The 56,570-nt window shown below is 69.3% G+C and carries 57 protein-coding genes (2 of these 57 running past the window's edge); 10 read left to right on the top strand and 47 right to left on the bottom strand.

What is annotated here, in order from left to right; genetic code table 11:
* Nucleotides 1-1,585: the 3' portion of an acyltransferase family protein gene (locus AB0F44_RS07015; protein WP_357353941.1), read on the top strand. The gene continues 689 nt to the left of window position 1, outside the view; 1,585 of the gene's 2,274 nt are visible here — the last part of the coding sequence; its start codon lies off the left edge, out of view; it ends in the stop codon at nt 1,583-1,585.
* A 3-nt stretch (nt 1,586-1,588) separates the two neighbouring features.
* Here the strand turns inward: AB0F44_RS07015 and ligD are convergent, their stop codons facing one another.
* On the bottom strand, nt 1,589-2,557 hold the full coding sequence (gene ligD / locus AB0F44_RS07020) for a non-homologous end-joining DNA ligase (protein ID WP_357353943.1): 969 nt from the start codon (nt 2,555-2,557) through the stop codon (nt 1,589-1,591).
* A gap of 103 nt (nt 2,558-2,660) precedes the next feature.
* Between ligD and AB0F44_RS07025 the strand changes: the two genes are divergently transcribed.
* Nucleotides 2,661-3,176, top strand: coding sequence for a SigE family RNA polymerase sigma factor (locus AB0F44_RS07025; RefSeq protein ID WP_350658779.1), 516 nt, complete (start codon nt 2,661-2,663; stop codon nt 3,174-3,176).
* On the top strand, nt 3,173-3,973 hold the full coding sequence (locus AB0F44_RS07030; RefSeq protein ID WP_357353945.1) for a hypothetical protein: 801 nt from the start codon (nt 3,173-3,175) through the stop codon (nt 3,971-3,973). Before AB0F44_RS07025 ends, AB0F44_RS07030 begins: the two co-directional genes overlap by 4 nt.
* A gap of 4 nt (nt 3,974-3,977) precedes the next feature.
* Here the strand turns inward: AB0F44_RS07030 and AB0F44_RS07035 are convergent, their stop codons facing one another.
* The 15 genes from AB0F44_RS07035 to AB0F44_RS07105 form a co-directional block, all read right to left on the bottom strand.
* Nucleotides 3,978-5,438 (bottom strand): transcription antitermination factor NusB, encoded by a 1,461-nt coding sequence (locus AB0F44_RS07035; RefSeq protein ID WP_357353947.1) that lies wholly within the window; start codon nt 5,436-5,438, stop codon nt 3,978-3,980.
* The gene (fmt, locus tag AB0F44_RS07040; RefSeq protein WP_357353949.1) at nt 5,422-6,342 is read right to left on the bottom strand and encodes a methionyl-tRNA formyltransferase; all 921 of its coding nucleotides are present in this window, start codon (nt 6,340-6,342) and stop codon (nt 5,422-5,424) included. The genes AB0F44_RS07035 and fmt overlap by 17 nt, the downstream gene beginning before the upstream one ends.
* Nucleotides 6,342-6,887, bottom strand: coding sequence for a peptide deformylase (gene def, locus AB0F44_RS07045; protein ID WP_357353951.1), 546 nt, complete (start codon nt 6,885-6,887; stop codon nt 6,342-6,344). Before def ends, fmt begins: the two co-directional genes overlap by 1 nt.
* 55 nt (nt 6,888-6,942) lie before the next feature.
* Nucleotides 6,943-9,012, bottom strand: a complete 2,070-nt coding sequence (locus AB0F44_RS07050) for a primosomal protein N' (protein ID WP_357353953.1) — start codon at nt 9,010-9,012, stop codon at nt 6,943-6,945.
* 119 nt (nt 9,013-9,131) lie between these two features.
* A complete protein-coding gene (gene metK / locus AB0F44_RS07055; protein WP_350658785.1) occupies nt 9,132-10,331 on the bottom strand; it encodes a methionine adenosyltransferase in 1,200 nt (399 codons plus the stop codon).
* A 129-nt stretch (nt 10,332-10,460) separates the two neighbouring features.
* The gene (gene coaBC, locus AB0F44_RS07060) at nt 10,461-11,672 is read right to left on the bottom strand and encodes a bifunctional phosphopantothenoylcysteine decarboxylase/phosphopantothenate--cysteine ligase CoaBC (protein WP_357353955.1); all 1,212 of its coding nucleotides are present in this window, start codon (nt 11,670-11,672) and stop codon (nt 10,461-10,463) included.
* A gap of 70 nt (nt 11,673-11,742) precedes the next feature.
* Nucleotides 11,743-12,069, bottom strand: coding sequence for a DNA-directed RNA polymerase subunit omega (gene rpoZ, locus AB0F44_RS07065; RefSeq protein ID WP_091041322.1), 327 nt, complete (start codon nt 12,067-12,069; stop codon nt 11,743-11,745).
* 7 nt (nt 12,070-12,076) lie between these two features.
* Nucleotides 12,077-12,712: a guanylate kinase gene (gmk, locus tag AB0F44_RS07070; RefSeq protein ID WP_357353957.1), complete on the bottom strand. Its 636-nt coding sequence runs from the start codon at nt 12,710-12,712 to the stop codon at nt 12,077-12,079.
* Nucleotides 12,709-13,029 carry an integration host factor, actinobacterial type gene (gene mihF / locus AB0F44_RS07075; RefSeq protein ID WP_168381123.1) on the bottom strand — a complete coding sequence of 107 codons (321 nt, stop codon included), beginning with the start codon at nt 13,027-13,029 and terminating at the stop codon, nt 12,709-12,711. The genes gmk and mihF overlap by 4 nt, the downstream gene beginning before the upstream one ends.
* Before the next feature lie 162 nt (nt 13,030-13,191).
* Nucleotides 13,192-13,641: a hypothetical protein gene (locus tag AB0F44_RS07080; protein WP_357353959.1), complete on the bottom strand. Its 450-nt coding sequence runs from the start codon at nt 13,639-13,641 to the stop codon at nt 13,192-13,194.
* Between the two features lie 12 nt (nt 13,642-13,653).
* Nucleotides 13,654-14,481, bottom strand: coding sequence for an orotidine-5'-phosphate decarboxylase (gene pyrF, locus AB0F44_RS07085; protein WP_357353961.1), 828 nt, complete (start codon nt 14,479-14,481; stop codon nt 13,654-13,656).
* Nucleotides 14,478-15,518, bottom strand: a complete 1,041-nt coding sequence (locus AB0F44_RS07090) for a quinone-dependent dihydroorotate dehydrogenase (protein ID WP_357353963.1) — start codon at nt 15,516-15,518, stop codon at nt 14,478-14,480. Before AB0F44_RS07090 ends, pyrF begins: the two co-directional genes overlap by 4 nt.
* Nucleotides 15,515-18,850: a carbamoyl-phosphate synthase large subunit gene (gene carB, locus AB0F44_RS07095; protein ID WP_357353965.1), complete on the bottom strand. Its 3,336-nt coding sequence runs from the start codon at nt 18,848-18,850 to the stop codon at nt 15,515-15,517. The genes AB0F44_RS07090 and carB overlap by 4 nt, the downstream gene beginning before the upstream one ends.
* 3 nt (nt 18,851-18,853) lie before the next feature.
* The gene (gene carA, locus AB0F44_RS07100) at nt 18,854-20,005 is read right to left on the bottom strand and encodes a glutamine-hydrolyzing carbamoyl-phosphate synthase small subunit (RefSeq protein WP_357353967.1); all 1,152 of its coding nucleotides are present in this window, start codon (nt 20,003-20,005) and stop codon (nt 18,854-18,856) included.
* A gap of 156 nt (nt 20,006-20,161) precedes the next feature.
* Nucleotides 20,162-21,142: an AIM24 family protein gene (locus AB0F44_RS07105; RefSeq protein ID WP_357353969.1), complete on the bottom strand. Its 981-nt coding sequence runs from the start codon at nt 21,140-21,142 to the stop codon at nt 20,162-20,164.
* Nucleotides 21,143-21,251: 109 nt separating this feature from the next.
* Between AB0F44_RS07105 and AB0F44_RS07110 the strand changes: the two genes are divergently transcribed.
* Nucleotides 21,252-21,785 (top strand): endonuclease V, encoded by a 534-nt coding sequence (locus AB0F44_RS07110; RefSeq protein ID WP_357353971.1) that lies wholly within the window; start codon nt 21,252-21,254, stop codon nt 21,783-21,785.
* Nucleotides 21,786-21,952: 167 nt separating this feature from the next.
* The gene (locus AB0F44_RS07115) at nt 21,953-22,954 is read left to right on the top strand and encodes a PDDEXK nuclease domain-containing protein (protein ID WP_357353973.1); all 1,002 of its coding nucleotides are present in this window, start codon (nt 21,953-21,955) and stop codon (nt 22,952-22,954) included.
* A 3-nt stretch (nt 22,955-22,957) separates the two neighbouring features.
* Here the strand turns inward: AB0F44_RS07115 and AB0F44_RS07120 are convergent, their stop codons facing one another.
* Nucleotides 22,958-23,509 carry an NUDIX hydrolase gene (locus AB0F44_RS07120; protein WP_357353975.1) on the bottom strand — a complete coding sequence of 184 codons (552 nt, stop codon included), beginning with the start codon at nt 23,507-23,509 and terminating at the stop codon, nt 22,958-22,960.
* Nucleotides 23,510-23,665: 156 nt separating this feature from the next.
* Here AB0F44_RS07120 and AB0F44_RS07125 point away from each other — a divergent pair, with 156 nt between their 5' ends.
* On the top strand, nt 23,666-23,857 hold the full coding sequence (locus tag AB0F44_RS07125; protein ID WP_350658798.1) for a type II toxin-antitoxin system VapB family antitoxin: 192 nt from the start codon (nt 23,666-23,668) through the stop codon (nt 23,855-23,857).
* Here AB0F44_RS07125 and AB0F44_RS07130 read toward each other — a convergent pair.
* The 13 genes from AB0F44_RS07130 to AB0F44_RS07190 form a co-directional block, all read right to left on the bottom strand.
* Nucleotides 23,841-24,275, bottom strand: coding sequence for a hypothetical protein (locus AB0F44_RS07130; RefSeq protein WP_357353977.1), 435 nt, complete (start codon nt 24,273-24,275; stop codon nt 23,841-23,843). The genes AB0F44_RS07125 and AB0F44_RS07130 overlap by 17 nt on opposite strands.
* A 109-nt stretch (nt 24,276-24,384) precedes the next feature.
* Nucleotides 24,385-26,007, bottom strand: coding sequence for an ATP-binding cassette domain-containing protein (locus AB0F44_RS07135; protein ID WP_357353979.1), 1,623 nt, complete (start codon nt 26,005-26,007; stop codon nt 24,385-24,387).
* Nucleotides 26,008-26,133: 126 nt separating this feature from the next.
* Nucleotides 26,134-26,484: a DUF2200 domain-containing protein gene (locus tag AB0F44_RS07140; RefSeq protein WP_256328404.1), complete on the bottom strand. Its 351-nt coding sequence runs from the start codon at nt 26,482-26,484 to the stop codon at nt 26,134-26,136.
* Between the two features lie 10 nt (nt 26,485-26,494).
* A complete protein-coding gene (locus AB0F44_RS07145; protein ID WP_357353981.1) occupies nt 26,495-27,256 on the bottom strand; it encodes a methyltransferase domain-containing protein in 762 nt (253 codons plus the stop codon).
* 11 nt (nt 27,257-27,267) lie between these two features.
* Nucleotides 27,268-28,557 carry a dihydroorotase gene (locus AB0F44_RS07150; protein ID WP_357353983.1) on the bottom strand — a complete coding sequence of 430 codons (1,290 nt, stop codon included), beginning with the start codon at nt 28,555-28,557 and terminating at the stop codon, nt 27,268-27,270.
* Complete coding sequence (locus AB0F44_RS07155; protein ID WP_357353985.1) at nt 28,554-29,495, bottom strand: aspartate carbamoyltransferase catalytic subunit; 942 nt, start codon at nt 29,493-29,495, stop codon at nt 28,554-28,556. The genes AB0F44_RS07150 and AB0F44_RS07155 overlap by 4 nt, the downstream gene beginning before the upstream one ends.
* Nucleotides 29,492-30,067 carry a bifunctional pyr operon transcriptional regulator/uracil phosphoribosyltransferase PyrR gene (gene pyrR / locus AB0F44_RS07160; RefSeq protein ID WP_357353987.1) on the bottom strand — a complete coding sequence of 192 codons (576 nt, stop codon included), beginning with the start codon at nt 30,065-30,067 and terminating at the stop codon, nt 29,492-29,494. The genes AB0F44_RS07155 and pyrR overlap by 4 nt, the downstream gene beginning before the upstream one ends.
* A 62-nt stretch (nt 30,068-30,129) precedes the next feature.
* The gene (locus AB0F44_RS07165) at nt 30,130-31,140 is read right to left on the bottom strand and encodes an NADPH:quinone reductase (RefSeq protein WP_357353989.1); all 1,011 of its coding nucleotides are present in this window, start codon (nt 31,138-31,140) and stop codon (nt 30,130-30,132) included.
* A gap of 108 nt (nt 31,141-31,248) precedes the next feature.
* The gene (locus AB0F44_RS07170; RefSeq protein WP_357353991.1) at nt 31,249-32,430 is read right to left on the bottom strand and encodes a hypothetical protein; all 1,182 of its coding nucleotides are present in this window, start codon (nt 32,428-32,430) and stop codon (nt 31,249-31,251) included.
* A 173-nt stretch (nt 32,431-32,603) separates the two neighbouring features.
* Nucleotides 32,604-33,017, bottom strand: coding sequence for a transcription antitermination factor NusB (nusB, locus tag AB0F44_RS07175; protein WP_350658808.1), 414 nt, complete (start codon nt 33,015-33,017; stop codon nt 32,604-32,606).
* A gap of 3 nt (nt 33,018-33,020) precedes the next feature.
* Entirely contained in the window at nt 33,021-33,587 is a 567-nt protein-coding gene (efp, locus tag AB0F44_RS07180) for an elongation factor P (protein ID WP_141804907.1), read from the bottom strand.
* A gap of 127 nt (nt 33,588-33,714) precedes the next feature.
* Nucleotides 33,715-34,302: a hypothetical protein gene (locus tag AB0F44_RS07185; RefSeq protein WP_357353994.1), complete on the bottom strand. Its 588-nt coding sequence runs from the start codon at nt 34,300-34,302 to the stop codon at nt 33,715-33,717.
* A gap of 86 nt (nt 34,303-34,388) precedes the next feature.
* Nucleotides 34,389-34,844, bottom strand: coding sequence for a type II 3-dehydroquinate dehydratase (locus AB0F44_RS07190; RefSeq protein ID WP_357353996.1), 456 nt, complete (start codon nt 34,842-34,844; stop codon nt 34,389-34,391).
* 135 nt (nt 34,845-34,979) lie between these two features.
* Here AB0F44_RS07190 and AB0F44_RS07195 point away from each other — a divergent pair, with 135 nt between their 5' ends.
* The 4 genes from AB0F44_RS07195 to AB0F44_RS07210 all read left to right on the top strand — a co-directional run bounded on the left by AB0F44_RS07195 (nt 34,980) and on the right by AB0F44_RS07210 (nt 37,740).
* On the top strand, nt 34,980-35,585 hold the full coding sequence (locus AB0F44_RS07195) for a TetR/AcrR family transcriptional regulator (protein ID WP_357353998.1): 606 nt from the start codon (nt 34,980-34,982) through the stop codon (nt 35,583-35,585).
* A gap of 36 nt (nt 35,586-35,621) precedes the next feature.
* Entirely contained in the window at nt 35,622-36,779 is a 1,158-nt protein-coding gene (locus AB0F44_RS07200; protein ID WP_357354000.1) for an acyl-CoA dehydrogenase family protein, read from the top strand.
* Nucleotides 36,780-36,841: 62 nt separating this feature from the next.
* Entirely contained in the window at nt 36,842-37,231 is a 390-nt protein-coding gene (locus AB0F44_RS07205; RefSeq protein ID WP_357354002.1) for an AraC family transcriptional regulator, read from the top strand.
* A gap of 47 nt (nt 37,232-37,278) precedes the next feature.
* Nucleotides 37,279-37,740 (top strand): VOC family protein, encoded by a 462-nt coding sequence (locus AB0F44_RS07210; RefSeq protein WP_357354004.1) that lies wholly within the window; start codon nt 37,279-37,281, stop codon nt 37,738-37,740.
* A 63-nt stretch (nt 37,741-37,803) separates the two neighbouring features.
* Here AB0F44_RS07210 and aroB read toward each other — a convergent pair whose 3' ends face one another.
* From aroB to AB0F44_RS07295, 17 genes are all read right to left on the bottom strand, one after another.
* Nucleotides 37,804-38,910, bottom strand: coding sequence for a 3-dehydroquinate synthase (aroB, locus tag AB0F44_RS07215; protein WP_357354006.1), 1,107 nt, complete (start codon nt 38,908-38,910; stop codon nt 37,804-37,806).
* Between the two features lie 2 nt (nt 38,911-38,912).
* Complete coding sequence (locus AB0F44_RS07220; RefSeq protein ID WP_357354008.1) at nt 38,913-39,428, bottom strand: shikimate kinase; 516 nt, start codon at nt 39,426-39,428, stop codon at nt 38,913-38,915.
* On the bottom strand, nt 39,428-40,606 hold the full coding sequence (gene aroC / locus AB0F44_RS07225) for a chorismate synthase (RefSeq protein ID WP_357354010.1): 1,179 nt from the start codon (nt 40,604-40,606) through the stop codon (nt 39,428-39,430). The genes AB0F44_RS07220 and aroC overlap by 1 nt, the downstream gene beginning before the upstream one ends.
* A gap of 45 nt (nt 40,607-40,651) precedes the next feature.
* Complete coding sequence (locus AB0F44_RS07230; RefSeq protein WP_357354012.1) at nt 40,652-41,329, bottom strand: prepilin peptidase; 678 nt, start codon at nt 41,327-41,329, stop codon at nt 40,652-40,654.
* Nucleotides 41,326-42,162: a shikimate dehydrogenase gene (locus AB0F44_RS07235; RefSeq protein ID WP_357354014.1), complete on the bottom strand. Its 837-nt coding sequence runs from the start codon at nt 42,160-42,162 to the stop codon at nt 41,326-41,328. The genes AB0F44_RS07230 and AB0F44_RS07235 overlap by 4 nt, the downstream gene beginning before the upstream one ends.
* Nucleotides 42,163-42,175: 13 nt before the next feature.
* The gene (gene mltG, locus AB0F44_RS07240; RefSeq protein WP_357354016.1) at nt 42,176-43,474 is read right to left on the bottom strand and encodes an endolytic transglycosylase MltG; all 1,299 of its coding nucleotides are present in this window, start codon (nt 43,472-43,474) and stop codon (nt 42,176-42,178) included.
* 176 nt (nt 43,475-43,650) lie between these two features.
* Nucleotides 43,651-44,121: a Holliday junction resolvase RuvX gene (ruvX, locus tag AB0F44_RS07245; RefSeq protein ID WP_350658823.1), complete on the bottom strand. Its 471-nt coding sequence runs from the start codon at nt 44,119-44,121 to the stop codon at nt 43,651-43,653.
* Nucleotides 44,121-46,817 (bottom strand): alanine--tRNA ligase, encoded by a 2,697-nt coding sequence (gene alaS / locus AB0F44_RS07250; protein ID WP_357354018.1) that lies wholly within the window; start codon nt 46,815-46,817, stop codon nt 44,121-44,123. Before alaS ends, ruvX begins: the two co-directional genes overlap by 1 nt.
* A complete protein-coding gene (locus tag AB0F44_RS07255) occupies nt 46,817-47,131 on the bottom strand; it encodes a DUF6167 family protein (protein ID WP_357354020.1) in 315 nt (104 codons plus the stop codon). The genes alaS and AB0F44_RS07255 overlap by 1 nt, the downstream gene beginning before the upstream one ends.
* Complete coding sequence (locus AB0F44_RS07260; RefSeq protein WP_357354022.1) at nt 47,128-47,685, bottom strand: hypothetical protein; 558 nt, start codon at nt 47,683-47,685, stop codon at nt 47,128-47,130. The genes AB0F44_RS07255 and AB0F44_RS07260 overlap by 4 nt, the downstream gene beginning before the upstream one ends.
* Before the next feature lie 12 nt (nt 47,686-47,697).
* Complete coding sequence (locus tag AB0F44_RS07265; RefSeq protein WP_357354178.1) at nt 47,698-49,029, bottom strand: replication-associated recombination protein A; 1,332 nt, start codon at nt 49,027-49,029, stop codon at nt 47,698-47,700.
* Nucleotides 49,030-49,084: 55 nt separating this feature from the next.
* Entirely contained in the window at nt 49,085-50,077 is a 993-nt protein-coding gene (locus AB0F44_RS07270) for an ABC transporter permease (RefSeq protein ID WP_357354024.1), read from the bottom strand.
* 110 nt (nt 50,078-50,187) lie between these two features.
* On the bottom strand, nt 50,188-51,999 hold the full coding sequence (locus tag AB0F44_RS07275) for an ABC transporter substrate-binding protein (protein ID WP_357354025.1): 1,812 nt from the start codon (nt 51,997-51,999) through the stop codon (nt 50,188-50,190).
* 47 nt (nt 52,000-52,046) lie between these two features.
* Nucleotides 52,047-53,045 carry an ABC transporter permease gene (locus tag AB0F44_RS07280; protein ID WP_357354027.1) on the bottom strand — a complete coding sequence of 333 codons (999 nt, stop codon included), beginning with the start codon at nt 53,043-53,045 and terminating at the stop codon, nt 52,047-52,049.
* A 231-nt stretch (nt 53,046-53,276) separates the two neighbouring features.
* On the bottom strand, nt 53,277-54,464 hold the full coding sequence (locus AB0F44_RS07285) for a dipeptide ABC transporter ATP-binding protein (RefSeq protein ID WP_357354029.1): 1,188 nt from the start codon (nt 54,462-54,464) through the stop codon (nt 53,277-53,279).
* A complete protein-coding gene (locus tag AB0F44_RS07290; protein ID WP_357354031.1) occupies nt 54,464-55,549 on the bottom strand; it encodes an ABC transporter ATP-binding protein in 1,086 nt (361 codons plus the stop codon). The genes AB0F44_RS07285 and AB0F44_RS07290 overlap by 1 nt, the downstream gene beginning before the upstream one ends.
* A 15-nt stretch (nt 55,550-55,564) precedes the next feature.
* Nucleotides 55,565-56,570: the 3' portion of an ABC transporter permease gene (locus AB0F44_RS07295; protein WP_357354033.1), read on the bottom strand. Its footprint extends 11 nt past the window's final position; 1,006 of the gene's 1,017 nt are visible here — the last part of the coding sequence; the start codon falls outside the window, past its right edge; the stop codon is at nt 55,565-55,567.

Below are 56,570 nucleotides of genomic sequence, written 5' to 3' on the forward strand. Positions count from 1 at the left end.
GGAAGCGGCGTACTTCTCGCCGTTCACCCGCGCCTGGGAGCTCGGCCTGGGCGCGATCGCGGCTATCGCGTTCCGCGACGACGGGCCGCAGGACGCCACCGCGCGCTGGCGGGCGCAGGTGCTCTCGGCGTTCGGGATGTTCTTCATCGTCTGCGCCTGCCTGCAGTTCAACGACGCGACCCCGTTCCCGGGCACCCCGGCGCTGGTGCCGGTCCTTGGCAGCGTCTTCATCATCGTGGCCGGCACGCTGTGGCACGGCCCGACGGTGGTCGGCCGGCTGCTGTCGGTGCGGCCGCTGCAGGTCGTCGGAAACTGGTCCTACTCGCTCTACCTATGGCACTTCCCGGTGCTCGTCCTCGCCGAGCTGCAGCTGGGCCGCGAGCTGCGCTGGTGGGAGCAGGTGCTCCTCATCGCGCTCGCCTTCGGCCTGGCGGGACTCTCCTACCACTACGTCGAGGAGCCGTTCCGGCGCGGCATCCTCTGGCGCCGACCGGTGCTCAGCCGGGCCGGTTCGCTGGGTCCGGTCGCGCTCTACCCGCTGAGCATCACCCTGGTCGCGGTCACCTGCTTCGGCGCCAACACCTACGCCACCGGGACCGCGCGCGACGGCTACCAGCCGGCGATCACCCTGGCCGAGGCCGATGCCTCCGAGTCCTCCGGGTCTTCCGGCCAGTCCAAGCAGCCCGACCGGCCCGCGTCGAGTGCCGCACCGCCCGCCGCCAAGGCGCAGGAGCCCGACCCGCTCCCCGCGCTGCTGAAAGCCTCGGTGCTCGCGGCCCGCAAGAACCAGGCGATCCCCACCAACCTGAAGCCGGGCCTCACCAACCTCTCCGACGACGTGGAGTCGGTCGGCGAGTGCAACTACTACTCGACGAACGTACGCAAGCTCTGCCCGCGCGGTGACGCCGACGCCGAGAAGACGATCGTGGTCATCGGCGACTCCCACGCCCGCCACTGGACGCCCGCGGTCGAGGAGATCGCCGAGCGCTCCGGCTATCGCGCCTACATGCTGGCGATGCCGCAGTGCACCGTCTCGCTGGTCACCCCCGACAAGATCGACAGCACCGACCCGATGACCTCGTGCGACGACTTCCACGACTTCATGCTCTCCTCGGTCAAGAAGCTCCGTCCCGACCTGCTGCTGATCTCCTCGCGTCCGATCAGCGCCGCCTACCACGACTCCTCCGGCCGCCACACCGACCGCGCAGACGTACGCCGTGCCGTCTACCGCGGCTACCAGCGCCTCCTGGAACAGGTGAAGCCCGTCGCCAAGCGCACCGTGTGGCTGCGCGACGTACCGGCGCTCGAGTTCGACCCGGCCACGTGCCTGAGCAGCAACAAGACGCTCTCGCCCTGCACCTACAAGCCGCTCGAGAGCCAGCAGGACGGCGCCGACCTGCAGATGCAGGCGGCCAAGTCAGCACGCGTCGAGACCGTCGACCTCGACGACATGTTCTGCGACAGCGTCGGCATCTGCACCACCGTCGTCGGCGACACCATCACCCACCGCGATGGCCACCACCTCACCGCGACCTACTCCAAGGAGCTCGGTCGCACCCTGGGCGAGCGCCTCAAGGTCTGGTGAGGCTCACTCGGCGTCGTCGGGCTCGGGTGGCGTCTCGGCGCCGTCGCGCTCGTCACGGTCGGCCCACTCGAGCAGCGGCTCGATCGAGAACGGGTGGTCGTCGATGTCGGCGTGCAGGTCACCGATCTCCGCGAACCGTGCCGGCACCGTACGCATCGTGAAATCCCGCGGGTCGACGTCCTTGGTCTCCTCCCAGGTGATCGGGGTGGAGACCCGGCCGTCGGCGACGCCGCGGATCGAGTAGGCACAAGCGATGGTGTGATCTCGGGTGTTCTGGTTGAAGTCGACGAACAGCTGCGCCGGGTCGCGATCCTTGCGCCACCAGGCTGTGGTGACCAGCTTCGGGGCCCGGCGCTCGACCTCGCGGGCGAAGGCGTGGGCGGCGCGGCGTACGTCCTGGAATCCGTGCTCAGCCGGGATCCGGACGTAGACGTGCATCCCGGAGCCACCGCTCGTCTTCGGGTAGCCGACCGCGCCGAGCTCGTCGAGGAGCTCGCGTACGACGCCCGCCACCGTCTGCACGGTGGAGAAGGGGCACTCGGGACCGGGATCGAGGTCGATGCGCCACTCGTCGGGCTTCTCGGTGTCCTCGCGGCGGCTGTTCCAGGGGTGGAACTCGACCGTCGACATCTGGACGGCCCAGATCACCGCACCGAGCTCGGTGACGCAGAGCTCGTCGGCGGTGCGGCCCCAGCGCGGGAAGTAGAGGCGTACGGTCTCGATCCAGTCGGGCGCCCCCTGCGGCAGCCGTTTCTGGTGCACCTTCGGCCCCGCCAGGCCCTTGGGGAACCGGTGCAGCATGCACGGCCGCTCCCACAGCGCGTTGACGATCCCTGGCCCGACGGCGAGGTAGTACTGCGCCACGTCGAGCTTGGTCGCACCTGTCTCGGGGAAGTAGACCCGATCGGGGTTGGAGATCCTGACGACGCGGTTGTCGACCTCTATCTCCACCGACGGCGATGCCTTGGCCATGCTCGCCAGCGTAGGCGCTGAGATGATGCGGTGAAACGAAACTCGCTCATCTCGATCCTCACGGGGGTGTCACGTGGACCTCATCCCGAGGCGTCGAAGGGATGTGAGCACATCGACCGCGAGGACCTCCGCCGAGGAGTTCGCCGACTTCGTCCATGCGACGGGTGGCGCGCTCTACCGCACCGCGCTGCTGCTGACGGGTGACCATCACCTGGCCGAGGACCTGACCCAGACGACGTACGCCCGGGTCTTCGCCTCCTGGCGGCGGGTCAGCAGGGCGGACAACCCGACGGCCTACGCGCGACGCGTGCTCCTCAACGGATTCATCTCCCACCGACGGCTCCGGCGCAACGCCGAGACGCCGACCTCGACGCTGCCGGACGATCCGGGCAGCGATGCCGACCCCAGCGCCCGGATCGACCTGCTTGCCGCCCTCCAGCGGCTGTCGCCGACCGACCGGGCCGTGCTCGTCGCACGCTATTGGGAGGACCGATCCGTGTCCCAGACAGCTGCCGACCTCGGACTGACCGAGACGGCGGTCCGCACCCGCTCGAAGCGTGCCCTGGAACGGCTGCGCCCGCTGGTTGCGGACATCTTCCCGGAGAGGACCACCCGATGAACGACCCAGAGACCAGCTTCCGTACGGCACTGCACGAGCGGGTCGCCGACCAGCACCCTGACTACGCCAGGATCTCGGCCGGCGCGATCAGCGCGGGCTCTCGCATCCGGCGCCGCCGGCGCATCACCGTGACCGTGGGCGCCGCTGCGGCCGTCGGCGCGTTCGCCGCAGGTGGGCTCGGGCTCTCCCAGCTCCTGACCACCACCGCGGTCGACCAGGCTCCCCTCGGCGCTGCCGGCGCACCGTCGGCGTCGGCTTCGACGGCACCCCTTGCCTCCGGGCAGAGCCTCGACCTCGGCGACGGTGTCACCGGACAGGTCGTCACCAACGACGAGGCGAAGACGATGGACATCACGGTGCAGGCGGTCAGTGGTCTTCGTGGGGCCGGGACCGGCTTCACGATCGTCCTGTCCGGACCGGCCGGCGTGGTCGAGCAGAAATGGAGCAACGACACGCTCCTCGAGGACTATCCCGGCGTCAGGATCGCCACCGAAGGCGCGCGCAAAGGGCTCGTTGACAAGGTTCCCGTCGAGCAGCCGCCCGGTTGGACGTGTGAGTGGTCGCTCATCGACGACAAGGCCTCCTGCACGTCCGAGGACGGTGGTGTGGCCGGGATGGTGATCCGCCCGGCGGAGGACTACCAGGTGTGGAGCACCAGCCCCGACAAGGCCGGCCCCGGCTCGGGGTCCTACATCACCCCGGTCCACGGCGACATCTTCATCAGCGTCCAGAGCGGGGAGGGAACCACCGACGCCGAGCTCGAGACGCTCGCCGGCTCGCTCAGGTGGACCGACTGAGCTGCTACGGAGTACGCCGCAGCAGAGCCAGGAACATCGCGTCGGTGCCGTGGCGGTGCGGCCACAGCTGCACGGTGCCTGCCATCGGCCCGGCGCTGTCGGGCACCGTGCCGACCGTGGCGCCGATCGGCTCGAGGACGACATCGGATCGGTCCTCGAGCACGCTCTGCACCACGCCCTTCGTCTCGGCCAGAACCGGCGAGCAGGTGGCGTAGAGCACGACACCGCCCGGCCGGGTCAGGTCGATCGCCCGGTCGAGCAAGGAGCGCTGGAGGTCGACGAGTACGTCGAGGTCGGCCGTCGCCCGTCGCCACCGTGCCTCCGGGCGGCGGCGCAGCGCTCCCAGGCCGGTGCACGGGGCGTCGACGAGGACCCGGTCGAACGTCGCGTCCTTGAACGGCGGCCTGGTCCCGTCGCCGGCCACGACGCCCGCCGCGCCCGCCACCTGGGTGCCGGCTGCGCGGTCGGTCAGGTTGGCGAGGACGAGTCCGGCCCGGTGCGGCTGGCGCTCGTTGGCGACCAGCGCAGCACCCTGTTGCGCTGCCAGCGCGGCCAGCAGCGCCGACTTCCCGCCGGGCCCGGCGCACAGGTCCAGCCATGACTCCGTCCCGGAGTCCTGCTGGTCGAGGTCGGCCTCGGCCATAGCGATGGCGACGAGCTGGGACCCCTCGTCCTGCACCCCGGCGCGCCCCTCCGCGACCGCGGCGATACCGGCGGGTGAGCCGGAGTCGAGCGTGACGCCGAAGGGTGAGTAGGGCGTGGGCGTGCCGCCGAGCTCGTCGAGCGTCGCCCGTCCGGGACGGGCGACCAGCGTGACGGACGGTGGCACGTTGTCTGCCTCGAGCAGCGCGTCGATCTGGTCGCGACCGACCGCCTCGGCGAGCCGCTGGACGACCCAGCGCGGGTGGCTGAAGGCGACCGCGGCCCAGCCATCGTGGTCCTTCTCGCGCGCGGGCGCCACCTCGGCGACCCACTCGTCGAGGGACTTGCGGGTGACCTTGCGCAGCACGGCGTTGACGAATCCCGCTGGCCCCTGGCCGACCTTCGACCGGGTCAGGTCGACGCTGGTCGAGATCGCGGCGTGGTCAGGCACCCGCATGGACAGCACCTGGTGTGCACCCAGCCGCAGCACGTCGAGCACCTTCGCCTCGACCTTGGCCAGCGGCCGGTCGATGCAGGCGGCCAGCACGGCGTCGTAGGTGCCCTGTTGCCGCAGCGTCCCCGAGGCGAGCTCGGTGGCGAAGGCCGCGTCCCGGCCTTCCAGCCCGAGGCGGCCGAGGATGTGGGGCAGCACCAAGTTGGCGTACGCCTCATCGACCCGCACCGCCTTGAGCACCTCGAACGCGGCGAGCCGAGCCGGATCGGCGGGCTTGGTGCTGCCCCGCGGCCCCGATCGAGGCGGTCCCTGCGGCCTCCGGCCGGAGCCCGAGCGCCTGCCCGGCTGTGCTCTATTCGAAGGAGACACCGGACTCCAGACGTACGCCGCGGGCCCAGTCAGCCGCCGGCATCTCCTTCTTGCCGAAGGCCTTCACGCGGCCGAGCCGGACCGCCGTGGTGCCGGTGCCGACGAGGACCTCGTTCTTGCGGACGACCAGCTCCCCGGGAGCAACCGCGTCCTCGGCCATCGTGACCGGACCGACCTTGAACCGCTCGCCGTCGAGCAGGGTCCAGGCGCCAGGCGCGGGGGTGCAGGCGCGGATCTGCCGGTCGATGGCCACGGCGTTCTGCGTCCAGTCGATCTGGGCGTCCTCGACGGTGATCTTGTCGGCGTAGGTGACGCCTTCGGTGGGCTGCTCGCGCGCCTCGAGGGAGCCGTCCTCGATCCCGTCGAGCGTGGATACCAGCAGCTTGGCCCCACCTTCGGTGAGCTTCTCGAAGAGCGACCCGGAGGTCTCGTCGGGCGCCAGCGCCTGGGTCATGGTGCCGAAGACCGGGCCGGCGTCCATCGCCTTCACGATCCGGAACGTGGTGGCCCCGGAGATCTCCTCGCCGGCCCAGACCGCACGCTGCACCGGGGCGGCGCCGCGGTAGGCGGGCAGGAGCGAGAAGTGGAGGTTGACCCAGCCGTGCGTCGGGATGTCCAGCGCCGACTGCGGCAGCATCGCGCCGTAGGCGACGACCGGGCAGCAGTCGGGCTCCAGCGCCTTCAGCTCGGCCTGGAACTCGGGCTCGCGGGGATGCTCCGGCTTGAGCACCGGCACCCCCAGCTCCTCGGCCCGTTGGGCCACCGGCGAGGGCACCAGCCGCTTGCTGCGCCCCTGGGCGGCGTCGGGGCGGGTGACGACACCGACGAGCTCGTGACGCGAGGCGGCGATCGCGTCCAGGGACGGGACGGCCACCTCGGGCGTACCTGCGAAGACGACCCTCATCAGAACCCGAACCCGTTCGTCGCGTGCGGCGAGACCTTCACCGTGGGCTTCTCCAGGCCGAACCACTCCGACTCCCGGATCTCCTTCATCGCCGCCTTGCGCGCGGCCTCGTCGAGCCGGTCGATGAAGAGGATGCCGTCGAGGTGGTCGGTCTCGTGCTGGATGGCCCGGGCGAGCAGCTCGGAACCCTCGATGGTGACCGGCTCACCGTGCATGTTGAAGCCCTTCGCCACCACCGACAGTGCCCGGCGGCAGTCGAAGGTGATGTCGGGCAGCGACAGGCAGCCCTCTCCCCCGTCCTGCGTCTCCTCCGACAGGGTCAGGTCCGGGTTGATCAGGTGACCCACCTCGCCATCGACGTACCAGGTGAAGACCCGCAGGCTCACTCCGATCTGGGGAGCGGCCAGTCCGGCGCCGGGCGCCTCGAGCATGGTGTCGGTCAGGTCGGCAACGAGCTTGTGCAGCTCCCTGTCGAAGTCGACGACCTCGATCGCTGGCTTGCGCAGCACGGGGTCGCCGAAGAGTCGGATGGGCTGGACTGCCACTGTTCTCCTAGATGGTCGAGCGTGTCAGGACCACAATACGTGGGCTAACGGCCGGTCAGAGCGTCGGCGGATCCACCTGGACCCGCACCGGGTCGAGCTTGCGCGCCGACCGCACCCGCTGCAGCTCTCCGAGCGCCTCGGTGAGCCTCACTCCGAGGGATCGCGGCACGCGTACGACCGCGCGCAACCGTGGCTCTCCGGTCGACGTGGGCTCGGCGGGGACCGGCCCGAGCACCTCCGCGCCCGGCGGCAACGCCAGCAGGGTGAGCGCGTCGTCGAGCGCTCCGGGAGTGCCGGTGATGGTGGCCAGCCGCGACGCCGGCGGGAGGTGGGCCTCCTGCCGCGTTGCCGCTTCTCGCTCGGCGAACCCGGGCTGGTCCCAGCGCACCAGCGCCTGGAGCACCGGCAGCGCCGGGTCGCCGACGACCAGCACCCGCCCGCCTGGCCGCACGAGTCCCGCGGCGTTGCTCCAGCGGCGCAGCGCCTCCTCGTCCGTACGCAGATCCGGCCGCCCCAGCAGCAGCCAGGTGTCGAGCAGCAGCACCCCGGCATAGCCGCCGTCGGCGACTGGTTCGGCACCGATGGTCGCCACCACGATCGCCGGTGTGCCCGGCACCGTCTGCTTGACCGCCCCCGCCGAGGAGGTCACTACCCGCACCCCGGCGAAGGAGCGACCCATCTCCTCGGCCGTACGCGCCTCGCCGATGATCGGCGCCCGCAGCCCGAACCCGCCACAGGCTCCGCACGCCCACGCCGCCTCGACGTGACCGCACCAGCCACACGTCGGCGGCGCAGCCGGTCCGCCGAGCTGCAACGGCCCCTGGCAGGCCGTACACCTGGCCGGCGTACGGCACCGATCGCAGGCCAACGAGGCGGCATATCCACGCCGGGGCGTCTGCAGCAGCACGGGTCCGGTGGCGAGCGCTGCCCGGATGATCTCGTGGGCCTCGCGAGGCACCCGCGAGGCGCGGGTGAGCGGATCCTTCTCGAGGTCGAAGTCGGTGTCGCCGGTGATCTCGATGCTCACCCGCTCACGGGCCAGCGCCCGGGTGGGACGGATCTCCTGCGCCCAGCCGGTCTCGGCCAGGAACCCGGCCTCCACGGTCCGTGCGAAGCCGCCCACGAGCGCGGCCGCTTGCTCCTGTTCGGCGCGCAGCAGCAGTACGTCGCGCGCGTGCGGGTAGGGCGAGCGCTGCTCGGCGAGGAGGTCGTCGCCGTCGTCCCAGACGACCACCAGACCGAGGTCGTGCACCGGCGCGAAGGCCGCCGCACGCGTGCCGATCGCCACCTTAACCGCGCCCCGAGCGACCCGTAGGAACTCCCGGTAGCGCGACGCGGGCCCGGCGTCGGCGGCCAGCACGGCATGCTGCCCCTCCCCCAGCACCTTCGTCATCGCCGTGTCGAGACGGGCGAGGTCCTTCCAGTCCGGGACCACGACCAACGCACCGCGACCGGAGGCCAGCGTCGCCGCGGTGGCGTGGGCGATCAGGTCGGCGTGGTCGGTGCCGGCCGCGGCGTGCCAGACCGCACGCGGGCCGCCGCCGGAGGTCAGGTGGCGTAGGAACGCGGCTGCCGGCTCATGCCCGGCCCAGGCTGCTGCCGCGGCAGCGGCGTCGAACGGCCTCCCGGCCGGGGCGACCGCTGAGGGCTCTTTCTCGGTCGACGCGTGCCGGGGCGGGATCGCCAGCCGGAGGACGTCGGCCCGGGCACCCGCGTAGCGCCGGGCGACCGACTCGGTCAGCGCGGCCACCTGCGGCGTGAGCACGGCCTCGGAGCTGACGACCCGCTTGAGCGGCTGCAGGTTCACGTGCTCGGAGGCCTCCGCCCGCGCCACGACGAACCCGTCGACGTCCTTGGGCCCGAACCGCACCTTCACCCGGACCCCGGGCTGCGCCTCATCGGCCATCGAGGCCGGGACCGCATAGTCGAAGGGCCGGTCCAGATGGGCCATCGGCAGGTCGACCAAGACCTTCGCGACCGGATCGACCTCGGCGATCGACGCCTCCGCGGCCTTCCGCGCCCGCGTCGCCGCCGCCTTCGCCCGCCCCTCCTTGACCCGGTCGCGAACCAGCCCGGGCAGCTCCAGCTCGGCTGCCCCGGCTGCCTCCTGCGGTCCCCGGCTCACAACCGACATTCCTACCAGCCCGCGCCCACAGAACGCCGAGTCGGCTCATCCTGACCAAAAACCACGCCGAGTCGGCGCGTCAGAACGCGCCGACTCGGCAATTGAGGTGGTGCGGTGGATCAGGCGCCGGCAGCAGCCTTGAGGGCGTCGGCGCGGTCGGTGCGCTCCCAGGTGAACTCGGGAAGCTCGCGGCCGAAGTGACCGTACGCAGCGGTCTTGGCGTAGATCGGGCGGAGCAGGTCGAGGTCGCGCAGGATCGCGGCCGGGCGGAGGTCGAAGACCTCCAGGACGGCCTTCTGGATGTTGGCCTCGGGCACGGTGTGGGTGCCGAAGGTCTCCACGAAGACGCCGACGGGCTGGGCCTTGCCGATGGCGTAGGCGACCTGGACCTCGGCGCGACGGGCCAGGCCCGCGGCGACGATGTTCTTGGCCACCCAGCGCATGGCGTATGCAGCCGACCGGTCGACCTTCGACGGGTCCTTGCCCGAGAAGGCGCCGCCGCCGTGGCGGGCCATGCCGCCGTAGGTGTCGACGATGATCTTGCGGCCGGTCAGGCCGGCGTCACCCATCGGGCCACCGACGACGAAGCGGCCGGTCGGGTTGATGTGGAGCTTGTAGCCGTCGAAGGGAACCGACGCCTTGAACTGCTCGAGCACCGGCTCGATGACGTACTTCTTGATGTCGGCGTGCAGCTGCTCCTGGGTGGTCTCCTCGGCGTGCTGCGTCGAGAGGACGACGGTGTCCACACGCACGGCGCGGCCCTCGTCGTCGTACTCGATGGTGACCTGGGTCTTGCCGTCGGGACGCAGGTAGTCCAGCGTGCCGTCCTTGCGGACCGCGGTCAGCTTCTCGGCCAGCGTCTGCGCCATCTTGATGGGCAGCGGGAACAGCTCGGGCGTGTCGTCGCAGGCGTAGCCGAACATCAGGCCCTGGTCGCCGGCGCCCTGCAGGTCGAGCTCGTCGACCGAGCTGTCCAGGCGGTGCTCCTCGGCGGTGTCGACGCCCTGGGCGATGTCCTGGCTCTGGGCGCCGATGGCGACCTGGACACCGCAGGAGTGGCCGTCGAAGCCCTTGAGGGAGGAGTCGTAGCCGATGTCGAGGATCTTCTGGCGTACGAGCTGGGCGACCGGCGCGTAGGCGTCGGTGGTCACCTCGCCGGCCACGACGACCAGGCCGGTGGTGAGCAGGGTCTCGACAGCCACCCGGCTCTTGGGGTCGTGCTCGAGCAGGTAGTCGAGCACGGTGTCGCTGATCTGGTCGGCGATCTTGTCCGGGTGCCCCTCGGTCACCGACTCCGACGTGAAGAGACGTCCGGTCACGTGTAGCTCCGTTTCAAAGGTTCGTGTGGGTTGTTCAGGAAGGCAAACGTCAATCGTTCTGGTCGACAAACATAGACCCCGAACCCCAGGACCGCAGGGGTGGTCCTCATCGTGGCGCGTGGCGTGTCGTCAGTTTGTACGTTGTTCATCCAGGCGTAAGGCGATCTGGTCCCAGATCACCGCTGCGAGGGCGGATTTCGCCCCTTCCTGCACGTCGACGTGGCCTCCGTCGGCGCCCAGGATGACGGCCTTGTTGACCTCGCTGCCGAAGACCGCGCCGCCGCTGACGTCGTTGACGACGAGCAGGTCGCAGCCCTTCCGCTTCAGCTTGGCCGTGGCGAGCTCGAGCACCGAGCCGGTCTCATCGCCCGTCTCGGCCGCGAACCCCACGACGACCTGACCGGGCTTGGTCCGGTGGTGGGAGATCTCGGCGAGGATGTCGGGGTTCTGCATCAGCTCGATCGTCGGCGCCGACCCGTCGGCGGCCTTCTTGATCTTGGCCTCGCTCACCCCGGTCGGCCGGAAGTCGGCGGGGGCGGCGGCCATGACGACCGCGTCCGCACCGGTGGCCGCGGAGACCACGGCGTCGCGCAGCTCGGCGGTGGTGCCGACACGTACGACCTTCAGGCCGGCGGGGTCGCGCAGGGTCACGTTGGCGGCGACCAGGGTCACCTCGGCGCCGCGGGCGGCCGCGGCCCGGGCGATCGCATAGCCCTGGAGTCCGGACGAGCGGTTGCCGAGGAAGCGAACCGGGTCCAGGTACTCCCGGGTGCCACCGGCCGAGACGACGACGCGACGACCGACGAGGTCGGCACGCCCGCCATGGGTGAGCACAGCACGGGAGAGCTCGAAGATCTCGGCCGGGTCGGGCAGACGGCCTTTGCCGGTGTCCTTGCCGGTCAGTCGGCCCTCGGCGGGCTCGATGACGATGTTGCCGCGCTCGCGCAGGGTGGCGACGTTGGCCTGGGTCGCCGGGTGCTCCCACATCTCGGTGTGCATCGCCGGGGCGAAGACGACCGGGCAGCGCGCGGTGAGCAGTACGTTGCTGAGCAGATCATCCGCGAGGCCGTGGGCCGCGCGGGCGAGCGTGTTGGCGGTCGCGGGCGCGACCACGACGAGGTCGGCCTGCTGCCCGATGCGTACGTGCGGGACCTCGGTGATGTTCTCGAAGACGCCGGTGGCGATCTCCTTGCCCGACAGCGCCGCCCAGGTGGGGGCGCCGACGAACTCGAGGGCGGCGGCCGTGGGGACCACGGTGACGTCATGGCCGGACTCGGTGAACCGGCGCAGCAGCTCGGCCGCTTTGTAGGCGGCGATGCCGCCGGCGACCCCTAAGACCACGCGCGGCCGCTCCCCCTCGAGGGGAGCGGCCGAAGTGGTGCTGTTGGTGGACAGCGGAAGACCTGGACGATCAGGCGTCGGCGGCAGGCGCCTCGGCAGCGGCAGCCTGAGCCGCAGCCTGGGCGGCCAGCTCGGCCGGGTCGATGTCCTCGCAGGTCAGCAGGTCCTCGTTGATCTCGCGCAGCGCGATCGAGAGGGGCTTCTCCTGAACGTGGGTGTCGACCAGGGGGCCGACGTACTCGAGGAGGCCTTCGCCGAGCTGGGAGTAGTAGGCGTTGATCTGGCGAGCCCGCTGGGCGCTGTAGAGAACCAGCTTGTACTTGCTGTCGGTCTTCGTCAGCAGGTCGTCGATCGAGGGGTTGGTCACGCCCTGGGCGTCGATCTGAGGGGCAGCCACGTGAGCCTCACTTGTCGGCTTGGTCGGATTTCTTGCTCGGAAGCCCGAGCGTCATCAAGGTTACCAACTCATCGGCTGCCTGATGAACTTCGTGGTTCACGATCGTGACGTCGAACTCCTTCTCCGCCGCCAGTTCGACCCGCGCGGTCTGCAGGCGGCGCTCCCGCTCGGCCTCGGTCTCGGTGCCTCGACCGACCAGCCGGCGGACGAGCTCGTCCCAGCTCGGTGGGGCCAGGAAGACGAAGATCGCCTCGGGCATGGTCTCGCGCACGAGCCGGGCGCCCTGCAGGTCGATCTCGAGCATCGCCGGGCGTCCCTCGGCCAGCGCCTTGTCGACGGGGCCACGAGGGGTGCCGTAGCGCGCCATGTTGTGGACCGTGGCCCACTCCAGCAGCTCGCCACCGGCGATCATCGCGTCGAACTCCTCGTCGGAGACGAACAGGTAGTGCACACCGTGGACCTCGCCCGCGCGCGGCTTGCGGGTCGTCGCCGAGACGGACAAGAAGACCTCGGGGTGGTCGTCGCGCACCGCCGCTGAGACGGTGCCCTTGCCGACCGCGGTCGGACCGGCCAGGACGACCAGTCGCTTCTCGTGGCCTTCGCCGGCACCGGCCGGGGTCTTCTCGTCCGCCATCAGACTCATCGGCGAGCGAACTCCTCGACCAACGCGGCCACCTGCTTCGGGCCGAGGCCCTGCACACGGCGGCTCATCGCGATGCCGAGACGCTCCATCATCTGGGTTGCCCGCACCTCACCGAGGCCGGGGTGGGAGGTCAGCAGGTCGATGACCTTCATCTTGCCGACGACCTCGTTCTTCTTCCCTTCCTCGATGACCTCGAGGACGGACATGCCGCCAGTGCGGACCTTGTTCTTGACAGCAGCCCTCTCCTGGCGCGAGGCCGCGGCTTTGACGAGCGCGGCAGCGCGCTGTTCAGGGGTGATGTCCGGAGGCAGAGCCACGAAGACTCCCTTTCACGATCAATGTGTGTCGACAGGGCAACCGGGTCGCGCGGTACAGGGATCGTGCCCCCCGGCTGAGCGCTGAAAGTAAGCGCTCGCGCCAATCTAGCCATTACGTTGCCGGGGCGGCAATCGGGGTCGCATAACTGGTGTCCATTCGGTTCACAGGGTCAGGGACGTGTGACAGACGTCCCGGGCTTGCTGCTGGACGCGTACGGACGCCTCCTGGGTCTTTGTGCTGCTCACCTTCGTGGCCGCGTCGGCGATCTTCTTCGCCTCGGCGTCGCTGACGCCCTCGGGCGGCTCTCCGTTCTCGAAGTCGTCGGCAGAGACGCCGGCCTCCTCCAGAGCCTTGCTGAGCCCCGAGATCGCTCCCGTGAGCGTCTTCCAGTCCTTCTCGATGTCGTCGGGCGCGTTGCGCTCGAGGTCCTCGAAGATCGGCAGGGCGGCGATCAGCCCGCTGGTGCCGCCCTCCCCCAGGGTGTTCGTCAGCTCCTCCTGGTGCCCCTCGAGGGACTCGCAGTAGTCGTCGATCGGATCACCGCACGAGCTCAGGCTCGTGGCGAGGATCGGCAGGACGAGGAGCTGGGCGGCCATCCGGAGACTGGTCATGGCGCCAGTGTGTCAGCCGAGCTCGTCTCGCAGCCTCAGGGCCTCGTCGCGCAGCGCGGCCACGTTCGGGCCCTTGCGCAGCAGTCCGCGGCTGGTGCTGGCGACCACGTTGGCGTTGGCGGCACCGAAGATCCGGGCGAGGTCGCCCGGGGTGCCGCCCTGCTCACCGAAGCCCGGCGCCAGGATGGGGCCGTTGAACCCGAAGTCGTACGCCACCCCGGCACCGTCCGCGCCGTCGATCGTCGCACCGACGACCGCGCCGAAGGAGCCCAGCGGGGTCTCGGACTCGTTCAGCCGGCGCAGGTGGTCGAGCATGACCCGGCCGACGCTGCGGCCGTCCTCGACCGTCGCGTGCTGCACCTCGGGGCCCTCCTTGTTGGAGGTCAGGGCGAGCACGAACAGCCCGGCGTCGAACTTCGTGGCCGTCTCGACGAACGGCGTCAGCGACCCGAAGCCCAGATAGGGGCTCACGGTCACCGCGTCGCTGCCGAGCGGGCTCGCGGGATCGAGGTAGGCGTCGGCGTACGCCTGGCTGGTGGAGCCGATGTCGCCGCGCTTGATGTCGAGGAGCACCAGCGCCCCGGCGGCCTTCGACTCCGCGATGACCCGCTCCAGCACCGCGACGCCACGCGAGCCGAAACGCTCGTAGAAGGCGCTCTGCGGCTTGACGACGGGGACATGGGGAGCCAGGCCCTCGACCGCGGTCAGGGCGAACCTCTCCAGGCCGGCGAGGTCGTCGTTCAGGCCCCAGTCGAGGAGCAGCGAGGCGTGCGGGTCGATCCCGGCGCAGAGCCTCCCCCGCTTGGCGAGGGCGGCGGCGTAGCGGGAACCGAAGGTCATCGAGCCACTCCGTTCGCGATCCGGCGGGCATAGCCGGGACCTTCGTAGATGAACCCGGTGTAGCCCTGGAGCAGGTCGGCACCGGCGGCGAGGCGCTCGCGGGCGTCCTCGACGGTGGCGATGCCACCGACACCGATGAGCGTCATCTCGGGACTGACCCGGCTGCGGAGCAGCCGCAGGACGTCGAGCGCACGCGACTTGAGCGGGGCGCCGGAGAGACCGCCCGCACCGGCCGCGGTGATCTCGGCGGGCGCCGAGGCGAGGTGCTCCCGGCCGATGGTGGTGTTGGTCGCGATGATCCCGTCCAGACCGATCGCGCCGGCCAGGTCGGCGACCTCGACGACGTCGGAGTCGGCCAGGTCCGGGGCGATCTTGACCAGCAGCGGGACCCGGTGCTTCGTGACCTGGTCGGCGATGGAGCGGACGTGCTCCAGCAGCGGCTGCAGCTTCTCGACCGACTGCAGGCTGCGCAGGCCGGGCGTGTTGGGCGAGGAGACGTTGACCACCAGGTAGTCGGCGTAGGGAGCCAGCAGCCGCGCCGACTTGGCGTAGTCGGCCTCGACGGCCGCCTGGTCGTCCTCCGGGACGAGCTTGGTCTTGCCGATGTTGATGCCGAGGACCGGCCCGCCCGCGGCCGTGCCACGGCGCTCCAGACGGCTCGCCAGCCGGGCGGCGACCGCCTCGGCACCGTCGTTGTTGAAGCCCATCCGGTTGATCACGGCGCGGTCGGCGGGCAGCCGGAACAGGCGCGGCGCGGGGTTGCCCGGCTGCCCTTCCCCGGTGACCGTGCCGATCTCGACGTGCCCGAAGCCGAGCCCGCCGAGCGCGTCGATCCCGACCGCGTTCTTGTCGAAGCCCGCGGCCAGGCCGATCACGTTCGGGAAGGTGAGCCCCATCGTGTGCACCGGGGATCCGGGCGTACGTGTCCTGGACAGCGCCGGCCCGGCGGCCCGGATCGCGGCGAAAGCCTGCTGGTGGGCACGCTCCGGATCCGTCTTCGTCAGTACCTTGTCGAACAGGGTCCGGTAGGCCTTCACTTCGACGACACCCCACCGTCGTGGTGGCCGACGACGTCGCGCCACTCCTGCAGGCTGCGTACGTCGATCTCACCGCGCCGCAGCGCCTCGATGCCCTGTACGGCGGCGCCGAGGCCCTGGACCGTGGTGATGCAGGCGATGTTCGCCATCACCGCGGCGGTGCGGATCTCGTAGCCGTCCATCCGGGCAGACTTGGCGTTGGAGGTGCCGTTGGGCGTGTTGATGACCAGGTCGACCTCGCCGTCGAGGATCCGCTGCACGGTGGTCTTCTCACCATCGGGACCAGTGCCCTCGGAGTGCTTGCGCATCAGCCGCGAGGGCACGCCGTTGCGGCGCAGCACCTCGGCGGTGCCCTCGGTCGCGAAGATCTCGAAGCCGTGGTCGGCGAGCACCTTGATCGGGAAGATCATGGTGCGCTTGTCGCGGTTGGCCATCGAGACGAAGATCCGGCCCTGGGTCGGCAGCGGGCCGAAGGCGCCGGCCTGGCTCTTGGCGAAGGCGCGGCCGAAGTCGGAGTCGAGCCCCATCACCTCGCCGGTCGACTTCATCTCCGGCCCGAGCACGGTGTCGACCTGCTGACCCTCCGGGGTGCGGAACCGGTTGAACGGCATGACCGCTTCCTTGACCGCGATCGGCTGGTTGGGCGGCAGCGCCCCACCGTCGCCGGTCGCCGGAAGCACGCCGGCCGTACGCAGCTCCGCGATCGACTCGCCGAGCATCACCCGCGCCGCGGCCTTGGCCAGCGGGGTCGCGGTCGCCTTGGAGACGAACGGGACGGTGCGGGAGGCGCGCGGGTTGGCCTCGATGACGTAGAGCACGTCGGAGCCGAGCGCGTACTGGATGTTGAGCAGACCGCGTACGCCGACACCTTCGGCGATCGCCAGGGTGGCGACGCGGATCCGCTCGACCTCGGCGGCGCCGAGAGTGATCGGCGGCAGCGCGCAGGAGGAGTCGCCGGAGTGGATCCCGGCCTCCTCGATGTGCTCCATGACGCCGCCCAGGAACAGCTCGGTGCCGTCGTAGAGGGCGTCGACGTCGATCTCGACGGCGTCGTCGACGAACTTGTCGACCATCACCGGCTTGTCCGGGGTGACCTCGGTCGCGGCCTCGATGTAGGAGCGCAGCGCGTCGTCGTCGTAGACGATCTGCATGCCGCGTCCGCCGAGGACGTAGGAGGGACGCACCAGGACCGGGTAGCCGATCTCCGCGGCGATCTCGCGGGCCTCGTTGAACGTGGTGGCCATGCCGTGCTTCGGCGCGACCAGGCCGGCCTTGTGGAGCACCCGCCCGAAGGCGCCGCGCTCCTCGGCGAGGTGGATGGCCTCGGGGCTGGTCCCGACGATCGGCACCCCGTTGTCCTTGAGCGCCTGCGCGAGCCCGAGCGGGGTCTGGCCGCCGAGCTGGCAGATGACCCCGACCACCGGTCCGGCCTGCTGCTCGGCGTGGACGATCTCGAGCACGTCCTCCAGGGTGAGCGGCTCGAAGTAGAGCCGGTCGGAGGTGTCGTAGTCGGTGGAGACCGTCTCCGGGTTGCAGTTGACCATCACGGTCTCGTAGCCGGCCTCGCTCAGCGCGAGGGAGGCGTGCACGCAGGAGTAGTCGAACTCGATGCCCTGCCCGATCCGGTTGGGTCCGGAGCCGAGGATGATCACGGCCTCCTTCTCCCGGGGCGCGACCTCGGTCTCCTCGTCGTAGGAGGAGTAGTGGTAGGGCGTACGCGCCTCGAACTCGGCCGCACAGGTGTCGACCGTCTTGTAGACCGGGCGGATGTTCAGCGCGTGGCGTACGCCTCGGACGACGTCGGCCGTCATGCCGCGCATCTTGCCGAGCTGGTAGTCGGAGAAGCCGTGGCGCTTGGCGTAGCGGAGCACGTCGGCGGTCAGCTCGGGCGCCGCGATGATCTCCTGGGCGATCTCGTTGATCAGGAAGAGCTGGTCGACGAACCAGGGGTCGATCTTGGTGCTCTCGAAGATCTCCTCCGGCGTCGCACCGGAGCGGATCGCGTCCATGACCCGCTTGAGCCGACCGTCGGTGGGGACCTTGATCTCCTCCAGCAGCGCGGGCTTGTCGAGCTCGACGATCTCCTGGGTCCAGTCGAAGACCGCCTCGGGCTTCTCGAGGCTTCGCAGCGCCTTCTGGAGGGCCTCGGTGAAGTTGCGGCCGATCGCCATCGCCTCGCCCACGCTCTTCATGTGGGTGGTCAGGGTCGTGTCGGCGCCCGGGAACTTCTCGAAGGCGAAGCGCGGAACCTTGACGACGACGTAGTCGAGGGTCGGCTCGAACGAGGCGGCGGTCGAGCCGTTCGGCCCGGCGGTGATGTCGTTCTCGATCTCGTCGAGGGTGTAGCCGATCGCGACCTTCGCGGCGATCTTGGCGATCGGGTAGCCGGTCGCCTTGGAGGCCAGCGCCGAGGAGCGCGAGACACGGGGGTTCATCTCGATGACGATGATCCGGCCGTCGGCCGGGTTGACGGCGTACTGGATGTTGCAGCCGCCCGTGTCCACGCCGACGGCGCGGATGATACCGATCGCCAGGTCGCGGAGCTTCTGGTACTCGCGGTCGGTCAGCGTCAATGCCGGGGCGACGGTGATCGAGTCGCCGGTGTGCACGCCCATCGGGTCGAGGTTCTCGATCGAGCAGACGATGACCGAGTTGTCCTTGCGGTCGCGCATGACCTCGAGCTCGTACTCCTTCCAGCCGAGGATGGACTCCTCCAGGAGCACCTCGGTGGTGGGGCTGGCCGCGAGGCCGGCGCCGCCCAGACGCCGAAGCTCGGTCTCGTTGTACGCGAAGCCCGAGCCCGAGCCACCCATGGTGAAGCTCGGCCGGATGACCACCGGGTAGCCGAGCACCTCGGCGCCGGCGAGCAGGTCGTCGATGCTGTGGCAGATGACCGACTTGGCGCTCTCGCCGCCGAGCTCGGCGACGATCTTCTTGAACTCCTCGCGGTTCTCGCCGCGCTGGATGGCGTCGATGCTCGCGCCGATCAGCTCGACGTCGTACTTCTCCAGGATCCCGCGCTCGTCCAGCGCCACCGCGCAGTTGAGCGCGGTCTGGCCGCCGAGGGTGGCCAGGAGGGCGTCGGGGCGCTCCTTGGCGATGACCTTCTCGACGAACTCCGGGGTGATCGGCTCGACGTAGGTCGCGTCGGCGAACTCCGGGTCGGTCATGATCGTGGCCGGGTTGGAGTTGACCAGGACGACCCGGATCCCCTCCTCGCGCAGCACGCGACAGGCCTGGGTGCCGGAGTAGTCGAACTCGCAGGCCTGGCCGATGACGATCGGCCCGGAGCCGATCACGAGCACGGACTTGATGTCCTCGCGCTTGGGCATCGCTCAGACCTCCTTCGCCATGAGAGAGATGAACCGGTCGAAGAGGTAGGCGGCATCGTGCGGGCCGGCCGCTGCCTCCGGGTGGTACTGGACCGAGAAGCCTTTGAGCTTCCCCGTCTCGGCGTCCTTGAGCTCGAGGCCCTCGACGCAGTCGTCGTTGAGGTTGACGTGGGAGACGGTCGCGATGCCGTATTCGGTCTTCGTCTCCTCACCGATCGGCGCGTCGACGGCGAAGCCGTGGTTGTGGGCGGTCACCTCGACCTTGCGGGTGGTGAGGTCCATGACCGGCTGGTTGATCCCGCGGTGACCGTACTTCAGCTTGTACGTCCCGAAGCCGAGCGCGCGGCCGAAGAGCTGGTTGCCGAAGCAGATGCCGAAGTAGGGGATGTTCTCGGCCAGCGCTGCCTTGAGGAGCTCGACCTGGCCGGTGGTCGCGGCTGGGTCGCCGGGGCCGTTGGAGTAGAAGAGCCCGTCGATGCCCCCAGATTCGGCATTGATGGCGAGGACGTCCTCGAGGGACGCGGTCGCCGGGAGGACGTGGACCTCGATGCCGCGCTCGGCCATCCGCTCCGGGGTCATCTCCTTGATGCCCAGGTCGAGGGCCGCGACGGTGAACCGCTTCTCGCCCTTGGCGGGGACGACGTACGCCTCCTGGGTGCTGACCGCGTCGGAGAGGTTCGCACCGCTCATCTCGGCGCTGGCGAGCACCTTCTTCAGCAGGGCCTCGGGGTCGGTCTCGATCGTGGAGATCCCGACGCGCATCGCGCCGCGGTCGCGCAGGTGGCGGGTCAGGGCGCGGGTGTCGATCCCGCTGATGCCGACCACGGACTGGTCACGCAGGTCGTCATCGAGGGTGCGCTGGGCGCGCCAGTTGGAGGGGACCCGGGCTGGGTCGCGTACGACGTATCCGGCCACCCAGATCCGACGGGACTCGGGGTCCTCGTCGTTCACGCCGGTGTTGCCGACGTGCGGGGCGGTCATCACGACCACCTGCTGGTGGTAGCTCGGGTCGGTCAGCGTCTCCTGGTAGCCCGTCATACCGGTGGAGAAGACCGCCTCGCCGAAGGTCTCACCCTCGGCACCGAACGACTCCCCCCGGAACGATCGACCATCCTCGAGTACGAGGAGTGCTTCTTTGTGGGCATGCAGCGGCACGCCGTACCTCCTTCTCCGCCTCACAGGACGGTGCTTAAAGGATGTCGGTCAACTTGCTGGTGACAGTATCAAGCAGATGCCGGTTGACGGCAGTTGGCGTCCGCCGCGTACGCCAGCACTGTGACGTACGCGGCATTCGGCCGGCGGTGGTCGGGCTCAGCTGTGCGAGTGGGGCGGCACGACCCCGCCCTCCGACGGCTGGACGATGACGAAGCCGGCGCCGTGGAAGGCGACCTGGAACGCCTCGCCGCTGCCCCGGCCGATGAGCGCACCGGCGGTGAACGACTTCTGCAGGCTGGTCTGCAGGCCGAGCGACCAGCCGACGACCGCGTTGGTGTCGGTGAAGGTCGGCGCCTCGCCGGCGTTGAGAACGACCGGGTCACCCTCGGTGGTGACGGCGATCCAGCCGGTGCCGCGCAGCGTGGTGTTGAAGAGACCGCCGGTGAGCATGCCGGCGCCCTGGACCCGCTCGATGTTCCACTGCAGGCCGCCGGAGAAGGCGAGCACGTGGTCACCGTTGATCGAGACGCCGGAGTTGTTCAACTGGAGGATGTGGACCTCCTTGGCCGCGTCGGCCAGGAAGACGTCGCCCTGACCCTCGACACCCATCAGGCTGAGGCCCTCACCGGTCACGGCCTTCTTGAGGAACTTCCCCACGCCGCCGCCCTGGTACTTGAACTGCACGTTGCCCTGGTAGGCCACCATCGAGCCCTGGCGCGCCTGGAACGGCTCGCCGACGCGTACGCGCAGGAGCCTCTTGTTCTGCAGCACCGCCCCCTCGCCCTGGATCTCGGCGAAGCGGCCGTCGATCAGGTCACCCGAGATCCCGGCGAACGGGTCCCCAGTGGGCTGCTGGGCCTGCGCGGGCTGCTGCCCGTACTGCGCGGCCTGCTGCCCATACTGGGCGGACGCGGCCTGGGCCGGCTGCGCCTGGGCGCTCTCGCCGTACGCAGCCTGCACCGCCTGCGCCGAACCGACCTGAGTCGGCGCCTCCTGCTCCACAGTGGCCTGAGGCGGCGTCAGGGGCGCCGTCGACTGCTGCCCGCCCGTGGACACGTGCTCGGTCCACTGGCTCCCGTCGTAGTAGCGAAGCTCGGCCTGTCCGGTCGGGTCCGGGTACCACGCTGCGTCCGTCATCTCTAACCCTTGCGTTCACGGACCCACATCGGTCCTTCTCGCCTCCATCCTGGCATGTGCCGGATGCGCGACTCGCCGGTGTTCCACTCGGTCGCCCTATTCTGTGACCGTGACGACCAGGTTCGGTGCGACCGACGTCCACTACCCGCCATCCGGTGGGGGGCATGCGGCCCTGGTGGTGAGCATCGAGCCGGAGTTCACCTCGATCAGCGAGGAACGTACGGCCTGGCTCGACACCGTCGCCGACTACGCCCCTGGCAGGTTCTACGAACGAGAGCTGCCCGCCTTGACGGCCCTCCTCGCTGACGCCGATCCGCTCGACGTACTCATCGTCGACGGCTACGTCGACCTCGACCCGACCGGACGGCCCGGCCTGGGATGGCATGTCTGGGACACGGGGCTCGCGCCGGCAGTCATCGGCGTCGCCAAGACCAGCTTCCGCGCCGCCACCCACGCCGAGCCCGTCCTCCGCGGAACCTCGACAAGGCCGCTGTACGTCACAGCCGCGGGAATGCCGCTGGCAGATGCCGCTCACCTGGTCCGCACCATGGCTGGCTCCGCCCGCCTACCTGATGCGCTGCGGCTCGTCGATCGCCTCGCCCGCGCCGCGCCTCCAGTCTCCGGCGACGAACAGATGATCTAATCAAGGCAACTCAGGCGATCACTCCGAAGTACCGGGCCAGCCAGGTCTGCGAGAAGGGGCCGCCAGTCGCGAGGGTAAGTAATAGCGCCACAGGCGCCTCCAGGAGCGGCGAACGTACCGCCTGCGATCGCAGGCGGTGATTCGTACGCCTCCAAGGAGAACGACCCATGACCGACAACCTTTCACTGCCCGACGGCTACGCCACTTGGCTTAGCGACCTCAAGACCCATATCCGCAGCGCACAGCAACAGGCGGCAGTCGCGCTCAACGCAGCCATGATCCGGCTCTACTGGGACATCGGCCACGAGATCGTCGTCAAGCAAGAAGCCGAAGGCTGGGGTAGCAAGGTCGTCGAACGACTCGCCGGCGATCTGCGGCAGGCCTTCCCGGGGATGACCGGATTCTCACGTGCAAACCTGATGTACATGCGCTCGTTCGCGGCGGCCTGGACCCGGGAGGCAATTGTCCAACGGCCGTTGGACAACTTGTCCTGGGGCCACAACATCGAGTTGCTCAGCAAACTGAAGAACACCGATGAACGGCTGGCGTACGCCGCCGCGGCAGTCGAACACGGCTGGTCCAGGGCCGTGCTCGTCCATCACATCAGCCTCCGGACCCTCGAGCGATCCGGACGAGCGATCAGCAACTTCGAACGTACGCTTCCGCCGGAGACCTCCGATCTCGCTCGAGAGATCGTCAAGGACCCCTACAACTTCGAGTTCCTCGGCGTCGGCGGCGAAGCCATGGAGCGCGAGATCGAGAAGGCCCTGGTCGACCACGTCACCGAGTTCTTGGTCGAGCTCGGGGTCGGGTTCGCGTACGTCGGGCGTCAGGTGTGCCTCGAGGTCGGTGGAGAGGACTTCTTCATCGACCTGCTCTTCTATCACCTCAGGCTGCGCTGCTACGTCGTCATCGAGCTCAAGGCCGGGAAGTTCAGGCCCGAGCACCTGGGGCAGCTCAACTTCTATCTGGCGGCGGTCGACGGGGAGATGGCGCATCCCGACGATGCCCCGACGATCGGGATCCTGCTGTGCCAGAGCCGCAACCAGGTTGTCGCGGAGTACTCGCTGCGCGGTTCAACACAGCCACTTGGTGTAGCCGAGTATCAGTTGCGGGCCAGCCTGCCGAGTGTCGAGCGCCTCCAGCAGGAGCTGAGCGGTCCTGAGTGAGCCTCAGGCACCGAGGGTCTTCAGCTTCTCGAGCATCCGACCCATGTGCGGGTCGAACGGGCCCGGGTCGGCGGCGCGGATCTCGGAGGGTGTCCACCAGCGAACACCGGCATACTCCCGCTCGTCCGGCTCCAACGGGGCCTGGTGGTCGTGGGCGAGGACGAACCAGAGGCTGACGTCGGTGTGCGGGTCCGGGCGGTCGGGCCGGGTCGTGGCGACGGTGATGAACAACGGGAATGGTTCCTCGAGGCACTCCCGACGCACGGTGTCGGCGGGGTCCTCTCCCGGCTCGACGTGACCTCCCGACGGCAGCCACAGGCCCGACTTGCGGTGGTCGCCCAGCAGGATGTGGCCGCTGACGGGGTCGACGAGCAGGAAGTAGGAGACCAGGTGCTTGGCCGGCTCGGTCGGAGCGGTGGTGCGCCGGAACACGTCGTTGGTCACGCACAACCACGCCGACGCGTCGGCGATGTGACCGCTCTCCACGTCGTCCATCGGCTCGATCGAGTCCACCATGATCGTGATGTCGGTCAGCAGTCGGTCCTCCGGGCTCATGGTCGTGCACCGTAGCGGCGAGCACCGACATCCCGGCCAGGTGCGGTGCCAGGTGAGTGCGACACGATGTGACGGTTGTCGCAGGTCATTGCGTTGCATGGTTGTGCACCGCTAGCGTTTCGATGTTTCATCCAGATTTCCGTGCGGGGGTACGCAATGACCGAGACGTCGATCAGCATCGACAAAGAGCTGTTGGCCGAGGCGAGAAAGATCGCCGGGACGACGACCAACCAGGCTGCGATCGACCACGCGCTGCGTGATCTGGTCGAGCGTGAGGCCGCCTCGGCGGAGTTCGACCGCATCGTCTCGCGCGAGCTCGGTGACACGAAGGTCACGCTGGAGTTCTGAGCTCGCCGAGCTCGTCCAACGGGACCGGCCAGAAGTCTTGGTCGGTCGCGAGATGGATGACATCGACCGGCACCGCCGCCACCGCACACGCCCCGTATAGATGGGCGGCGTTCTTCCGGTCCGACAGGCTCGGTGGTCCTCCGCCCGGCCGGCACAGCAGGAGCTCGACCCGGTCGAAGCCCAGCTCACCGACTAGGTCGTGCAGCATCGTGGCGACGTTGGCAGCGCCGTCGTCGCCGATCTCGACAGGCACCTTCTCGATCTGACACAGCTGTGGGAACGGAACGCCGTCTGCACCGACGAGCATGAACCACAGCCGCGGCTCGGGCCAGCCGAGTGGGTTGATCAGGTGTCGCCAGGCGGCCTCGACGTCGGCCTGGGTGCGGAGGACTGGAGCGTACGGAATCTTGTCGGTCATGGGTCAAAGGCACCATGGCCCGTCGAGGAGGACAACGACGATCTCGTCGCCTGTGGATAACTCTGCTCATCCACAGGGTTTCGCCCGTAAGTGGCCCGCCGGCGACGCCTCAGGGCACGAGTCGGTGCTCCGGTCCCGACCAGCGCCGCCGCAACCAGCGGTCATGGGAGGCGACGACGATGGTGCCCGGGGTGACCCCGATCGCCTCCTCCAGCTCGCCTGCCAAGGTGAGCGAGATGTGGTTGGTGGGCTCGTCGAGAAGCAGCAGGTCCGGGCCGGTGGCGATGGCGATCGCCAGGTCGAGCCGCCGACGCTGGCCGACGCTCAGCGCACCGACGGGCCGGTTGAGGTCGCGCGGGTGGACCAGGCCGAGGTCACGTAGCGGCACCTGGGTCGCCAGCACCTCCCCCACCGACTCCAGGTAGACGTCGGAGACCCTGCGGCGCAGGTCCCCGAACTGCGGGTCCTGGGTGAGCTCCTCGACATGCCGGGCGCTGACCTGGACCTCCCCCGAGGTCGGCTTCACGCGCCCGGAGATCACTCCGAGCAGCGTGGACTTGCCGCTGCCGTTGGGCCCGGTGATCAGCAGGTGCTCGCCTGCCACGATGTCCAGGACCGGCAGGCTGACCCGCTCCTCGACCACCAGATCGCGTACGACGACCATCCTCCCGCTCGTGCCCGCGGCCGACAGCGCAGCATTGAGCCGCAGGGGCGGCGGTGGCTTGCGTACCTGTGCCTCCTCGGCCTCTTCCAGCCGCCGGTTGGCGTCCTTCTTGCGGCGGGCGACGGTGCGCTCGACGTTGCTGCCCTTGAACTTGTAGATGAACTTGTCGTTGTCGGTCGGGCCGCGGTTGTGGGCGATCGCGTCGTTGCCGATCTTGGTCGCGGTGCGCAGGCGCTTGAGCTCGTCCTGCTGCTCTGCGTACGTCTGCTCCCACCGCTCGCGAGCGGCCGCCCGTGCCTCCTCGTAGGCGCTCCACCCCCCTCCGAAGAGCCGGCCGCCGGCACCGTCGGTGCCGAAGGCGGTCGGGTCCAGGTCGAAGAGGCCGGTGGCGACCTCGTCGAGGAAGACTCGATCGTGGGAGGCCATCAGCACGGCCCCGGGGAGGTCGCGCAGGAACTCGCCCAGCACCGCGACCGCCTCGTCGTCGAGGTGGTTGGTGGGCTCGTCGAGCAGGAGCGCGTCGGGACGGCGGGTGATCGCGGTCGCCAGCGCCAGCCTGGTCCGCTGCCCGCCGGAGAGCGTGCTGATCGGACGTTCCCGGTCCAGGCCGCTGAGGCCGAGGCGCTCGGCGGCCAGGATGGCCCGCCGGTCGGCGTCCCACGCGTCGTGGGCAACGGCGAAGTCGAGCGCGCTCGCGTACGTCTCGGCGACCTCGGGATCGTCGAGTCGGTCAGCGAGCGTCTCGACCGTGGCGACGGCCTCCCGGAGTGGGCGCAGGGTGGTGGCGAGTACGTCCTCGATGCTCGCCGCGTCGCGGAACGGCGGCTCCTGCGGCAGCCAGACGAGGTCGTCGGGCGCCTCGAGCGTGCCTGTGCGTTGGGCGGTGGGCGGCAGCCGGTGTGCGATAGCGCGGAGCAACGTGGACTTGCCGGCACCGTTCTCCCCCACGAGCGCGATCCGCTCGCCCGGGGAGACGGTGAGGTCTATCCCGGCGAGGACGGAGCCGCTGCGGAAGGAGACGGAGAGGTCGCGGACGACGATCGGTCCGGAAACGATGGAAGATGACATGCAGCGCTGGCCTTCGGGTTCGAGGACGACCCGCCGGGCATGTGCCTCGGGCGCGAGTCGGAGGTCAGCGCAAGATCTTCATGATGAGTAAAGAATACGCGGCCGACGGCCGCGCCGTCCAACCGATTAACCGCGCAGGATCTTCTCCATCGCCTTGCCCTTGGCCAGCTCGTCGACCAGCTTGTCGAGGTAGCGCACCTGGCGCATGACCGGGTCCTCGATCTCCTGGACGCGCACGCCACAGACCACCCCGGTGATCAGCTCCGAGCTCGGATTGAGGTCGGCCGCGGCGAAGAACTCCTCGAAGCTCGTCCCCGCCTCGATGTGCTTCGCGATCGCGTCGTCATCGAAGCCGGTCAGCCAGGTGATCACCTGGTGCAGCTCGGCTGTGGTGCGGCCCTTCTTCTCCACCTTCGTCACATAGTGCGGGTAGACGGAGCCGAAGGGCATCTTGTAGACGCGCTCGAGGTTATCCACGCTCCCGAGCCTAACCCGGACGCTCCGCGACGAGCTGGTACATCCCGGCGATGCGTACGAACGGCTCCTGGTCGCACAGCTCGCGCTCGAGCTCGAGGAGGCGGTCGAAGTAGGCAGGGTCGTTCTTGGCGTCGTTGTCGGTGAGCAGGTCGTTGGCGATCCTGGTGCCGAAGCGGCCGGTGACCACTAACCCCGCAGAGGCGAGCTCGGCCTCGAGATCGCCCATGGCGATCTTGCGTACGTCATGGTCGAAGGTCACGGTGCGCTTGGTGTCCGCGCGCAGCTCGGTGAGCGCGGCCTCGGGACCGTCCGTGACCAGCTGGCGCAGCACCATGCTGGCCGGGTTGGGCACCATCACCGAGAGCATGCCGCCCGGGCGCACGGCGGCCGCCAGGCGGCGTACGTCTCCGGCGGCGGCCGAACGATAGTGCAGCACGAAGTGGCACAGGACGAGGTCCCACTCGCCCTCGGGCAGGTCGTCGAGACCGCCGGCGAGCGTGGCCAGGTCGGCACCAGCATCCGCGGCCCGACGCTTCGCCTCGGCCAGCCAGGACTCCGACGGGTCGAGGATCGTGACCTCGTGCCCGGCCAGCGCCAGCGGCAGCGCGTCCATCCCGTCCCCGCCGCCGACGTCGAGGATCCGCAGCCCCTCACCCAGCTCCGCACACTGGCGCCGGAGAATCTCCTCGACCACGGTGTAGCGGATCCGGCCCCACGGGGTCGCGGTGTAGGCGCGCCACTGCGCGAGCTTGTCGGAGAAGACGTCGGTCACGGCGGTGGAGCCTAACCGGCGTACGTCTGCTTTCCGCGGAGGAAGGTGGCGACGACGCGACCGGTGAGCTTGCGGTCGTGCCAGGGGTTGTTGCGCGAGAGCGAGAGCGAGCGGTCGCGATCCACGACGTAGCTCGCGGCCGGGTCGACCAGGGCCAGGTTGGCCGGCTCACCGACCTCGATCGGGCGCCCGTGCTCCTCCAGACCGGCGATCCGGGCCGGGGTCGTGGACATGACCCGGGCGACGCCGGCCCAGTCCAGCAGACCCGAGGAGACCATGACGGTCGAGACGACCGAGAGCGCCTCCTCGAGCCCGAGCATCCCGAACGCGGCGTCGACGAAGGCGTGCTCCTTGTCCTGGCGCGCGTGCGGGGCGTGGTCGGTGGCGACCGCGTCGATGGTGCCGTCAGCCAGCGCCGTACGCAGGGCCTCGACGTCCTCGGCGGGGCGCAGGGGCGGGTTGACCTTGAAGGTCGGGTCGTAGCCGGCGAGCAGGTCGGTGGTCAGCAGCAGGTGGTGCGGGGTGACCTCCGCGGTGACGGCCCAGCTGCCGTCCTTCTCCGCCTGTGCCTTCGCCCAGCGCAGCACCTCGACGGTGCCGGCGGTGGAGGCGTGGGCGACGTGGACGCGCGAGCCGGTGTGGCGGGCGAGCATCACGTCGCGGGCGACGATGACCTCCTCCGCCACTCCCGGCCAGCCGGGCAGACCGAGGCGCCCGGAGAGCTCACCCTCGTGGCAGCAGGCCGAGCCGTAGGGCGCCAGCGAGGGGTCCTGGGAGTGCTGGGAGATCACGCCGCCGAACGCCTTGACGTACTCCAGCGCCCGCCGCATGACGCGCGGGTCCGAGACACAGCGGCCGTCGTCGGAGAAGACCTTGACGCCTGCCCGGGAACGGTTCATCAGGGACAGCTCGGCGAGTTCCTCACCGGCCAGCCCCTTGGTCACCGCGCCGACCGGGAAGACGTCGGCCAGCCCGGCCTCGCGGCCGAGGTCCCACACCGAGACCGCGGCCTCGGCCGTGTCGGTGACCGGCGAAGTGTTGGCCATCGCCAGCACCGCGGTGTAGCCGCCGGCAGCGGCCGCCGCCGCACCAGAGGCGACCGTCTCGGCATCCTCGCGGCCCGGCTGGCGCAGGTGGGTGTGCAGGTCGACCAGACCCGGGAGGAGGACGAGGCCGGAGGCGTCGACCACCTCATCGACGGTCGCCGACAGCGTGCCGATCTCTCGGATCACTCCCCCGTCGACATGGACATCGGTCGGCTCGGCCCCGAGGACGGAGACTCCCTTGATCAACAGGCTCATGCGGACTCCTCGCCGGCAAGCAGGTGGTAGAGGACGGACATCCGGACCGCGACCCCGGCCGAGACCTGGTCGAGGATCCGCGAGGAGGCGGCGTCGGCGGCCTCGGGAGAGATCTCCAGGCCACGGTTCATCGGCCCGGGGTGCAGGATCGGCGCGCCCTCGCGCAGCATGCCGAGCCGCTGGCGGGTGAGCCCGTAGCCGACGGTGTACTCCCGTGAGGTCGGGAAGTAGCCACCGCTCATCCGCTCCCGCTGGACGCGGAGCATCATCACCGCGTCGACCTCCGGCAGCACGTCGTCCAGCGAGTAGGAGGTGGCGAAGCCGTCGGCCTTGGCCCACTCGGTGATGCCCGAGGGCATCAGCGTGGGCGGGGCGACGGCGACCACGGAGGCGCCGAGCTTGATCAGCGACTTCACGTTGGACCGGAACACCCGCGAGTGGGTCAGGTCGCCGACGATCGCGATCCGCTTGCCCTCCAGCGAGCCGGGTCCGCCGAGCTGGCGTTGGAGCGTGTAGCCGTCGAGGAGCGCCTGGGTCGGGTGCTCGTGCATCCCGTCGCCGGCGTTGATCACGGGGATGTCGAGCCAGCCCGCGACCTGATGGGCCGCGCCGGAGGCCGAGTGACGCATCACCAGGCCGTCGACGCCCATCGCGGTCACGGTCAGCACGGTGTCGCGCAGCGACTCGCCCTTCGAGGCCGAGGAGCCCTTCGCCGACAGGTTGATCACGTCGGCCGAGAGCCACTTGCCCGCGATCTCGAAGGAGGACCGGGTGCGGGTCGAGTCCTCGAAGAAGAGGTTGATCACCGTACGCCCGCGCAGCGCCGGAAGCTTCTTGACCTCGCGCTTCTGGACGTCGTGCATCTCGGCGGCGGTCGCGAAGAGCTGTTGGATCTCCTCGGCGCTCACGTCGTCGATGGACAGCAGATGCTTCGTCATGCCGGAACCCCCTCGAGCTCCACGATGCGTACCTCGTCGATGCCGTCGATCTCCTCCAGGCGCAGCCCGACCCGCTCGGAGCGGGCGGTCGGGAGGTTCTTGCCGACGTGGTCGGCCCGGATCGGCAGCTGGCGGTGGCCGCGGTCGACGAGAACGGCCAGACGTACGACCGCGGGGCGGCCGTAGTCGGCCAGGGCGTCGAGCGCGGCGCGGACGGTGCGGCCCGAGAAGAGCACGTCGTCGACCAGCACCACGGTCTTGCCGTCGATGCCGACGGGCGGGATCTCGGTGTGGTGCGGAGCGCGCGTGGGATGAGTGCGCAGGTCGTCGCGGTACATCGTCACGTCGAGCGCGCCGTGCGCGACCGGATGGCCCTCGGCGGCCTCGATCCGCGTGGCGATCCGCTTGGCCAGCGGCACCCCGCGGGTGTGCAGACCCAGCAGCACCAGGTCTTCCGCATCGCGGTTGCGCTCCAGGATCTCGTGGGAGATCCGGGTCAGCGCCCGGGAGATGTCACGGGCATCGAGCACGACGCGGCCTTCGGCCGCAGGCTCTTGGACAACACCAGACAAGGTTGTGGTCTCCTTCTCCGCCTCACGGGACGGCTCGTTAAAGGATCGGCCCAACCCTATCCTCACTCCAGGTCGATGAGCACTTTCCCGACGGCACCCGCCTCGACCGCGTCGTGGGCGGCGGCGGTCTCCTCGAGCCGGTAGTGGTGAAGAGGTACGCCACCCTCGGGCCCCACACGCAGCGCCCCTGCCGCCACGGCGGCGGCGACGTCCTCGGCCGCGGCCTGGATCTGTGCCGGCTCGATGCGGTAGAGCTGGAGGAACTGGTAGCGCAAGTTGAGCGAGAACGTCGTTCGCACGGGCAGGGTGAGCTCGTCGCCGCCGTTGTTCGCGTAGATCGCGATCGTGCCGCGATTGGCGATGACAGCGAGGTCGAGGTCGTTGTTGACCGCAGGGGCGACCTCGACGATCTGGTCGACGCCGTCGGGCGCGATCTCGCGGATCTCGGCGGCCGGGTCGCCCTCGCGGTAGTTGACGATGTGGTGCGCCCCGGCGGCCTTCGCCAGCGCCGCCTTCTCTGCGGAGCTGACCGTGGTGATCACCGTCGCGCCCGCCCATACGGCGAGCTGGATCGCGGCGTTGCCGACCGCTCCGGCACCGCCGTGGACGAGGATGGTGAGGCCGCTGAACGACTCCGGGGCCACCCGCTCGACCGCGCCGGAGGTGAGCGCCCGATGGGCGGTCATCGCCGGGACCCCGAGCGAGGCGCCGAGGTCGTAGGAGGCGCCCGCGGCCAGCTCGACGGCCTTGTGGGCCGGCACGGTGACGTACTCCGCGGCGGTCCCCCAGGCCTGCCCGTGCTGGACCATGTAGAGCCAGACGGGCTGACCGACGATGTGGGTGGTGACGCCCTCGCCGATCTCCTCGACCACGCCCGCGCCGTCCTGGCCCGGGGTCGCCTCGGGAGTCGTGAGGGTCGCGCTGACGCCGGCGCGTACCTTCCAGTCGGTGGGGTTGACCCCCGCCCGCACCAGCCTGACCAGGACCTCGCCCGGGCCGGGCTTCGGCACCGCTCGTTCAGCGAGCTTCATGACAGACGACGGGCCATTCTCGGCATAGACGATCGCGCGCATACGGCGACCCTAGCGTGGAACTGGACGGGCACTTCATGGACTTGTGGGGTGTTTCAGTGCCCGTCATGTCCAGGGATACCCGGTCGACCGGGTATCCCTGGGACATGGTTAAAGGGCGTGGGCCATCCCAGCGCAGGCCTTCAGCCACGACATCTTGGTCTCCTCCGAGAGCTGGGAGTACTGCACCGTGGACCCCGCGACGAGCACCGGGTCGAACGGGACCCGGTAGACCCCGCGGGTGCGCTGCGTGTAGACCTCGGTGAGGTCGCGGGCCAGGTTGGTGTCGACCTTCGGGGACGGGTCGGAGAGCACGGTGATCGTCTTCAGCTTGAGGTCGGCATAGCCCGACTCTTGGAGCGCGTCGAGCATCCACAGGCCGCTGTAGCCGGTGTCCTCGCGCACCGTCGAGGTGACCACGAGCAGGTCGGCCGTGTCGGCGGCGGCCAGCCAGTTCTCGGCACGCATGTTGTTGCCGGTGTCGACCAGGATCACCTTGTAGAAGCGCTCCAGCAGCTGGTGCACCTGCCCGAAGTCGTCGGCATGGATCTGGCCGGTGACATCGGGCCGCTCGTCGGAGGCGAGCACGTCGAAGTGGGCGTCGCCCTGGGAGCGTACGAAGGCACCGAGGTCGCCGATGCGCGACTGGTAGACGTTGTTGAACGCGGCCAGGTTGTCGAGCAGCTCGCGGGTGGTGTTGCGGTGGGTGCTCCGCATGCCGCGGATGCCGAGGGTGCCGCGGGTCTCGTTGTTGTCCCAGGCCACGATCCCGCCACCGCGCACGGTGCCGAAGGTGTAGCCCGCCGCGAGCACGCCGGTGGTCTTGGCGGCGCCGCCCTTGGGATTGATGAAGACAATCGTGCGCGGTCCGTCGAAGTCGCGCTGGATCATCGCCCGGTCCTGCTCGTAGGCGACCTCGTCCTGCCCCATCTTCGGGCTGATCAGCCCGCCGGACATCCTGCGGATCGCGCCTCGCCAGCCCCAGGTCGCGGGGCCGAACCCTGCCGACTCCGCGCGCCGGTCGAGGAAGTCGGTCGCGCTGGGGACCTCCTGGCCATGGACGCCCGGGGGTGGCGGCGTCACCGCCGCCGGAGGGGGCGGGGCGGGTGTCGTGGTGACCTGTGGGTTGGTGATGCGAGTCGCCTCCTGACTCGGGTCCGGATGGGGCTGGGTGGGGGGCATCGGCGGCCGTCCCGCCGTGTTCGGCGGGGGCGGCGTCACCCAGTGCGAGGGTGCGCCGGCCGGCCGGGTGCGCGAGTCCGGCTCGTCGTAGGGGTTGTTCTCCTGCGTCATGCGCTCTCCGAATACGGGTGCTTGGTTACGGCCTCCATCACAGCCTTGGGTCCAAACATACGGTCCCGACCGAAGCAATCGTCGATAACCGGAAAACACACGCGTCGCGCCGCACCCGAAATGACGCTACGCCTGCCCGGAACGGTCCCGGACAGGCGTACGTCTCATGCTGATCAGGCCTTGGCGAGGTCCTTCGCGACCGCGGCGAGCACGCCGTTGACGAAGGACGGCGAGTCGTCGGTCGACAGCTCGGTCACCAGAGCGGTGGCCTCGCTGATGGCGACCTCGGCGGCGACATCGCCGTCGAGGAGCTCCCAGACGCCGAGGCGGAGGACGTTGCGGTCCACCGCGGGCATCCGGGCCAGCGACCAGTCTTTGGCGAAGGCGGCGATCAGGGCGTCGATGCGCTCGGACTCGGCGACCACGCCACGGACGAGCTTGACCGTGAACGGGTTGTTGGGCACCTGACCCTCGCGGATCTGCTGGTCGAGCAGATCACCCGCGGAGAGTCCACGGGCTTCGGCGGCGAAGAGCAGGTCGAGCGCGCGCTTACGGGCCTTGGTGCGGGCGGTGGCGACGTGAGCCACAGGTCAGCCCTTGACGCGGGAGAGGTAGGAACCGCCCTCACGGGTGTCGACCTTGATCTTCTCGCCCTGCTCGATGAAGAGCGGCACCTGGATCTCGGCGCCGGTCTCCAGGGTGGCGGGCTTGGTGCGGCCGGTGGCCGAGTCACCCATGACGCCGGGCTCGGTGTAGGAGATCACGAGCTCGACCGACGGCGGGAGCTCGACGAAGAGCACGCGACCCTCGTTGGTGGCCAGAATGACCTCCTGGTTCTCCAGGAGGAACCCGGCGCCGTCGCCGATGATCTCCGGGCCGACCTCGACCTGGTCGAAGTCCGCGACGTCCATGAAGACGAAGTTGTTGCCGTCGTTGTAGAGGTACTGGAACGAGCGGCGGTCGACCGTGGCCGTCTCGACCTTCGTGCCGGCGTTGAAGGTCTTGTCGACGTTCTTGCCCGACTCGACGTTCTTCAGCTTGGTGCGGACGAAGGCCGGACCCTTGCCGGGCTTCACGTGCTGGAACTCGACCACCTGCCAGAGCTGGCCCTCGATCTTCAGCACCATGCCGTTCTTGAGGTCGTTCGTCGTCGCCATAACCGTCCGTCAGCCTTCGTCTCTTTGACCTGCACCGATGCAGGCTTCAATTGTCAATGTTCGTCAGGGTTCGCAGGGCCACCAAGGGCCTCGGAGAATCCTATCCGCGAGTCCGCACAGGGCCGAATCAAGCGAGGATCGCGACCTTCCCGGCGAGATCCACCAGTGACAGTACGCCGACGACCAGCGCCAGCGCGCGCAGGACCCACAGCGTGGCGCTCCCCGCGGTCCCCGTCTGCGGAGGGACCGACCATGCGGCCAGGATCCACCGCTCCGCGACCACCGTCAGCGCGGCACCGTACGCCGCGGGGACCGCCACGAACGCCAGCACCGAGACCAGGGCCGGCTCGAGCAGGGTGAAGTCGACGCCGTCGGTGTGGACGAGGAGGTTGCCCACCCCCATACCGGCGGCGAGGGTGACGCTGAGGACCCGGAACCACCACGGCCCGAACAGCAGCCACCGGACGAGCAGGTAGAGCACCGCACCGACGACACCGAGGATCGTGGCGATCGCGACGAGGTTGAGCGAGCCGCTCAGGGTGAACCGCCCCATCTCGAACCCGTCGTCGCTGGTCACGCCGTCGGCCGCCGGAGTGAGCCGGATGAGCAGATACATCACGATCCGCCCGCCGACGCCGCCGATCAGAGCACCGAGCACCCCGCCGGCGAGCAGCACGGCGAGCACCCGCGCGAGACCTGCCACCAGCCCACCCATGGGCCCACGGTGGCCCTGAGACTGGGGTACGCCCGGAACCCGGGGCAGCGGTCGCCAATATGGGTCAGGGACCGGCCACGGATTGGTCAGGCGTCGCCGAGCTTCGAGGCGATGACTGAGAGCGCCTCGTGGTAGCCGTCGATGCCCTTGCCTGCGACGACAGCGATCGCGTGGTCGGTGACCACGCTGGTGTGCCGGAACACCTCGGGGCGCTTGGTCGGGTCGGAAATGTGCACCTCGACGAGCGGAGCGGTCAGCTGCGCGCAGGCGTCGTAGATGGCGTACGAGTAATGGGTCCAGGCGGCGGCGTTTAGCACGACCGGGATCTCCTTGTCGGCCGCGGCGTTGAGCCAGTCGACCATGTTGCCCTCGTGGTTGGTCTGACGTACGTCCACGGCGAAGCCGAGCGCATGACCCCAGTCGACGCACATCGCGGCGAGCTCGTCGTGGGTGGTGTGCCCGTAGATCTCGGGCTGACGCTTCCCGAGACGTCCGAGGTTGGGGCCGTTGAGGACCAGGACCGGCTGCAGCTTCTTGCTCACCCGGCCATCCTGTCACGGGCTCCCGACGGTCTTTGGGGCTGTCTCGACACGGTGACGGCGATCCCAATCTAAGCGCTCACTTATATTGTGCGACACTGGATCCGACACCAGCAGACTCCGACACGAGGATGGCCGATGAGCGAACTCCGCACCAGCACCCAGGCGCGCGGCGATCGCAGCCGCGCCCGTCTGCTCGACGCGGCGGTCCAGGCGTTCTCCGCCAAGGGGTTCCATGGCACCAGCACCCGCGACATCGCCACGGCGGCGGGGTTGAGCCCGGCGGCGGTCTATGTGCACCACCGCTCCAAGGAGGAGCTCCTGCACGCGATCGCGGTGCGTGGCCACGAGGTGATCCTCGAGGCGGTCACCGACGCGACCCGCGCCGACGCCACGCCCGCCGAGCGGGTCGCCGCCGCCGTACGCACCTATGTCCTCTTCCACGCCCGCTCACACACGACGGCCCGGGTCATCAACTACGAGCTCGCCGCGCTGACCGAGGAGCACTTCCGCGAGATCGCCGGACTGCGCCGCGCCATCGACACCGTCATGCGTGAGGTCGTCGAGGAAGGCGTACGCAGCGGCGACTTCGACACCCCCGACCCCGCCAAGGCCGCCACCGCCCTGCTCTCGCTCGGCATCGACCTGGCCCGCTGGTACCGCGACGACGGCTCCTGGACTCCCGACGCCCTCGCCGACTTCTATGCCGACCTGGCGCTCCGCGCCGTCGGCGCCCGCCCCTGACCCCTACAAGGAAGCACCCGAGGAGACAACACCGCCATGCGCCGCACCATCTACACCGAGGACCACCAGTCCTTCCGCGAGACCATCCGCTCGTTCATCGAGAAGGAGGTCTCCCCCGTCTATGACGAGTGGTACGAGGCCGGGATCGTCCCCCACGACTTCTACCTCAAGCTCGGCGAGCTCGGTGTGTGGGGCATCCAGGTGCCCGAGGAGTACGGCGGCGCCGGGATCGAGTCGTTCAAGTACTCCGCGGTGATGACCGAGGAGCTCGCCCGCGCCGGCGTCTCCTTCGGCGGTTCGTCCGTCCATGTCGGGCTGTGCCTGCCCTATCTCCTCAACCTCGGCACCAAGGAGCAGATGGAGCGCTGGATGCCCGGCTTCGTCTCCGGTGAGGAGATGTGGGCGATCGCGATGACCGAGCCCGGCACCGGCTCCGACCTCGCCGGGATGACCACCAACGCCAAGCTCACCGAGGACGGCAAGCACTACGTCCTCAACGGCGCCAAGACCTTCATCACCGGCGGTGTCAACGCCGACCGCGTGATCGTCTGCGCCCGCACCGCGCCGGCGACGCCCGAGGACCGGCGCGGCGGGATCACTCTGCTCGCCGTCGACACCTCGCTCCCGGGCTACGAGGTCGGCCGCAAGCTCGACAAGCTCGGGCTCAAGGTCTCCGACACCGCCGAGCTCTCCTTCACCGACGTGCACGTCCCCGCCGAGGACGTACTCGGCGAGGTCGGCAAGGGCTTCTCCTACCTCGGCCAGAACCTCCCCGTCGAGCGCCTCGGCATCGCCGTCGGCGCCTACGCGCAGGCCGCGGCCGCCGTCGAGTTCGCCAAGAAGTACGTCGCGGAGCGCAAGGTCTTCGGCACCACCGTCGCCTCCTTCCAGAACACCAAGTTCGAGCTCGCCGCGTGCAAGGCCGAGGTCGACGCCGCCGAGGCCGTGGTCGACCGCGCCATCGAGGCCGAGGATGCTGGCACCCTCACCGCCGCCGAGGCCGCCTCGGCCAAGCTGTTCTGCACCGAGGTCGCCCACCGCGTCATCGACCGCTGCCTCCAGCTCCACGGCGGCTACGGCTACATGAACGAGTACCCCATCGCCCGCCTCTACGCCGACAACCGCGTCAACCGCATCTACGGCGGCACCTCCGAGGTCATGAAGCTGATCATCGCTAAGGACATGGGTCTGTGACCTGCTAGAAGCCCTGCCGAGTCGGCTCGTCATGACGAGCCGACTCGGCATACGCTCGGAGCATGACGCCGCGCGAGGACGAGAATCGCCGCTTGCTGCGGGCGCGGGACGCGATGGACCGACACTACGCCGAGCCGCTCGACGTTGCTGCGATCGCCCGCGTCGCCCACGTGTCGCCGGCGCACTTCAGCCGCCGCTTCAAGGTGGTCTTCGGGGAGACGCCGCACCGCTATCTGCAGCGGCGGCGGATCGAGCGGTCGATGGCGCTGCTGCGGGACACCGCGACCCCGGTCACCGATGTCGCGCTCACGGTCGGCTTCAAGAGCCTCGGCACCTTCAGCCGTACGTTCCGCGACGTCGTCGGCACCTCACCGACCGACTACCGCGCCCGGGCCGACAGCCCGGCCGTTCCGGGATGTGTCGCCCGTGCCTGGATGCGGCCGGCGAGCTGAGCAGTTTCGGAGAAGCGCCCGGCGTCGAACCGCCGCAGACTGGTCACATGCTGACCAACATCAACATCACCGGAATCTACGTGCTCGACCAGGACGAGGCGCTCGACTTCTATGTCGGCAAGCTCGGGCTCGAGGTCGGGAGCGACGTCGACATGGGCTTCATGCGCTGGCTCACCATCCACCTTCCCGGCGACCCCGACCACCAGCTGCTGCTCGAGGTCCCGGGCGGCTCCCCCGCCCACAGCGAGGAGACGGCCGCCCAGCTGCGCGACCTGGTCACCAAGGGCGCCATGGGCGCCGTCGTCATCTTCAACACCGACGACTGCGAGAAGCTCTACGAGGAGCTCTCCGCCAAGGGCGTCGAGTTCACCGACAAGCCGACCAAGCAGCCGTACGGCATCGACTGCGCCTTCCGCGACCCCTTCGGCAACCACATCCGTGCCACCCAGCGTGTCGAGGGCCCCGTCGAGGTCACCGACGAGGACATCGCGCGCTGGTCTGGGAAGTGAGTCGAACCACGGAAGGAATTTTCCTTCCGTCCACGCCGACCGACGCCATCCAGGCGACCGACGTCAGCCGGCGACGACCGCGTACGCCTCGCGCAGCTGCTCTTCGGACGGACCGGTGAGGATGCGGGGGTCGGCGAGGTCGTGGAGAACGAGGAAGCGGAGGACGGAGCCGCGGGCCTTCTTGTCGACCCGCATGGCACCGATGAGGTCGTCGAAGCTGGCCTCGACGCCCAGCTCTTTGACGGTGGTCGGGAGGCCGACCTTCGCGAAGGTCGGCGCGTGCCGGGCGGCGACGTCGTCGGAGAGGACTCCGGCGAGCCGTGCGAGCTCGGCGGCGTACACGCACCCGACGGCGACCGCGTCACCGTGGCGGATCGAGAAGCCGGAGTGCTTCTCGAGCGCGTGGGCGAGCGTGTGGCCGTAGTTGAGCGTTTCGCGGCCGGGGTGGCCGTCGGCGCCACCGGTCTCCTTCAGGTCGGCTGCGACGACCTCGGCCTTGACGCGGATCGCGCGCTCGACCAGCTCGGCGAGAACGGGCGAGGAAGCGGTGATCTTGTCGGTCTCGTCGACCAGGCGCAGGATCTCGGGGTCGGCGATGAAGCCGCACTTGACGACCTCGCCGAGACCGGCGATCAGGTCGGCCTCCGGCAGGGTCTCGAGCAGGGCGAGGTCGCACAGTACGCCGGCGGGCTCGTGGAACGCGCCGACGAGGTTCTTCCCGGCAGCGGTGTTGACGCCGGTCTTGCCGCCGACCGCGGCATCGACCATGGCGAGCACCGTGGTGGGCACGTGCACGACGCGTACGCCGCGCAGCCAGCCGGCCGCGACGAAACCGCCGAGATCGGTCGTCGCGCCGCCACCGAAGGTGACGACGGCGTCGGAGCGGGTGAAGCCCTTCTCCCCCAGCGCCTCCCAGCAGTCGTTGGCGACTGCGACCGTCTTCTGGTCCTCGCCGCTGGGCAGCCCGAGGCCGAGCACGTCGTAGTGCTTCAGCAGCTCCTCGAGCACCGGCTCGGCATACTCGGCCAGGTCGGCGGCGTAGAGGAACGCCACCCGCTGGACGCTCTCGCCCAGGAGTCCCTGGAGACGGCCGGCGAGGCCAGAGCCGATGACGACGTCGTACGCTGCGGCGCTCTCGACCCTGATGACGGTGCTGACAGGTTCGGTCACATCTACTCCGTGGTGTTCAGCGCGGTGAGGGCGGTGGCGAGCTCGGCGGCGACATCATCGGCCGAGCGGCCGTCGGTGTCGACGACCAGCGTCGCGACCGACTCATAGATCGGTGCGCGCTCCTCCAGGAGCGTCTTGATGCGGCCGCGTACGTTGCCGAGCAGCATCGGACGACCCGAGCCGAGCCCGACCCGCTTGACCGCGTCCGCGACCCCGACCCGCAGGTAGACGACGGTGTGCTCCTTGAGCAGGATCTGGGTTCGATCAGCCAGGACTGAGCCGCCGCCGAGGGAGACGACCCCGTAGTGCTCGGCGAGCGCGGCGGCGACGGCGTCGGCCTCGACCGCACGGAAGTGCGCCTCGCCCTCGTCGACGAAGATGTCCTGCACGCTTTTGCCGGCGGCAGCCGCGATGTCCTCGTCGGTGTCACGCAGGGTGACCCCGAGACGGGAGGCGAGCAGCGCTCCGACAGTCGACTTCCCCGCACCCATCGGGCCGACGAGCACGACAGCCGCCATCACACGTACCTCAGGTTCGCGAGGTAGGACTCGGCGTTGCGCTTGGTCTCGCCGACCGAGTCGCCACCGAACTTCTCCAGCGTCGCCTCGGCCAGCACGAGCGCGACCATCGCCTCGGCGACCACACCGGCGGCGGGTACCGCGCAGACGTCGGAGCGCTGGTGGTGTGCGACGGCCTCCTCACCGGTGGCCACGTCGACGGTGCGCAGCGCACGCGGCACGGTCGCGATCGGCTTCATCGCGGCGCGTACGCGCAGGATCTCGCCGGTCGACATGCCGCCCTCGGTGCCGCCGGAACGCCCGGAGGCGCGGCGGATGCCGTCGGCGGAGGGAACGATCTCGTCATGGGCCTTGGAGCCCGGGGTCGCGGCGAGCTCGAAGCCGTCACCGACCTCGACACCCTTGATCGCCTGGATGCCCATCAGCGCACCGGCCAGGCGCGCGTCGAGGCGCCGATCCCAGTGCACGTGGGAGCCGAGGCCCGGCGGCAGCCCGTGGACGACGACCTCGACGACGCCGCCGAGGGTGTCACCGTCCTTGTGGGCCTCGTCGATGCGGGCGACCATCTGCTTGGAGCCGTCGGGGTCGAGCACCCGCACCGGGTCCTCGTCCAGGCGCGCCACGTCCTCGGGAGCGGGGACCTCGCGGCCGGGCGTACGGACTCCGCCGATCTCCAGGACGTGGGAGACCAGGCGGACGCCGAGCGCCTGCTCGAGGAAGGCCGAGGCGACCGCGCCGAGCGCGACGCGGGCCGCGGTCTCGCGCGCCGAGGCACGTTCCAGGATCGGGCGGGCGTCGTCGAAGTCGTACTTCTGCATCCCGACCAGGTCGGCGTGACCGGGCCGCGGACGGGTCAGCGGCGCGTTGCGCGCCTGGCTGGCCAGCACGTCGGCGTCGACCGGGTCGGAGGCCATCACGGTCTCCCACTTGGGCCACTCGGTGTTGCCGACCTCGATCGCGACCGGACCGCCCTGCGACTCCCCGTGGCGTACGCCGCCGGTGATCCGCACCTGGTCCTTCTCGAACTTCATCCGGGCACCGCGGCCATAGCCGAGCCGCCGCCGGGCCAGGGCATCAGCGATGTCGTCAGAGGTGATCCGGACGTGGGCGGGCAGACCCTCCATCACGGCCGTCAGGGACGGACCATGGGACTCGCCCGCAGTGAGCCAACGCAACATGACGTCAGTCTTTCATCCCGGTCACGCCACCCTGTGCACCCGGGCTCAAAGCGAGACAGCGCACGCACCGACGAGCATGCCCAGAATCATGAAAGGGCCGTACGCCAGGGGCTCGCGCATCGCCGTCCGCGAGCGTTGGGCGACGGCGCGTCCGATGCCCCAGACACCGAAGATCGCCAGCCCTGCCCACAGCCCGACCGCCAACTGCTCCCAGCCGAGGCGACCGAGGACCAGCCCGACGAGCCCCGCGAGCCGTACGTCGCCGAAGCCCATCGCGTGCGGCAGCATCCGCCACAGCAACCAGAACGCCGAGCGCGCGACCACCAGCCCGGCGAGGGCTCCGAGGGCCGCCGCGGTGTCGCGCGTCCAGAGCCACTCGGCGGCGAGCAGGCCGAGCCCGACCGCGGTCGCCACCAGGATCGGCGCCTTCGGCAGCCGCTGGACGCGCCAGTCGACATAGGCGAGCAGCACGCAGAGAGGTAGGAGCGGCACCAGCGCCACCATCAGCCGCGAGGGCTCCACCCGCCAGGCGAGCAGCCCGGCGAGCGCCGCGGAGGCGGCCACAGCAAGGGGCAGGAGCGGCGCCCACCCGGCCACCGTGGCGTAGGGGATCTCCGGCGGGTCGTCGACCGGTTCGGGGAGCCGGCGAAGCAGTGCCGGCACCCCGAGAGCGAGCAGTCCGGCGACGGCCGCACTCACCAGCACGACCGCCCCAGGACTCATGCCGGTGTCGGCTCCAGGATGCCCAGCGCCTTCTCACCCGCTGCCCGCATCGCGGCGAGCGGCGCGGTCCGGCCGGTGACGAGCTCGAACTGCAGCACCGCCTGGTGCACGAGCAGATCCAGACCGCTCACCGCCACACCGGGTGCGACGGACAGCAGCGGCGAGGGCCACGGGTCGTAGACGACGTCGAAGACGACCGGCGTCGAGGCCCAGCGGTCGATGAGGTCCGGGGTCTGCGCCTTCGCCGGGACGGTGGAGACGACCGCATCCACACCGTGGACCGCCGAGTCCAGCGGAAGCACCGAGACGACGGGCTTGCTCGGGTGACGCGAGATCATCTCGATCGTCTCCCCCGCCGCACCCGGGTTGCGCGCCAGGAGCGTGATCCGGGAGGCACCCAGCTCGGCGAGCGCGAGGCCCGTGGAGGCCGCGGTCGCGCCGGCGCCCAGGATCGCGCCGGACGTGCAGGAGAACCCCTCGCCCGCGCGTTCCCGGATCGCCGCGACCGCCCCGGGCAGGTCGGTGTTGTCCCCCACCCAGCCGTGCGATGAGCGCACCAGCGTGTTGACCGCCCCCACGAGCCGCGCCCGCGGCGACATCGACCGCGCCAGTTCGTACGCCTCCCGCTTGAGCGGCATCGTCACCGACAGCCCACGCCACCGGCTCGGCGGCCAGTCGCCGCCGAGGTCGGCGACGTACTTCGCCAGGCCACCGGCCTGCACGCGCGTCGACGTGTAGGACCAGTCGGACATCTCCAGCTCGGCGTACGCAGCTTGGTGGAGGGTCGGAGAGAGCGAGTGATCGATCGGATCACCCAGGACAGCGCACTTCACTCAGGTCTTCTCCTCAGCAGCTCTTGGACTCGGTTGCGCAGTAGTCCTTGTACTCGGCCTTGAACTTCAAGAACTGGTCATAGTTCTTGGCGAACTTCGTCTCGCCGGTCTTCAGGTTGACGGTCACGTAGTAGTACCAATCACCGTCAGCCGGGTTGAGCGCGGCCTGGATCGCTTCATCACCCGGCGCACCGATCGGCCCTGGAGGCAGACCCTTGTTGGTGTAGGTGTTGTAGGGCGAGTCGACAGACTGCACGTTGACCCCACCGAGCTCGGTGCTTCCAGACTTCCCGAGCGCATAGTTGACCGTCGCGTCGATCTGAAGGAAGCCAGCCTGGCCGGCCGTGCCCGGATTCTCGACTCGGTTGTAGATCACCCGGGCGATCTTGGACATGTCGTCGCCACGGCCCTCGGCCTCCACGAGAGAAGCCACGGTCATGATCTGCTCGGGCGTACATGCCTTGCCGCCGCCGCACTTGAGCTGCTTGGCGCGCGCCTCGATGTCGTTGTCGCCGAGCGCCTGCTCCCACCGGTCGACCATCATCGCCAGCATCTCGGTCGGGGTGGCGTCGGGCGGGAAAGCGTACGTCGCCGGGAAGAGGTATCCCTCGACGTTGCCCTTGGCGTAGTCGGGCAGCCCGATCGCCTCGGCGTCCTGGGCGGCCTTCTTGAACTCGGCCGGCTTCTTCTTGGTCTTCTCGGCGAGCACCTTGTAGATCGCCTTGGCGCGCGACCCCTCGGTGATGGTGACGTTGACCGTGTCGATGTTCTCCGGGTTGGCGAGGATCTCGACGACGTCGGCCGCCTTCATCTGCTTCTTCAGCGGGTAGAAGCCGACCTGGACGGTCAATCCCTCGGCGTTGGCCGCTTCGATGAAGGCGTCGACCGACTCCACCACGCCGATCTCCTTCAGGTTGCGGCCGACCGCCGAGACCGAGTCACCTTCGTTCACCTCGAAGGAGACGGGATCGGTGCCGGGGCCGGGGTAGTCGGCCGGCGGGGCAACCATGTCCTTGACGTAGTCGATCGCCCGGTCGCCCACGACGTAGAACCCACCGAGGACCACCGCCATCGCCACCAGCACGGCGAGGCAGCCACCGAAGCGTCGTTTGCGCTTGGGCGGCTCCTCGTCGAAGTAGGGATCGTGATCGGAGGGACCGCCCTCGAAGAAGGCAGGCTGCTGCTGGTAGGTCGGCCCGCCGTAGCCGCCCGGCCGCTGCGGCTGCTCCTGGCGGCCGTAACCCGGAGGCGGCGTGCCGGCACCGGGCGCCGGACGAGGCCCCGGGCGCCGACCCGGCTGCTGCGGAGGCATCTGCCCCGGCATCTGACCGGGGACCTGCCCTGGCATCTGCGGCGGCATCCGGCGCGGGTCTCGGGGATCCTGCGGAGGCTGCTGCCTCGGCGGGTAGCCACCGCGCGGATCGCGACCATGTGACCCCTGGCCAGGGCGACGCGGGTCGCGCGGGTCCGGGGGGTAGTAGCGCTCACTCAATGACCGACCTCAACGATCTCTCCAGGCGCGGTCCCCGAAGCGCGCTCACTGTCCAATGCGTGTTGCAGGATCACAACCGCTGCGGCCATGTCCACCACGGCTCGGCGGTCCTGACCCTTGCGCCCCCGGTCTCGGAGCATAGCCTCCGCGGAAACTGTTGTAAGTCGTTCGTCAACGAGGCGAACCGGGACCGGAGCCACTCGCCGCGCCAAGGACGCAGCGAAGTTCCGGACCTTAGCAGTCGCCGGGTTCTCCCCTCCCTTGAGGGACCGGGGCAGCCCGACGACCACCTCGAGCATCGTCGACTCCTCGGCGATCTCGGCGACGATCGCCTGCAGACGCGCGAGGTCTCCGCGGCCCTTCTTGACCGTCTCCAGCGGCGTCGCCAGGAACCCCGTGGGGTCACTCCTGGCGACGCCGATCCGGGCGTCGCCAGGATCGAGACCGAGGCGTACGCCGTGCCGCATCAGGCTTGCGCGACCAGCGTCGCGACCATTCCGAGCGCGGTGTCGATCTTGGACACGTCCGTGCCACCGCCCTGGGCGAAGTCCGGCTTGCCACCGCCGCGACCACCCACGACCGGCGCGAGCTCCTTGATCAGGTCACCCGCCTTGACGCCCTTGGCGATGCCGCCCGGGTTGACCGCGGCCACGACCGCGACCTTGTCATCAGCGTCGCCGATGAGCACGACAGCCGCCGGCGCTTCCCCGAGCCGGGAGCGTACGTCCTGGGCGAGCGTGCGCGCGTCGCCGCCGCTCACACCCGGGACCCGCTGGGCGACGAGCTGGACGCCGTTGACGTCGACCGCGGAGGCCGCGATCGAGCCACCGGAGGCGAGCAGCTGTGCCGTACGCGCCCGCGCGATCTCCTTCTCGGCGGCCTTGAGGCGCTCCATCAGGTCGGAGACCCTGCCGACGACGTCGTCGGACTTCGTCTTGAGCAGCAGGTTGAGCTCGGAGACCACGTCGCGCTCACGGGCGAGGTAGTTGAAGCCCTCGACGCCCGTGTAGGCCTCGATGCGCCGGTTGCCGGAGCCGACCGAGGCCTCCGAGGTGACCACGACCGTGCCGATCTGGGCGGAGTGGTCCACGTGAGTGCCGCCGCACAGCTCACGCGACCAGGGGCCGCCGATCTCGACGACCCGCACCTTGGAGTCGTCGTAGGTCTCGCCGAAGAGCGCGATCGCGCCCCACTCCTTGGCCTGCGGCAGGGTCATGTAGTCCCACGCGACCGGCAGGTCGGCCCGCAGCGCGTTGTTGGAGACCTCCTCGATCTCGTGCATCTGCTCGGGGGTCAGTCCCTTGGTCCAGCCGTAGTCGAGACGCAGATAGCCGGGGCGGTTGTAGGAGCCCGACTGCAGCGCGGTCGGCCCGAGCACCTCGCGCAGCGCCGCGTGCACCACGTGGGTGCCGGAGTGCGCCTGGCGGGCGCCGAGACGCCACTCGGGGTCGACCTGGGCGTGCACGAGCCCGGTCGACATATCTGGGCCACCGTGGAACTCGCCGTCGACGACCCGGACCTGGTGCACCACGAGGCCCTTGACCGGCCGCTGCACGTCGACGACCTCGAGCCGGCCGCCGTCGAACTCGATGATGCCCGCGTCGGCGGACTGGCCACCGGACTCGGCGTAGAACGGGGTGCGGTCGAGGACGATCTCACCGATCTCCTCGGGACCGAGCACGTCGACCCGCTTGCCCTCCTTGAGGAGAGCGATCGGCTTCGACTCGGTGTCGAGGGTCGTGTAGGCCTGCCAGTCGGTCGGCCCGTTGGTGTCGAGGATGCCGCGGTAGACCGACACGTCGGCGTGCTGGCCCTTCTTGGCGCGCGCGTCGGCCTTGGCCCGCTCACGCTGCTCGGTCATCAGACCGCGGAAGCCCGGCTCGTCGACCTCGAGACCCGCCTCGGCGGCCATCTCGAGGGTCAGGTCGATCGGGAAGCCGTACGTGTCGTGGAGCTGGAACGCCTTGGCACCCGTGAACGTGGTGGATCCGCTCGACTTCACCTCGGTCGCGGCCAGGTCGAAGATCTGGGTGCCGGCCGCGAGCGTCTTGCGGAAGGCCTCCTCCTCGGCGTCGGCGACCCGCTTGATGCGGTCCCAGCCGGTGTGCAGGTCGGTGTATGTCTCCCCCATCTTGTCGCGGGAGATCGGCAGCAGTTCCGGCATCGCCGGGTCCTCGTAGCCCAGCAGGCGCATGTTGCGGATCGCGCGGCGCATGAGCCGGCGCAGGACGTAGCCACGGCCCTCGTTGCCCGGGGTCACGCCGTCGCTGATCAGCATCAGCGAGGAACGCACGTGGTCAGCGACGACCCGGAAGCGGACGTCGTCCTCGTAGGCGGCGCCGTACTTCTTCCCGGTCAGCTCCATCGCCTTCTCGATGACGGGGAAGACGACGTCGGTCTCGTACATGTTCGCCTTGCCCTGCATCAGGTAGGCGACACGCTCGAGGCCGAGGCCGGTGTCGATGCTCTTCTGCGGCAGGGCGCCGTCGATGTCGACGTCGTACTTGGACCGCGCCGCGACGACGTTATCCTGCATGAAGACCAGGTTCCAGAACTCCAGGTAGCGGTCGCCGGCGTCCCAGTCACGGTCGGCGCCGAACTCCGGGCCGCGGTCGATCAGGATCTCCGAGCACGGGCCACCCGGCCCAGGCACGCCCATCGACCAGTAGTTCTCGCTCGGGGGCAGTCGCACGATGCGGTCGTCGGGCAGGCCGGCGATCTTCTTCCAGAGCGCCACCGCCTCCTCGTCGCCGTTGAGCACCGAGGGGTAGAGGACCGACTCGTCGAAGCCGAAGCCGCCGTCGGCGACCGACTTGGTGACCAGCTCCCAGGCGAGCGTGATCGCGCCCTCCTTGAAGTAGTCACCGAAGGAGAAGTTGCCGCACATCTCGAAGAAGGTGCCGTGCCGGGTGGTCTTGCCGACCTCCTCGATGTCGGGCGTACGGATGCACTTCTGCACCGAGGTCGCCCGGTCGTAGGGCGGGGTGGCCTGACCGAGGAAGTAGGGCTTGAAGGGCACCATGCCTGCGTTGACGAAGAGCAGGTTGGGGTCGTCGAGCAGGAGCGATGCCGACGGCACCACCGTGTGCTCGCCGATCTCGGTGTTCTCGGCGAAATGCGCCGTGAAACGGCGGCGGATCTCCGCCGTGCTCAACCACTCCATCAGGGGGTACTACCTTCCGTGTTCTGCTGGGCCTCGTTCTCGGGCCCTGTCAATCCAAGTCTCTGCTGACCGGCACCGGCGGCGCCAATCTGTTTCGGCCCTGCCGTGCGGGCCTCGATCCACTCCCGGAGCTCGAGCTCCTTCTCGGCCTTGCCGGTGGCCAGCTCGTCGCGGAAGATCCGCGCGCCGACACCGAGCGCCTGGGCCCGGTCGCGCAGGCCGTCGGCAGTGAAGGCCTCCGCGGCCCGCCGCCCCTTGACCATCGCGTACACGCCCGCACCCGCACCGACCACGAACCAGATCGCGCCCCTCATAGGGAGTCCTCCATACGTACGTCCTCGTCAACTGCCGCACGCTGGCGCGCACGGTATTCGCGCAGCGCCTCGCGCATCTCGCTCTTCCGGTCCTTGCGTGACCGCTTGACCTCGCGGTGCATCTCGTAGCGGATCTTGAACCGCACCTCGGGCGAGAGCGCCCGGCGCACCCCGTGGACCAGCGCGGCGCCGTGCACCACGGTCTCCCGGAACACCGCGTCCGCGAAGGCCGGTGCGGTCAACGTACGCTGCACCACCTGCTCCACCTCGGCAGGCTCGCCGTCCTCCCCGAGGGAGGTGATCACATACTCTCGTTCGGCGACGTCCCGGCGCCGCCACCGGCCGACCGGCTCGGGCGGTGTCAGCCGCTTCTCCAGCGCCTCGAGCCGCTCGCGCAGCTCGGCCTCGCTGGCCTCGGCCTCCTCGAGCCGGCGCCGCGCGGCGCGGCGCGCCCGGAGCGCGAGCAGCACGGCCACCAGCGAGATGAGGACCAGGACCCCCACTGCGGTCAGCGTCGCCACCAGCGCCCACCCGGGCATGCTCGAGTTCGTCATGGTTCGCCTACCCTATCCATCCTGTCCTCGCACGATTTTCCGGACACGCTCCCAACGTTCCTTCACTCCGGCTTCGGCTCCGTGGGTGGTCGGCTGGTAGTACTCCGCGTCGGTCACCGTGTCGGGTGCGTACTGCTGCGTCGCGATGCCGAACGGCTCGTCGTGGGCATACTTGTACGCCTCGCCGTGCCCGATCTTCTTCGCGCCCTCGTAGTGGGCGTCGCGCAGGTGGGGCGGGACGTTGCCGATCTTCCCGGCCGCGACGTCGGCGCGCGCGGCGAAGATGGCGTTGGTGACCGCGTTGGACTTCGGCGCGACGGCGAGCGCGATCGTCGCGTGCGCCAAGGTGAGCTGGGCCTCGGGCATCCCGATCAGCTGCACGGTCTGGGCCGCCGCGACCGCCGTCTGCAGCGCCGTCGAGTCGGCCAGGCCGATGTCCTCGGAAGCGAGGATCATCAGCCGGCGGGCGATGAACCGGGGATCCTCCCCCGCCTCGATCATCCGCGCCAGGTAGTGCAGCGCGGCGTCGGCGTCCGACCCGCGCACCGACTTGATGAAGGCGCTGACCACGTCGTAGTGCTGGTCACCCTGCCGGTCATAGCGCACCGCCGCCTGGTCCACGGCCCGCTCGGCCGCCTCCAGGGTGATCTCCCCACCCGATGCGGCACCCGCCGCGGCCTCGAGATACGTCAGCGAGCGGCGCGCGTCGCCGCCGGCGAGGCGTACGAGATGGTCGAGCGCCTCATCTGTCAGGCTCACCGAGCCGCCGAGGCCACGCTCGTCCTCGACCGCCTTCAGCAGTACGCCACGAATGTCGTCGTCGGTGAGCGACTCGAGCCGCAGCAGCAGCGAGCGCGACAGCAGCGGCGAGATCACCGAGAAGAAGGGGTTCTCCGTGGTCGCGGCGACCAGCGTGACCCAGCGATTCTCCACACCCGGCAGCAGCGCGTCCTGCTGCGCCTTGCTGAACCGGTGGACCTCGTCGACGAAGAGGACGGTCTCCTTGCCGGTCGCGACCAGCTCGGCGCGGGCCGCGTCGATCGCCGCGCGGACCTCCTTGACACCGGCCGAGACCGCGGAGACCTCGACGAAGCGACGGTCGGTCGAGCGGCTCACGATCGAGGCGATCGTCGTCTTCCCGGTCCCCGGCGGCCCCCACAGCAGCAGCGAGAGCGACTGACCGCCCTCCACCACCTGGTGCAGCGGCGACCCCGACGCCTTGAGCGAGCTCTGGCCGACGAGCTCCTCGAGCGTACGCGGCCGCATCCGCACAGCCAGCGGCGCAGCCGCATGGTCGCTGTGACTCAGCGACCCGCCGCGCGAGGCGCCCGCAGCAGCCCCCATCTCAAACAACCCGTCCACACGCCAACCCTAGTGGCCGGCACCGACAGAGAAGGGGTCAGGTGAGGCGTACGCGTGGGTCGAGCACGCTGTAGAAGAGGTCGACCAGGAGGTTGGTGATCACGATGATGAATGCGGAGATCAGCGTGGTCGCCTCGATGACCGGCAGGTCGCTCTGGCTGACCGCGTTGAGGGCCCGCAGGCCGAGGCCGGGGATGCCGAAGATCAGCTCGGTGAAGATGGTGCCCGTCAGCAGCGATCCGAAGTCGATGCCGAAGATCGTCACGATCGGCACGACGGCCGCACGCAGCGCGTGCTTGTTGACGATCCTCCGCTCGGGAAGGCCCTTGGCGCGCGCGGTGCGGACGTAGTCCTGGTTGAACGCCTCGATCATCGAGCCACGGGTGAACCGGGCGTACTTGGAGGAGTTCACCAGGCCGAGCGCGAGCCAGGGCAGCATCAAGCCCCAGGCCCACTTCAGCGGCGAGTCGGTGAGCGGATGGTAGCCCTCCTGCGGGAAGATCCCGGCGCTGACCGCGAGATAGAGGAATGCGAGCAGGACGAACAGATAGTAGGGAATCGACTCGATTACCAGCGTCGCGCCGATGACTGCCTTGTCCGCTGAAGTCCCCCGGCGTCTGGCCGCGAACATCCCGATGGGCACGCCGATGAGCAGGATCGTGACGCCGGCGCCGACCGCGACCGAGACCGTCGGCCCGATCCGGTCCTTGATGTCGTCCCAGACATTGACCCGGTAGATGAAGCTGACCCCGAAGCACGGGGCCTCACAGTCGTACGCCTCGGAGCCGAAGGCGATCTCGCGACCCTTGAAGATGCCGGTCATGTATTCGGTGTACTGAACATGGAGCGGCGCATCCAGGTTGAGCGCCTCCCTGATCGCGTCCTGGCGCTCGGCGGTGCACTTGGGCTCAGGGCACATCGCGTCCGCCGGGTCGCTCGGGCCATAGGTGAAGAGCGCGACGACCGCCACCGAGATCACGAACAGCACGAGAAGTGCCGAGATCAACCGGCGTACGACAAAACCGATCATGGGACGGAGGTCTCGCTTCCTAGAAAATGTCCACGGGCGCAGGCCCAGAGTTGCGGGTCCTGAGTGCGGGTCCGGCCGGCGTGGGGTGCACCCACGCCGGCCGGATCACCTCACTTGAGGTACATGATGGAGAAGCTCGGCATGCCCTTGACCGGGTCGTTGACGACCCCGCCGACCTGCGAGCCCTTGATGAAGGCGTTCGCGTCGTAGCCGGCGTTGATCTCGACCATGTAGGTCTCCTGCATCCACTTGTCGAACTCGCCCCAGGCTGCGGGGACCTCGTCGGCGTCCATCTTCAGGATCTCGGCCTGCTTCGCGTCAGCGTCGGCCTCCTTGAAGTTGGTCGGGTTCGGCATACCCGCCTTGTTGGCGTTCGAGCCGATCCACTGCGCCGGGAACCACGAGCCGCCCGAGGGCCAGTCGGAGCACCAGCCGCCGTAGCGGAGGTTGACCGGAGCGTCGAGGTTGCTCTCGTCGTCACGGTAGGTCTCGTCGGTCGAGGCCACCGGGGTCGCCTTGAAGCCCGCCGCCTCGAAGCCCTTGACCATCTGGTCCTTCTTGGCCACCGAGTTCTCGTCGTCACGCTGGTAGTGCCACTTCAGCTCGAAGCCCTCGGCCCCGGCCTCCTTCAGCAGCGCCTTGGCCTTCTCCGGGTCGGTGGTCTGACCGTCCTGACCCTCCGGGTACTGGTACTCGACCCGGCCCGCGGTGCCCGGGGGCAGGAGCGAGGTGCCGGGCTGGATGGTGACGCCGACGATCTCGCCGGAGGCCTTCCAAGCAGCCTGGTAGGGGTAGGCCCAGCTGATGGCCTCGCGGATCTTCTTGTCCTTGATCTTGGTCTGGTCCGGACGGTACATGTAGGTGCACGGCGAGGTGCCCTCGATGAGGTTGTCCGGCGCGTTCTCCTTGATCGACTTGTAGGTCGGAGGCGTGACGTCGTCGTACGTCATCATCGCCTGCGCCGCGCCCTTGTCGCCGAGGATCTGGTTCTCGAGCTTCGCGGTGTCCTGGGCGAACCTGAAGTCGAACGCGTCCGCGGCCTGGAAGCGGCCGGGGTCGGTGTCGGCGTCCCACTGGTCGTTCTTGACCAGCTTCAGCGAGGTGCCGGGCTTGTAGGACTCGAACTTGTACGGGCCGGTCGACATCGGGTGGCTCTCGTAGGCCAGCGGGTCCTTGTCCTTCGCCTTCGGGATCGGCGAGAAGACCGGGAACGAGGCGTAGTAGTCGAGCTCGGGGAACGGCTGAGCCAGGTGGATGATCACCTTGTTGCCGTCGGCCTCGACGCCGTCGTAGTCCTCACCGCCGTACCAGCCGGCGCTGGCGTCGTAGTCGGGGAGCTTCTTCAGCTCGGCATCGGTGTCCGCGAACGGGCCCTTGTACTTCTGACCGTCCTTGAAGAACGTCGTCTGGTACGTCGGGCCGTCGGTCAGGGTGTCGATGGCGAAGGAACGCTTGATGCCGTAGACGACGTCCTCGGCGGTGACGTCGGTGCCGTCTTCGTACTTGATCCCGTCCTTGAGCTCGAAGGTCCAGGTCAGGCCGTCCTCGGAGACCTGACCGAGGTCGGTGGCGAGGTCGGGGACGAGAACGGAGTCGCCGCTCTCCTCGTCATAGACGTACTGCGTCAGCGAGCGGGTCACCAGGCCGGACATGATCGCACCGGAGTCGGTGTAGTAGGTCCGGGTCGGGTCGAGGGTGTGGGGGGCGTTGTTTGACAGCACCGTGATCGTGCCGCCCTTTTTGGCGTCGGACGGGATCTCCAGCGGCCCCTCGGCCGTGGCGTCCTTGCCCGCGCCGGCGCCGCCGCCGGCCTTGAACTCGCCGGCCGGGTCCTCGCCACCGCCGCCCCCGCCACCACAAGCAGCGGTGAGCGTCAGCGCAGCGATCGCACTGGCGGCGATCACTGTTCTCTTCAATTGCATCGTAGGTGTCCACCTTCCATGGTTGATGCCTCTCTCCGACGACGTGCTCACCGGAAAGACTTGGGGTCGAAGGCGTCGCGGATGGCGTCTCCGAGCAGGTTGAGCGCGAAGACCAGGACCACGATCCCGACGATCGGCGCGTAGAGGTACAAGGGGTACTCGTCGAACCAGCTCTGGGCGCGCAGGATCGTCTGTCCCCACGACGGGCGTCCGGTGACGCCGACGCCGAGGTAGGCCAGCGTCGCCTCCGCGGCGATCGTGGCCGGCAGGCTCAGCGAGAACGAGACGACGATCGGCGCCACCAGGTTGGGCAGCAGCTCCTTGAACAGGATGCGGTGGGTCGGCATCCCGAGGACGTGCGCGGCCTCGATGAACTCGCGCTCACGCAACGAGATCACCTCGCCGCGGATCAGCCGGGCCAGGCCCATCCACCCGAAGATCGAGAGGATCACGATGAGCGCGATCAGCGAGGCGTTGTCGAGCATCGTCGGGTTCTCGCGCCAGCGCTCCACGAGCATCGGCGAGATCGCGATCGCGACCAGCAGGAACGGCAGCGTGAGGAAGAGGTCGATCACGAACGTGATCACCCGGTCACCCCAGCCGCGGCTGTAGCCCGCGATCAGGCCGAGCACCACACCGACCACGGTCGAGACGACCGTGGCGATCGTGGCGACCAGCAGGGACGTACGCGCGCCGTAGAACCACTCGGCGAGCAGGTCGTTGCCGGAGTTGGGCTCCAGGCCGAGCGGCGCCTCCCAGGTGAACCCGTAGTTGGGCGGGCCGATGACGGGGTAGTTGAACGAGTCGGTGTCGGTGACCGGGTCGCCGGCACGCACCTCGACACCGAACAGCTTGCACAACAGAGGCGCGAAGATCGCGATCAGGACGAAGAGCAGCACGATCCCGGCACAGATCATCGCGACCTTGTCCGAGAGGAGGCGGTCGATGGCGATCCGCATCGGCGAGCGGCCGGCGACCTCACCGGATCTCGGTTCCGGATTGATCTCGGGATCAGGACCCTGGATCAACACTTCGGACACAGTCATACGCTCGGATCTCCGTTCGATGCCAAGGCTCGGTACGCCCAAGACCAGACCACTTCGCGCGGCCCCGAGCCAGCGCGCTGCATCAAGTTATGCCAAGTTCCGACACTTCGGGCGGGACTACAGATAACGGTTCGATACCGACAGTGACGTGTGACACATATGTAACAAAGACGGTCCGCAGCCAAAGGCTGCGGACCGTCTTTCGTAATCTCGCCGAGATACGGGAGATTCTCAGGCGCGACCCCGCGAGTTGTTCGCCAGGTCGAACCACGTGTCGGCGTACCCGGGACCGTCGCCCGGGACCTCGGCCGGGCTGGCGCCCGGGTCCGGTGCACCGAACTCGTCGACGCCCAGGAGCGGCGCGGTGATCGGCTTCTCCGGGTGCTGGTGGATCTCACCCGGGAAGTGGCAGGCCACCTTGTGCTTCTTGCCGATCTGCAGCAGCGGCGGCTCGACCACGGAGCAGATGTCCTTGGCGATGGCGCAGCGCGTGCGGAAGTGGCAGCCCGAGGGCGGGTTGATCGGCGAAGGTACGTCGCCCTCCAGCCGGATCCGCTCACGACGGCCGCCGATCGCGGCCTGCTTCACGTCGGGCACGGCGGAGAGCAGCGCCTGGGTGTAGGGGTGGTGAGCGTGCTCGTAGATCGACTCGCGGTCACCGATCTCCACGATCTTGCCGAGGTACATCACCGCGACCTCGGGGCAGAAGTGACGAACGATGGCGAGGTCGTGCGCGATGAACAGGTAGGAGATGTCGAACTCCTTCTGCAGGTCCTGCAGAAGGTTGATCACCTGGGCCTGGATCGACACGTCCAGCGCGGAGACAGGCTCGTCGGCGACGAGCAGCTTCGGCTGCAGGGTCATGGCCCGGGCGATGCCGATGCGCTGACGCTGGCCGCCGGAGAACTCGTGCGGGTAGCGGTTGTAGTGCTCGGGGTTGAGCCCGACCAGCTCGAGCAGCTCTTGGACCCGGCTGAGCACCTTGTCCTTGGGCACCATGTTGTGGATCCGCAGCGGCGCGCCGATGATCGACCCGACCGTGTGTCGCGGGTTCAGCGAGGTCGACGGGTCCTGGAAGATCATCTGGATCTCCCGGCGCATCGGGTGCAGCTTCCTACCCGAGTAGTTGGCGATGTCGGTGCCCTCGAAGTGGATCTTCCCTTCGGTGGGCTGGTAGAGCCGCGTCACCATCCGCCCGGTGGTGGACTTGCCACAGCCGGACTCGCCGACGAGGCCCAGGGCGCTGCCCTTGGCCACCTCGAAGGAGACCCCGTCGACGGCCTTGACGTGCCCGACCGTACGCCGGATCACGCCGCTGCCCTTGACCGGGAAGTGCATCTTCAGGTTCTCGACCGAGAGCACGGTCTCCGTGCTCGCCGGCGCGACCGAAGCCGCGGTGGCAGTCGTGGTGTCGCTCATCAGTCCTCCACCAGGTCAGGGGCGATCTCGGGCAGGATCTCTGCCTCGTAGACCTTGTCGGCGTTCTTGATGTGGCACCGCTTGGTGTGGTTGCCACCGCTGCTGGCCGGGGTGAGGTCGGGAAGGGTCGTCCGGCACAGGTCGCCGCCCACCTTAGCCACGTGGTCACAGCGCGGTTCGAAGGCGCATCCCGGCGGCGGGTTCAGCAGCGAGGGCGGGTTGCCCCGGATCGGGATCAGCTTCGCCTCGGTCGAGGCGGTCAGGTCCGGCACGCTGGAGAGCAGGCCCCAGGTGTAGGGCATCTGCGGGTGGGTGAGGATCTCCTTGCAGGGGCCGTACTCGACCGCGCGGCCGGCGTACATCACGAGTACGTCATCGGCCATCTCCGCCACGACGCCGAGGTCGTGGGTGATGATGATGACCGCCGCGTCGAAGTCGCGCTGCAGGTCCTGGAGCAGGTCGAGGATCTGCGCCTGGACGGTCACGTCCAGTGCGGTGGTCGGCTCGTCGGCGATGAGCAGGCTCGGGTTGTTGATCAGCCCCATCGCGATCATGGCGCGCTGGCGCATGCCGCCGGAGAACTGGTGCGGGTAGTCGTCCACACGACGGTCGGGCTGCGGGATGCCGACGCGGTCGAGCATCTCGATGGCGCGCTTGCGCGCCTCCCGCTTGGTGACGTTGTTGTGGACTTGGTAGGCCTCCATGATCTGGTTGCCCACCGAGTAGTAGGGGTGCATCGCGGAGAGCGGGTCCTGGAAGATCATCGCCACGTCGCGGCCGCGGCGCTTGCGCATGTCCTCGTTGCTCACCTTGAGCAGGTCGACCCCGTCGAGCATGATCTCGCCGCTGAGGATGGCGTTGGTGCCGCGGTGCAGCCCCATGATCGCCGAGCTGGAGACCGACTTGCCGGAGCCGGACTCGCCCACGATGCCGAGGGTCTTGCCGCGCTCGAGCTCGAAGGTGAGGCCGTCGGTCGCCTTGACGATGCCGTCGGAGGTGGAGAAGTGGACCTTCAGGTCCCGCACCGAGAGGAACGCGCCACCGCTGGCGGGCGTCGTCTCGGGCGTGGTGGAGAGGTCAGTCATTGATCAGCTCCCGGGTCAGGCGACGCGCACGCGCGGGTCGATGAAGGCGTACAGGACGTCGACGATGATGTTGGCGAGAATCACCAGAGCCCCGAGGAGCAGCACCAGGCCCACGATGGTGGGAAGGTCGTAGGTCTCGTTCGCGGTCACCGCGAGCTTTCCGAGACCGTAGTAGTTGAAGACGTCCTCGGTGATGATCGCGCCGCCGAGGACGGCAGCGAAGTCGAGACCGAACATCGTGACCAGCGGGGTCAGCGCCGCGCGCAGCGCGTGCTTGAACAGCACCCTGCCGCTCTTGACGCCCTTGGACTTCGCAGTGCGGATGTAGTCCTCGCTCATCGACTCGAGCACGAACGCCCGGGTCATGCGTACGTAGCCCGCCATGTAGACCACCGCGAGCGTGAATCCGGGAAGCATGAGCTGGACCAGCCACTGCCCGACACCCCCGTCGGCGATCGACACGTATCCCGGCGCAGGGAAGATCCCCCACTTGATGGCTACGAAGTTGATCAGCAACGCTCCCACGAAGAACGTCGGGAACGCGTAGAGCGCCAGCGTTGCTCCGACGACGCCGCGGTCGAGAAGAGAGCCCTTGACGATCGCGGCCAAGACGCCGAACAGAACACCGAAGACGACCCAGATGGTGACCGCGACCATGGCGATCGAGATCGAGATCGGCGCTGCCTCCGCAATCTCGGCGTTGACCGTCATCTGCAGCTGCTGGGAGTAGCCCAGGCACGGCGCCGCGCACTCGGTGACCAGCTCGGGGTTGGCCTCGCGCATCGCCTCGTCGGCGGGGTATTCGCGGCCGACGACGACGCCCTTCGCGAAGCTGCCCCACTGGACCAGCAGCGGCTGGTCGTAGCCCAGGGCCTGACGGGTCTCCTCGATGCGCTCGGGCGGACAGTTTCTTCCGCAGGAGAACTTCGCCGGGTCGACCGGGTTCTTCATGAACAGTGCGAAGACGATGAAGCTCATCGCCACCAGCATGAGCAAACCGACGATCACGCGCCGGATGATG

Source organism: Nocardioides sp. NPDC023903, assembly GCF_040639295.1.
Taxonomy (GTDB): domain Bacteria; phylum Actinomycetota; class Actinomycetes; order Propionibacteriales; family Nocardioidaceae; genus Nocardioides.

Bases quoted from the DNA above. Each gene is read 5' to 3' on its own strand.
- ligD (WP_357353943.1), bottom strand. From the start codon at position 2,557: ATGGCCAAGGCATCGCCGTCGGTGGAGATAGAGGTCGACAACCGCGTC.
- AB0F44_RS07030 (WP_357353945.1), top strand. From the start codon at position 3,173: ATGAACGACCCAGAGACCAGCTTCCGTACGGCACTGCACGAGCGGGTC.
- fmt (WP_357353949.1), bottom strand. From the start codon at position 6,342: ATGAGGGTCGTCTTCGCAGGTACGCCCGAGGTGGCCGTCCCGTCCCTG.
- gmk (WP_357353957.1), bottom strand. From the start codon at position 12,712: ATGAGTCTGATGGCGGACGAGAAGACCCCGGCCGGTGCCGGCGAAGGC.
- AB0F44_RS07080 (WP_357353959.1), bottom strand. From the start codon at position 13,641: ATGACCAGTCTCCGGATGGCCGCCCAGCTCCTCGTCCTGCCGATCCTC.
- pyrF (WP_357353961.1), bottom strand. From the start codon at position 14,481: ATGACCTTCGGTTCCCGCTACGCCGCCGCCCTCGCCAAGCGGGGGAGG.
- carB (WP_357353965.1), bottom strand. From the start codon at position 18,850: ATGCCCAAGCGCGAGGACATCAAGTCCGTGCTCGTGATCGGCTCCGGG.
- AB0F44_RS07105 (WP_357353969.1), bottom strand. From the start codon at position 21,142: ATGACGGACGCAGCGTGGTACCCGGACCCGACCGGACAGGCCGAGCTT.
- AB0F44_RS07115 (WP_357353973.1), top strand. From the start codon at position 21,953: ATGACCGACAACCTTTCACTGCCCGACGGCTACGCCACTTGGCTTAGC.
- AB0F44_RS07120 (WP_357353975.1), bottom strand. From the start codon at position 23,509: ATGAGCCCGGAGGACCGACTGCTGACCGACATCACGATCATGGTGGAC.
- AB0F44_RS07125 (WP_350658798.1), top strand. From the start codon at position 23,666: ATGACCGAGACGTCGATCAGCATCGACAAAGAGCTGTTGGCCGAGGCG.
- AB0F44_RS07130 (WP_357353977.1), bottom strand. From the start codon at position 24,275: ATGACCGACAAGATTCCGTACGCTCCAGTCCTCCGCACCCAGGCCGAC.
- AB0F44_RS07135 (WP_357353979.1), bottom strand. From the start codon at position 26,007: ATGTCATCTTCCATCGTTTCCGGACCGATCGTCGTCCGCGACCTCTCC.
- AB0F44_RS07150 (WP_357353983.1), bottom strand. From the start codon at position 28,557: ATGAGCCTGTTGATCAAGGGAGTCTCCGTCCTCGGGGCCGAGCCGACC.
- AB0F44_RS07155 (WP_357353985.1), bottom strand. From the start codon at position 29,495: ATGACGAAGCATCTGCTGTCCATCGACGACGTGAGCGCCGAGGAGATC.
- AB0F44_RS07165 (WP_357353989.1), bottom strand. From the start codon at position 31,140: ATGCGCGCGATCGTCTATGCCGAGAATGGCCCGTCGTCTGTCATGAAG.
- AB0F44_RS07170 (WP_357353991.1), bottom strand. From the start codon at position 32,430: ATGACGCAGGAGAACAACCCCTACGACGAGCCGGACTCGCGCACCCGG.
- efp (WP_141804907.1), bottom strand. From the start codon at position 33,587: ATGGCGACGACGAACGACCTCAAGAACGGCATGGTGCTGAAGATCGAG.
- AB0F44_RS07185 (WP_357353994.1), bottom strand. From the start codon at position 34,302: ATGGGTGGGCTGGTGGCAGGTCTCGCGCGGGTGCTCGCCGTGCTGCTC.
- AB0F44_RS07195 (WP_357353998.1), top strand. From the start codon at position 34,980: ATGAGCGAACTCCGCACCAGCACCCAGGCGCGCGGCGATCGCAGCCGC.
- AB0F44_RS07200 (WP_357354000.1), top strand. From the start codon at position 35,622: ATGCGCCGCACCATCTACACCGAGGACCACCAGTCCTTCCGCGAGACC.
- AB0F44_RS07205 (WP_357354002.1), top strand. From the start codon at position 36,842: ATGACGCCGCGCGAGGACGAGAATCGCCGCTTGCTGCGGGCGCGGGAC.
- AB0F44_RS07210 (WP_357354004.1), top strand. From the start codon at position 37,279: ATGCTGACCAACATCAACATCACCGGAATCTACGTGCTCGACCAGGAC.
- AB0F44_RS07220 (WP_357354008.1), bottom strand. From the start codon at position 39,428: ATGGCGGCTGTCGTGCTCGTCGGCCCGATGGGTGCGGGGAAGTCGACT.
- aroC (WP_357354010.1), bottom strand. From the start codon at position 40,606: ATGTTGCGTTGGCTCACTGCGGGCGAGTCCCATGGTCCGTCCCTGACG.
- AB0F44_RS07230 (WP_357354012.1), bottom strand. From the start codon at position 41,329: ATGAGTCCTGGGGCGGTCGTGCTGGTGAGTGCGGCCGTCGCCGGACTG.
- mltG (WP_357354016.1), bottom strand. From the start codon at position 43,474: ATGCCTCCGCAGCAGCCGGGTCGGCGCCCGGGGCCTCGTCCGGCGCCC.
- ruvX (WP_350658823.1), bottom strand. From the start codon at position 44,121: ATGCGGCACGGCGTACGCCTCGGTCTCGATCCTGGCGACGCCCGGATC.
- alaS (WP_357354018.1), bottom strand. From the start codon at position 46,817: ATGGAGTGGTTGAGCACGGCGGAGATCCGCCGCCGTTTCACGGCGCAT.
- AB0F44_RS07255 (WP_357354020.1), bottom strand. From the start codon at position 47,131: ATGAGGGGCGCGATCTGGTTCGTGGTCGGTGCGGGTGCGGGCGTGTAC.
- AB0F44_RS07260 (WP_357354022.1), bottom strand. From the start codon at position 47,685: ATGACGAACTCGAGCATGCCCGGGTGGGCGCTGGTGGCGACGCTGACC.
- AB0F44_RS07265 (WP_357354178.1), bottom strand. From the start codon at position 49,029: ATGGGGGCTGCTGCGGGCGCCTCGCGCGGCGGGTCGCTGAGTCACAGC.
- AB0F44_RS07270 (WP_357354024.1), bottom strand. From the start codon at position 50,077: ATGATCGGTTTTGTCGTACGCCGGTTGATCTCGGCACTTCTCGTGCTG.
- AB0F44_RS07275 (WP_357354025.1), bottom strand. From the start codon at position 51,999: ATGCAATTGAAGAGAACAGTGATCGCCGCCAGTGCGATCGCTGCGCTG.
- AB0F44_RS07280 (WP_357354027.1), bottom strand. From the start codon at position 53,045: ATGACTGTGTCCGAAGTGTTGATCCAGGGTCCTGATCCCGAGATCAAT.
- AB0F44_RS07285 (WP_357354029.1), bottom strand. From the start codon at position 54,464: ATGAGCGACACCACGACTGCCACCGCGGCTTCGGTCGCGCCGGCGAGC.
- AB0F44_RS07290 (WP_357354031.1), bottom strand. From the start codon at position 55,549: ATGACTGACCTCTCCACCACGCCCGAGACGACGCCCGCCAGCGGTGGC.